The sequence below is a fragment of the Streptomyces sp. AC555_RSS877 genome, assembly GCF_019049245.1.
In the GTDB taxonomy this organism is placed as follows: Bacteria; Actinomycetota; Actinomycetes; order Streptomycetales; family Streptomycetaceae; genus Streptomyces.
On record NZ_JAGMUK010000049.1, the window covers coordinates 1 to 43533 of the forward strand.

The 43533-nt window shown below is 69.5% G+C and carries 48 protein-coding genes and 3 pseudogenes; 30 read left to right on the forward strand and 21 right to left on the reverse strand.

What is annotated here, in order from left to right; all coding sequences use genetic code 11:
* Nucleotides 1-713: 713 nt before the first annotated feature.
* The 5 genes from KUM49_RS20775 to KUM49_RS20795 all read left to right on the forward strand — a co-directional run bounded on the left by KUM49_RS20775 (nucleotide 714) and on the right by KUM49_RS20795 (nucleotide 4978).
* The gene (locus KUM49_RS20775; RefSeq protein WP_217238395.1) at nucleotides 714-1571 is read left to right on the forward strand and encodes an NAD(P)H-binding protein; all 858 of its coding nucleotides are present in this window, start codon (nucleotides 714-716) and stop codon (nucleotides 1569-1571) included.
* A 269-nt stretch (nucleotides 1572-1840) separates the two neighbouring features.
* Nucleotides 1841-2197, forward strand: coding sequence for a hypothetical protein (locus KUM49_RS20780; RefSeq protein WP_217238396.1), 357 nt, complete (start codon nucleotides 1841-1843; stop codon nucleotides 2195-2197).
* A gap of 256 nt (nucleotides 2198-2453) precedes the next feature.
* A complete protein-coding gene (locus tag KUM49_RS20785; RefSeq protein ID WP_217238575.1) occupies nucleotides 2454-2804 on the forward strand; it encodes a hypothetical protein in 351 nt (116 codons plus the stop codon).
* A gap of 77 nt (nucleotides 2805-2881) precedes the next feature.
* Nucleotides 2882-3298: a hypothetical protein gene (locus KUM49_RS20790; protein ID WP_217238397.1), complete on the forward strand. Its 417-nt coding sequence runs from the start codon at nucleotides 2882-2884 to the stop codon at nucleotides 3296-3298.
* A 570-nt stretch (nucleotides 3299-3868) separates the two neighbouring features.
* Nucleotides 3869-4978 (forward strand): sugar ABC transporter substrate-binding protein, encoded by a 1110-nt coding sequence (locus tag KUM49_RS20795; RefSeq protein ID WP_217238398.1) that lies wholly within the window; start codon nucleotides 3869-3871, stop codon nucleotides 4976-4978.
* 361 nt (nucleotides 4979-5339) lie between these two features.
* On the opposite strand, the gene KUM49_RS20800 is transcribed toward KUM49_RS20795, so the two are convergent.
* The 5 genes from KUM49_RS20800 to KUM49_RS20820 form a co-directional block, all read right to left on the reverse strand.
* A complete protein-coding gene (locus tag KUM49_RS20800) occupies nucleotides 5340-6125 on the reverse strand; it encodes a VOC family protein (protein WP_217238399.1) in 786 nt (261 codons plus the stop codon).
* 174 nt (nucleotides 6126-6299) lie between these two features.
* Nucleotides 6300-7175: a PhzF family phenazine biosynthesis protein gene (locus tag KUM49_RS20805; protein ID WP_217238400.1), complete on the reverse strand. Its 876-nt coding sequence runs from the start codon at nucleotides 7173-7175 to the stop codon at nucleotides 6300-6302.
* 261 nt (nucleotides 7176-7436) lie between these two features.
* The gene (locus KUM49_RS20810) at nucleotides 7437-8228 is read right to left on the reverse strand and encodes a GvpL/GvpF family gas vesicle protein (protein ID WP_217238401.1); all 792 of its coding nucleotides are present in this window, start codon (nucleotides 8226-8228) and stop codon (nucleotides 7437-7439) included.
* Nucleotides 8225-8623, reverse strand: a complete 399-nt coding sequence (locus tag KUM49_RS20815) for a gas vesicle structural protein GvpA (RefSeq protein ID WP_217238576.1) — start codon at nucleotides 8621-8623, stop codon at nucleotides 8225-8227. Before KUM49_RS20815 ends, KUM49_RS20810 begins: the two co-directional genes overlap by 4 nt.
* A gap of 311 nt (nucleotides 8624-8934) precedes the next feature.
* Nucleotides 8935-9276, reverse strand: a complete 342-nt coding sequence (locus KUM49_RS20820) for an N-acetyltransferase (protein ID WP_254401558.1) — start codon at nucleotides 9274-9276, stop codon at nucleotides 8935-8937.
* Nucleotides 9277-9832: 556 nt separating this feature from the next.
* Here KUM49_RS20820 and KUM49_RS20825 point away from each other — a divergent pair.
* Nucleotides 9833-10342 (forward strand): GNAT family N-acetyltransferase, encoded by a 510-nt coding sequence (locus KUM49_RS20825; protein ID WP_217238402.1) that lies wholly within the window; start codon nucleotides 9833-9835, stop codon nucleotides 10340-10342.
* A 525-nt stretch (nucleotides 10343-10867) separates the two neighbouring features.
* On the opposite strand, the pseudogene KUM49_RS20830 reads toward KUM49_RS20825, so the two are convergent.
* From KUM49_RS20830 to KUM49_RS20840, 3 genes and pseudogenes are all read right to left on the reverse strand, one after another.
* A pseudogene (locus tag KUM49_RS20830) lies at nucleotides 10868-11227 on the reverse strand (GNAT family N-acetyltransferase); the annotation flags it as partial.
* Nucleotides 11228-11420: 193 nt separating this feature from the next.
* Nucleotides 11421-12101, reverse strand: a complete 681-nt coding sequence (locus KUM49_RS20835; protein WP_308406679.1) for a methyltransferase domain-containing protein — start codon at nucleotides 12099-12101, stop codon at nucleotides 11421-11423.
* Between the two features lie 210 nt (nucleotides 12102-12311).
* Nucleotides 12312-12503 carry a hypothetical protein gene (locus KUM49_RS20840; RefSeq protein ID WP_254401559.1) on the reverse strand — a complete coding sequence of 64 codons (192 nt, stop codon included), beginning with the start codon at nucleotides 12501-12503 and terminating at the stop codon, nucleotides 12312-12314.
* A 367-nt stretch (nucleotides 12504-12870) separates the two neighbouring features.
* On the opposite strand from KUM49_RS20840, the gene KUM49_RS20845 reads away from it, so the two are divergent.
* Entirely contained in the window at nucleotides 12871-13512 is a 642-nt protein-coding gene (locus KUM49_RS20845; RefSeq protein WP_217238403.1) for a polysaccharide deacetylase family protein, read from the forward strand.
* 142 nt (nucleotides 13513-13654) lie between these two features.
* Here the strand turns inward: KUM49_RS20845 and KUM49_RS20850 are convergent, their stop codons facing one another.
* Nucleotides 13655-14101: an ATP-binding protein gene (locus tag KUM49_RS20850; protein WP_217238404.1), complete on the reverse strand. Its 447-nt coding sequence runs from the start codon at nucleotides 14099-14101 to the stop codon at nucleotides 13655-13657.
* 212 nt (nucleotides 14102-14313) lie between these two features.
* Here KUM49_RS20850 and KUM49_RS20855 point away from each other — a divergent pair, with 212 nt between their 5' ends.
* The 6 genes and pseudogenes from KUM49_RS20855 (at nucleotide 14314) to KUM49_RS20880 (ending at nucleotide 17834) form a co-directional block, all read left to right on the forward strand.
* On the forward strand, nucleotides 14314-14676 hold the full coding sequence (locus KUM49_RS20855) for an STAS domain-containing protein (RefSeq protein ID WP_217238405.1): 363 nt from the start codon (nucleotides 14314-14316) through the stop codon (nucleotides 14674-14676).
* Nucleotides 14677-14798: 122 nt separating this feature from the next.
* Nucleotides 14799-15089 carry a Tn3 family transposase gene (locus KUM49_RS20860; RefSeq protein WP_217238406.1) on the forward strand — a complete coding sequence of 97 codons (291 nt, stop codon included), beginning with the start codon at nucleotides 14799-14801 and terminating at the stop codon, nucleotides 15087-15089.
* Nucleotides 15016-15591 (forward strand): hypothetical protein, encoded by a 576-nt coding sequence (locus KUM49_RS20865; protein ID WP_374200183.1) that lies wholly within the window; start codon nucleotides 15016-15018, stop codon nucleotides 15589-15591. Before KUM49_RS20860 ends, KUM49_RS20865 begins: the two co-directional genes overlap by 74 nt.
* A gap of 866 nt (nucleotides 15592-16457) precedes the next feature.
* A complete protein-coding gene (locus KUM49_RS20870) occupies nucleotides 16458-16793 on the forward strand; it encodes a hypothetical protein (protein WP_254401584.1) in 336 nt (111 codons plus the stop codon).
* Between the two features lie 60 nt (nucleotides 16794-16853).
* Nucleotides 16854-17228 carry an amphi-Trp domain-containing protein gene (locus tag KUM49_RS20875; RefSeq protein WP_217238408.1) on the forward strand — a complete coding sequence of 125 codons (375 nt, stop codon included), beginning with the start codon at nucleotides 16854-16856 and terminating at the stop codon, nucleotides 17226-17228.
* 129 nt (nucleotides 17229-17357) lie between these two features.
* Nucleotides 17358-17834, forward strand: a pseudogene (locus KUM49_RS20880) (HIT family protein).
* 56 nt (nucleotides 17835-17890) lie between these two features.
* On the opposite strand, the gene KUM49_RS20885 reads toward KUM49_RS20880, so the two are convergent.
* Both KUM49_RS20885 and KUM49_RS20890 read right to left on the reverse strand, forming a co-directional pair.
* Complete coding sequence (locus tag KUM49_RS20885; protein ID WP_217238409.1) at nucleotides 17891-19177, reverse strand: MFS transporter; 1287 nt, start codon at nucleotides 19175-19177, stop codon at nucleotides 17891-17893.
* Between the two features lie 189 nt (nucleotides 19178-19366).
* The gene (locus KUM49_RS20890) at nucleotides 19367-20245 is read right to left on the reverse strand and encodes an oxygenase MpaB family protein (RefSeq protein ID WP_217238410.1); all 879 of its coding nucleotides are present in this window, start codon (nucleotides 20243-20245) and stop codon (nucleotides 19367-19369) included.
* Nucleotides 20246-20580: 335 nt separating this feature from the next.
* On the opposite strand from KUM49_RS20890, the gene KUM49_RS20895 reads away from it, so the two are divergent.
* From KUM49_RS20895 to KUM49_RS20915, 5 genes are read left to right on the forward strand one after another with little or no spacing between them, the layout of a single operon-like run.
* Nucleotides 20581-21426 carry a UbiA family prenyltransferase gene (locus tag KUM49_RS20895; protein ID WP_217238411.1) on the forward strand — a complete coding sequence of 282 codons (846 nt, stop codon included), beginning with the start codon at nucleotides 20581-20583 and terminating at the stop codon, nucleotides 21424-21426.
* Nucleotides 21427-21455: 29 nt separating this feature from the next.
* Nucleotides 21456-21695, forward strand: coding sequence for a hypothetical protein (locus KUM49_RS20900; protein WP_217238412.1), 240 nt, complete (start codon nucleotides 21456-21458; stop codon nucleotides 21693-21695).
* A complete protein-coding gene (locus KUM49_RS20905) occupies nucleotides 21692-22780 on the forward strand; it encodes a type III polyketide synthase (protein WP_217238413.1) in 1089 nt (362 codons plus the stop codon). The genes KUM49_RS20900 and KUM49_RS20905 overlap by 4 nt, the downstream gene beginning before the upstream one ends.
* Nucleotides 22777-23295, forward strand: a complete 519-nt coding sequence (locus KUM49_RS20910; RefSeq protein ID WP_217238414.1) for an isoprenylcysteine carboxyl methyltransferase family protein — start codon at nucleotides 22777-22779, stop codon at nucleotides 23293-23295. The genes KUM49_RS20905 and KUM49_RS20910 overlap by 4 nt, the downstream gene beginning before the upstream one ends.
* 11 nt (nucleotides 23296-23306) lie before the next feature.
* The gene (locus KUM49_RS20915; protein WP_217238415.1) at nucleotides 23307-24359 is read left to right on the forward strand and encodes an NAD(P)/FAD-dependent oxidoreductase; all 1053 of its coding nucleotides are present in this window, start codon (nucleotides 23307-23309) and stop codon (nucleotides 24357-24359) included.
* Between the two features lie 382 nt (nucleotides 24360-24741).
* On the opposite strand, the gene KUM49_RS20920 is transcribed toward KUM49_RS20915, so the two are convergent.
* The 3 genes from KUM49_RS20920 to KUM49_RS20930 form a co-directional block, all read right to left on the reverse strand.
* Complete coding sequence (locus KUM49_RS20920) at nucleotides 24742-25275, reverse strand: hypothetical protein (RefSeq protein ID WP_217238416.1); 534 nt, start codon at nucleotides 25273-25275, stop codon at nucleotides 24742-24744.
* A gap of 61 nt (nucleotides 25276-25336) precedes the next feature.
* Nucleotides 25337-26383 carry a DUF5937 family protein gene (locus tag KUM49_RS20925; RefSeq protein ID WP_217238417.1) on the reverse strand — a complete coding sequence of 349 codons (1047 nt, stop codon included), beginning with the start codon at nucleotides 26381-26383 and terminating at the stop codon, nucleotides 25337-25339.
* 27 nt (nucleotides 26384-26410) lie between these two features.
* The gene (locus KUM49_RS20930) at nucleotides 26411-27643 is read right to left on the reverse strand and encodes a M20 family metallopeptidase (RefSeq protein ID WP_254401561.1); all 1233 of its coding nucleotides are present in this window, start codon (nucleotides 27641-27643) and stop codon (nucleotides 26411-26413) included.
* Between the two features lie 152 nt (nucleotides 27644-27795).
* Here KUM49_RS20930 and KUM49_RS20935 point away from each other — a divergent pair, with 152 nt between their 5' ends.
* The gene (locus KUM49_RS20935) at nucleotides 27796-27954 is read left to right on the forward strand and encodes a hypothetical protein (protein WP_217238418.1); all 159 of its coding nucleotides are present in this window, start codon (nucleotides 27796-27798) and stop codon (nucleotides 27952-27954) included.
* Here the strand turns inward: KUM49_RS20935 and KUM49_RS20940 are convergent.
* Complete coding sequence (locus KUM49_RS20940; protein ID WP_217238419.1) at nucleotides 27929-28684, reverse strand: helix-turn-helix domain-containing protein; 756 nt, start codon at nucleotides 28682-28684, stop codon at nucleotides 27929-27931. The two genes, KUM49_RS20935 and KUM49_RS20940, sit on opposite strands and share 26 nt — an antisense overlap.
* Before the next feature lie 245 nt (nucleotides 28685-28929).
* On the opposite strand from KUM49_RS20940, the gene KUM49_RS20945 reads away from it, so the two are divergent.
* The 9 genes and pseudogenes from KUM49_RS20945 to KUM49_RS20975 all read left to right on the forward strand — a co-directional run bounded on the left by KUM49_RS20945 (nucleotide 28930) and on the right by KUM49_RS20975 (nucleotide 37542).
* Nucleotides 28930-29601 carry a DUF4097 family beta strand repeat-containing protein gene (locus KUM49_RS20945; RefSeq protein ID WP_217238420.1) on the forward strand — a complete coding sequence of 224 codons (672 nt, stop codon included), beginning with the start codon at nucleotides 28930-28932 and terminating at the stop codon, nucleotides 29599-29601.
* A gap of 13 nt (nucleotides 29602-29614) precedes the next feature.
* Complete coding sequence (locus KUM49_RS20950; RefSeq protein WP_217238421.1) at nucleotides 29615-30172, forward strand: GtrA family protein; 558 nt, start codon at nucleotides 29615-29617, stop codon at nucleotides 30170-30172.
* A gap of 28 nt (nucleotides 30173-30200) precedes the next feature.
* Nucleotides 30201-30500: pseudogene (locus KUM49_RS48465) on the forward strand (substrate-binding domain-containing protein); the annotation flags it as partial.
* Nucleotides 30501-30970: 470 nt separating this feature from the next.
* Nucleotides 30971-32482 carry an MFS transporter gene (locus KUM49_RS20955; protein ID WP_217238422.1) on the forward strand — a complete coding sequence of 504 codons (1512 nt, stop codon included), beginning with the start codon at nucleotides 30971-30973 and terminating at the stop codon, nucleotides 32480-32482.
* A gap of 438 nt (nucleotides 32483-32920) precedes the next feature.
* A complete protein-coding gene (locus tag KUM49_RS20960) occupies nucleotides 32921-36202 on the forward strand; it encodes a family 78 glycoside hydrolase catalytic domain (protein ID WP_217238423.1) in 3282 nt (1093 codons plus the stop codon).
* Between the two features lie 119 nt (nucleotides 36203-36321).
* On the forward strand, nucleotides 36322-36453 hold the full coding sequence (locus KUM49_RS49830) for a hypothetical protein (protein WP_302185460.1): 132 nt from the start codon (nucleotides 36322-36324) through the stop codon (nucleotides 36451-36453).
* Nucleotides 36454-36509: 56 nt separating this feature from the next.
* Entirely contained in the window at nucleotides 36510-36698 is a 189-nt protein-coding gene (locus KUM49_RS49835) for a hypothetical protein (protein WP_217238424.1), read from the forward strand.
* Nucleotides 36699-36800: 102 nt separating this feature from the next.
* Nucleotides 36801-37058 (forward strand): hypothetical protein, encoded by a 258-nt coding sequence (locus tag KUM49_RS20970; protein WP_217238425.1) that lies wholly within the window; start codon nucleotides 36801-36803, stop codon nucleotides 37056-37058.
* A 1-nt stretch (nucleotide 37059) separates the two neighbouring features.
* Complete coding sequence (locus KUM49_RS20975) at nucleotides 37060-37542, forward strand: pyridoxamine 5'-phosphate oxidase family protein (RefSeq protein WP_217238426.1); 483 nt, start codon at nucleotides 37060-37062, stop codon at nucleotides 37540-37542.
* Between the two features lie 193 nt (nucleotides 37543-37735).
* Here KUM49_RS20975 and KUM49_RS49840 read toward each other — a convergent pair whose 3' ends face one another.
* The gene (locus tag KUM49_RS49840) at nucleotides 37736-38041 is read right to left on the reverse strand and encodes a CGNR zinc finger domain-containing protein (protein ID WP_302185461.1); all 306 of its coding nucleotides are present in this window, start codon (nucleotides 38039-38041) and stop codon (nucleotides 37736-37738) included.
* Between KUM49_RS49840 and KUM49_RS20985 the strand changes: the two genes are divergently transcribed.
* Nucleotides 37964-38251, forward strand: a complete 288-nt coding sequence (locus KUM49_RS20985; RefSeq protein ID WP_254401562.1) for a DUF5133 domain-containing protein — start codon at nucleotides 37964-37966, stop codon at nucleotides 38249-38251. The genes KUM49_RS49840 and KUM49_RS20985 overlap by 78 nt on opposite strands.
* 89 nt (nucleotides 38252-38340) lie before the next feature.
* Here KUM49_RS20985 and KUM49_RS20990 read toward each other — a convergent pair whose 3' ends face one another.
* The 4 genes from KUM49_RS20990 to KUM49_RS50735 all read right to left on the reverse strand — a co-directional run bounded on the left by KUM49_RS20990 (nucleotide 38341) and on the right by KUM49_RS50735 (nucleotide 42115).
* The gene (locus tag KUM49_RS20990) at nucleotides 38341-39069 is read right to left on the reverse strand and encodes a spermidine synthase (RefSeq protein ID WP_217238427.1); all 729 of its coding nucleotides are present in this window, start codon (nucleotides 39067-39069) and stop codon (nucleotides 38341-38343) included.
* Between the two features lie 113 nt (nucleotides 39070-39182).
* Entirely contained in the window at nucleotides 39183-40868 is a 1686-nt protein-coding gene (locus tag KUM49_RS20995; RefSeq protein ID WP_217238428.1) for a ribonuclease J, read from the reverse strand.
* A 260-nt stretch (nucleotides 40869-41128) separates the two neighbouring features.
* Nucleotides 41129-41395 (reverse strand): hypothetical protein, encoded by a 267-nt coding sequence (locus tag KUM49_RS21000; protein ID WP_217238429.1) that lies wholly within the window; start codon nucleotides 41393-41395, stop codon nucleotides 41129-41131.
* A gap of 312 nt (nucleotides 41396-41707) precedes the next feature.
* On the reverse strand, nucleotides 41708-42115 hold the full coding sequence (locus KUM49_RS50735) for an MMPL family transporter (RefSeq protein WP_374200184.1): 408 nt from the start codon (nucleotides 42113-42115) through the stop codon (nucleotides 41708-41710).
* 216 nt (nucleotides 42116-42331) lie between these two features.
* On the opposite strand from KUM49_RS50735, the gene KUM49_RS21010 reads away from it, so the two are divergent.
* Complete coding sequence (locus KUM49_RS21010) at nucleotides 42332-42901, forward strand: TetR/AcrR family transcriptional regulator (RefSeq protein WP_217238430.1); 570 nt, start codon at nucleotides 42332-42334, stop codon at nucleotides 42899-42901.
* Nucleotides 42902-43056: 155 nt separating this feature from the next.
* Here KUM49_RS21010 and KUM49_RS21015 read toward each other — a convergent pair whose 3' ends face one another.
* Nucleotides 43057-43410 carry a hypothetical protein gene (locus KUM49_RS21015; RefSeq protein ID WP_254401563.1) on the reverse strand — a complete coding sequence of 118 codons (354 nt, stop codon included), beginning with the start codon at nucleotides 43408-43410 and terminating at the stop codon, nucleotides 43057-43059.
* Between the last annotated feature and the right edge of the window lie 123 nt (nucleotides 43411-43533).

The following is a 43533-nucleotide window of genomic DNA, read 5'->3' on the forward strand; positions in this document are numbered from 1 at the left end:
GTTCAAGACTTCCGCCCGGGCGATCCTGATGGCGCGGGCTCCTCCGTTCTTCCCTCAGTGATCAACTACCTGTCAAACGGGGGACTGCGAACTGCTGTACTGCGTACCGCTGGTGATGCGTACTGCTCCGTGGCCTGTGACAGCGCCACGTTTCGGCAGCCAGCCCCGTCGCCCGTCGTGCGTCTGCTCTGGCTTGGAACCCCACTGCCGAACCTCCCGGTGCGCGCGCCCGCAGCCGACGCCTTCACCGAGGTACCGCTCACTCACTTCACTGCTGGATCCTGCGAACTGCGACTTGCTGCACTTCTGACCGGCAGTTCGTGTCTGCCAGGCCCTGCTGTCTCTCTGAGCTACGAGAGCAACCATAACCACACCACCACCCAATGTCTACTCCAGCCACCACAGATTTCCGCGCACCCGACGAAGAGATAATCAGCCCCGATCCGAACAGTGACGGAGGACGAACACCAGACAGAGCCGGCCGCAACTGAGTCACCCCTTGATGCCGGCGCCAGCCGGCCAAGCCGGATCCAGACCACTCCCCGTCACAGATCTGATGACGGATTAACCAGCCCAGAGCCGAACCAGCTCACTGCCGCAGCGCCTGCCCCGCAGAACCGCAAGTTGAGAACCTCTCAATGACTGCCGCTCAAGCCGGATTTGGCCGCGACCTGCGGACAGGAACTGACCGCATCGCTCCCTACGGTCGTTCCATGACCCAGACGCAGAAGATTCTTGTCGCCGGTGCCACCGGAACCGTCGGCCGCCAAGTCGTCGCCGAACTGCTCACCCGCGGCCACGCGGTCCGCGCCCTCACCCGGGATGCATCGAGGGTCACGCTCCCGGACGGCGTCGAGGTCGTCCAGGGCGACCTCACCGAACCCGACAGCGTGATTCCGTCCTTGGAGGGCGTCACCGGCCTCCATCTGATCACCTTCGACGGGCCTGACTTCGCCCCGTTGGAGACCGGCCCCCGGATCCTGGAGCTGGCCCGCGAGGCAGGCGTGCGGCGGGTCACCGTGCTGCATGGTGGCGGGCCGTCGCTGTTGGAAGACGCCGTGCGGGCGGACGGCGGTGTGGAGTGGTCTGTTCTCATGCCGGTCGAGTTCATGGCCAACGCCCTGGAGTGGGCGGAGGGGATCGTGGCCTCGGGTGAAGTCCGCGAGCCGTTCGTCTCCCGGCTGAGCGCCATGGTGCACGAGAGCGACATCGGCGCCGTCGCCGCGGTCGCGCTCACCGAGGGGGGCCACGGAGGCCAGGAGTACGTGATCACCGGCCCCGAGCTGTTGACCGTCGGCGACAAGGTGGCGACGATCGCCGCCGCCCTTGACCGGGAGATCGCCCTGGTCGAGCTGGCCGAGGAGGAGGCCGTCGCGCAATGGCGGGCGGCGGGTCACCCGGAGGACGTCATCGGCTTCCTGCTCGAGGCGTACGGGGACACCCCGGAGGTGGGTCGTACGGTCGTCGACACGGTCGAGAAGGTCACCGGCCGCCCGGCCCGCACTTTCGCCCAGTGGGCTGCGGAGCACTCGGACGCCTTCACGGCAACGGCCCCCGCACACACGCCGTAGCACCGCGTCGTAGGTGACACGGACGCGGAAGGATCCGCAAGACAGGTGTCGACCGCGTCCGCGTCCTGCGTCGCCCGGCAGAGCCGCGTGACTCCCCCTCTCGCGAACATCGACTATCCGCCTGGACTCCCGTCCGACGCACGCCGCCGCCCCTCGGACGCGGAGCACCTTGGCAGGCACCGCGCGGTCGCGGCCGCCGGCCAGGCCGCGGGACCGGAGGAGTGGCTTCCGTCATAGCCCAGCCGCCCCGGCCCTGGTGGGGTGGCTGGATGCGTACCGCCCTCCCCGCCGTGCGCGGCTACCTGCCGCCGCTCCTGGTTCACCTCCTGATAGGAGTCCCCACGGCCCTCGCAGTCCTCTGCACACGCTGGTACATCGCCTACGGCCACTGCCAGTACGACGACCTGGGCCGCCGCGACCTGGACGGCTGCACCTACGACCAGATCGAGAACAGCGGCTTCGCCCTGATCGCCCTGATCCTCATCGGCGCCCTCGTCCTCCTCCTGCTCCTCCTCTTCGACGTCCTCCGCCCCCTGCACGCCGGCCGCCCGCTCAAACCACGCCTGCTCACCCTGCCGGCGGTCCTGATCCCGTACGCGGTGTACGTGATGAACGGGGGGTGGTGAGCACTGTCGAAGCGGACTGTCGTCGGGAGGGCGCTTCTGCTTCGGGGGCTGCCTTCGTGAGCCGAGGATCGGACGCCAGGGCCCTGACCGGCCGTCCGGCGCGTCCCTGGCTGCCGGGGTCCTGCGGGTCCTGCCCTTGACAGTCATCAAGCGCCTCCACGCGAAGTGCAGCCAGACTCGCTGGGCGGCAAAGTGGACGGAACCGGCCGAGCGCGCTTCCGCCACGGACGGACTGGCCAGTGGGAGGTTGCACAGCATGTTGTCTCATGCGCTCGAGCGTGGCGTCCTCGTCATCACCGTGCACGACGATCCCGGCATAGTCGGGCGCGCCACGCTTGCGGTGGAGATCAGCAACCTCGTTGACGCCCACAAGCCGCTGCCCGTCGTCATCGTCCTTGACGAGCCGGCCACCGGCGGTGCAGCGGTGAGTGCGGTCCTGCGCGCTCATCGCATGTGCAGCAGCCATGGCGTCCGGATGTCCGTGGCCACCGGCAGTGCCCCTGCGCGACGGCTGCTCGAGACGAATGCCGACACCAGCGGCCCTCGGCTGGTCATTCACGCGCGGACCGACACCGCCATCGCCGCGGCTTTCACCGCAGCCGTGTGACGGACGTTTCGCCTTGCGCCGAGTCTGGTTGGGCAGGTGGAGGAACCTCGCAGCATCGTGGTGCGTCAAGCCTTGGCATGGAAAGACAGACCAATCCGCCCTGGATGGCAGGCTGCTTGACATTGATCGCAGGGGCGCTCGCTGGCTTTGGCGCCTACCGGCTGTCCCATGCGGCGCGCCGGACCTGCGCCGTCATCCTGCGGGAACACCCGAGCCTGTTCGATCCGTGGACCTGGGAAGCACCGCTGACAGTCCTCGCGGCGGGATTCACGGGCTTGGCTGCGTGGGCGCTGCCCGCAGTCATGCTGCGGGATCGAAAGCGCCGGTACCTGAACTTGCTGATACCACCTGTGGTCTTCCTGGCAGCAATGCTCGCACTGGCTCTGGTGCACTTCGCCTGGCTCGGGACACCGCTCGGGGTGGGGAACGACACCAATGGCGACTGCTCCTTGGACAATGTCCCACCCTGGTGGCCTGGATGGCTGCCTACGTGAGGTGGGCGACGGAGGAATTCTTCCTGGTGATCGATGGTGTGACGGTCGATCCCGGCCAGCAGATCGTTCAGGTCGGTGGTGGCCCAACTACCCGAGTGGCTCGCCCTGCCAGGTGCGGACGTACAACACCAGCACGCGGGCGGATTTGACGGCCTCGACGCGGAATCCGGGGTCAGTGATGAGGAATCAGGAGCGGTGCTGCCAGGGCTCGGGGGCGCTCCTGGTCAGCCAGCGGCGCACGGCGGAAGCCGACACGAAGGCGACGAGGCCCTCCGATGGCCTTACGGGCCGGACCTGCAAACGATCACCGGTACAGCGGCACACCGGTCTCGACGGGTAACTGGCGGGCCGGCGCTGTGATCTCAGCGGACTGGACTGTGGTGAGCCTGCGATCGTGCTGCCGTCGCGTTGCTGCTTGGCAAAGACCCGGCGACGCAGTGTACGAGATGCCATCTCGCATATCGTAAGCTAGTTCCGTTCGACGCTGAGGGTCGCCTCCGTGTTGGCCTTTCAGTCGCGTGGGCGGCGATGCAGCGCCCACGTCCGGATCGCACCTGAAGTGAGCTCCCGATGCGACGTATCGCCATATCCGTGGCCGCCACCACCATCTCCGTCTCGCTCGCCGGATGCGGCGCGCTCAACGCGACGGGGAGCATGGATGACGCGAGCCCGACCAAGGGCGACGACATCAACGTGGGGCTGCTGCTGCCGGAGAAGTCGAACCCCCAGTACGAGCAGTTTCACTACCCCGTCATCAAGGCGAAGGTCGCGTCCCTCACGCACGGCAAGGGCCGGGTCGAGTACGCCAATGCCGAGGCGGACGCGGGCAAGCAGGCCCGACAGCTGAAGCAGATGATCCACGAGCGGGTCGACGTGATCCTGCTGGACCCCGTCGACGCGCACGCCATCGCCGGCGGGGTGAGGGAGGCCAAGGAGGCCGGAATCCCGGTCATCGCCTACGACCGGCTGGCCGAGGGCCCGATCGACGCGTACATCACCTTCGACAACGAACTCGTCGGCGAGGTGCAGGGCCGCTCCCTGCTGGAGGCCCTCGGCGAGGACGTCGGCATGTCCGACAAAATCGTCATGATGAACGGCTCGCCCACCGACCCGAACGCCCAGCAGTTCAAGGCGGGCGCACTCCGCGTGCTCGACGGCAGGGTGACGATCGCCAGGTCGTTCGACACCAAGGACTGGAAGCCGCAGAACGCCGAGAAGAACATGGCCGAGGCGATCAAGGAAATCGGCAAGAACAACATCAAGGCCGTCTACGCCGCCAACGACGGCCTGGCGGCCAGCATCGTCAAGGCGCTGAAGGCCGCAGGCGTGACCAACCTCCCGCCGATCACCGGGCAGGACGCGGAGCTGTCGGCAGTGCAGCGGATCGTCAGCGGCGAGCAGTACATGAGTGTGTACAAGCCGTACCCCCAGGAGGCCGAGAACGCCGCGGCGATGGCCGTGACGAAGGCCCAGGGGAAGGACATCCAGTTCGACGCCCTCACCGGCGAGAGAGTCAACAGCACCACCCACAAGGACATCCCGACACACCTCGTGCCCGTCGTCGCCCTGAGGAAGGACAACATCAAGGACACGGTCATCAAGGACGGCATGTTCGAACCGTCCGACATATGCACGCCAGAACTCGCAGCCGCCTGCGCGGCGGCAGGCCTGCAGAAGTAGTGCTCCTGACCCGCTTCCTCGGCGGGCCGCCGACATGCTGATGGGCTAGGGCATCGGCGCACTGATCGGCCCGGGCCACGACTGCAAGCGAGCCGCCAAGGCCACCAGCGCCGCCGAGTCGCTTCTCCCAAAGGGTCCCGCCCGGCAGCACCGCCACCCTCGCTGAGGTGAAGAAGCCGAACCGGCCCCGGGGGCCGCTCCGGACCTCACCTCGCGTACCGGCACCCGCACCCGAAACACGGTAGAGCCACACGACGGCCGAGAGCCGCCCTGGCCACGGGGCCCTCAGAGACGGCCGCGCCCCCGGGCTCTCGCTTCGCCGTCAGGGGAGGCCCAGCCCCACAGCCCAGCCCGCTCGGCGTCAGGACGACAGGGCGAGGACGCAGAACTCGTGGCCCTCCGGGTCGGCCAGGCACGTCCACGGGACGTCGCCCTGGCCGAGGTCGAGGTCGGTGGCACCGAGGGTCCGCAGTCGAGCCACCTCCGCTGCTTTGTCGTCACCGGGGTACGGCAGCAGGTCAAGATGGACGCGGTCTGGCACGGTCTTCCCGCCGGGCGTACGGAGGAACTCGAGATACGGGCCGACACCCTTGGCGGAGCGCAGCACCGCATGATCGTCGGTCACCTCGTGCAAGGTCCAGTCCATCGCCTGGCCCCAGAACCGGGCCATGGCCCGCGGATCCACGCAGTCGACCACCACCCGGGCGATCGGCCCGGTGTCCCGGTAGGTTTCCCGAGGATCCAGCACGCAGAACTCGTTGCCCTCGGGGTCGGCGAGGACCGTCCACGGCACTTCGCCCTGGCCCACGTGGGCGGGCGTCGCACCGAGAGCCTGGAGTCGCGCGACCAACTCCACCTGGTGGACCGCAGAGGTGCTGGCGAGATCGAGGTGCACACGGTTCTTTGTCGTTGTCTTGGGTTCCGGGACGGCAACGACGTCGACGCAGACGGCGACCGGGTCCGGCCAAGCGAAGCCGCCGACGGGTCCACCGTCGGTCCCGACCGGTCCCACGTCGGTCGCGCCGGGTCCCGTGTAGGTCGCGCCACGCCCCTCGTACAGACCCCAGCCGAGCGCCTCCGCCCAGAACCGGCCGACCGCCGAGTCATCAAGGGCCTTTATGTTCACCTGGACAGGTCGCAGTGCCATGCTGACGACCCTATGCACTCTGCAACAACTTCCACAGGTGCCGTTGCCAAACTAAGTGCTGGAGCCTCTGCGGTGGGTGACGGCGCTCCTCGCGACTTGCTCTCGGAGGTCACCGTCTTGTGCTTTGGCACGCTCTCTGACCACTGAAGAAGACTGTGCGTCATGGCCGGCGTTTCAGCCGATGCGAGCTCCTGCGCCGCTGACACGGACGCGCGAGTCACCCGCGCGCAGCGTCACCGTGAGCTCGCCGGGGCGGCCCAGGTCTTCCCCTTGGTGCAGGGTCAGGACGGCGTCCTCGGCGACCAGGCCGAGTTCCCGGGCGTACGCACCGAACGCGGCGGCCGCAGCGCCGGTCGCCGGGTCCTCGACGACGCCGCCGACTGGGAACGGGTCACGGACGTGGAAGACGGTCGCCGACTCCCGCCACACCAACTGGACCGTGGTCAGGTCCAAGCGGTGCATCAGGGCCTCCAGGCGCGCGAAGTCATACGCGAGATCTGCGAGGCGGGCGCGCGTCGCCGACCCGAGAACGAGATGGCGGGCCCCGGCGAACGCGATACGGGGCGGGAAGGCCGGGTCGAGATCAGCAGCCGGCCAGTCAAGCGCGGCGAGCACCTCCGCGAGGTCGGCGTCGGTGATCTCCTCGATGTGCGGCTCGACACTGGTGAGCGTGGCCCTGACCGTCCCGCCCTCCTCGACCACCTCCACCGGTACTGTCCCGGCCCGCGTCACGAACATCAGTTCGCCGGGACCTATCCGCTCGGCGAGTGCGACGGCCGTGGCGACGGTGGCGTGCCCACAGAACGGCACCTCGGCCTTGGGGCTGAAGTATCGGATGGTGTACGCCCGCCCCTCCTGACCACCGAGGCCTTCCGGGGGCGCGGTCAGGAACGCGGACTCCGAGTATCCGAGATCGGCGGCAATGGCCAGCATGCCGCTGTCGTCCAGGGCAGCGGCGTCCAGGACGACGCCGGCGGGGTTGCCGCCGTCGGGGTCGCTGGAAAAGGCCGTGTATCGCAACACCTCAGGGCGCGGCGCATTCGTCGTCATGTTCGCGGCAACGCGAGGCAGACCCGCGGCTATTCCTGCACGCGGGATCGCAGGTGGGGACGGAGGCGGACGGGTCCACGCTGTTCACCCGGTAGGGCCATGAGTCGCTCACTGGGCATCACAGCGGGACCATCGTCCTGGGAGCAGGAAGGGCTCGCTGGGAACCCCCGCACTTACGGCCCGCGGTAGCGCTGCACCGGTGGGGATGCTCGTCTTGCAGGGCTGAAGCCGCCGCCCAGGGGCAGGCGGCGGCACTGCTTCTTACCCGTCCGTCGGCCGGGCTGCCGCGGCTCCGAACGCTTCTGCGGTGGCTCCTTCGGCCTCCTGGGACGAGGGGGTGTCGACGAAGCTGTAGGGCGGCAGAGGGCCGTGAACACGCAACTCCAGGTGCGGGTGCTCCTGACGGAGTTCCTCGACCGCTGCCAGGAACTGCTCCGCTGAACCGCGGTCCACCAGGAAGGAGAGGTTGGCCAGCCAGCCGGTGCTCTGTGGCCCGACGCTGACTGCCTCGGCCGCCGGCGCCAGCGCCTGCTGAAGCAGTTCCGCGTCAGTCGCCTCGCGCGCGTGGACGGCATCAGCGACCATCTCTCCCATGCGGACCTTCTGCTCGTGCGACCCGCCGCCGGCCTTCCGGTTCGCCTCCGCCAGGGACCGGATCTCGTCGTTCTCCCCCATCACCAGGCGCAGCACGCCCTCTTCGTTGTGGTTGGCCTTGAGGTTGTACTCCGCCTTGCCGTCCAGCGTGCGCAGCCGCTCCAGGAGGTGCTCCGCGCGTTCGGCGAGCACCGTGGTCACCGTGTCGTCGTCCGGGGAGGTGCTGCCGAACCGCATCGGCAGGACCACGTCATCCGCCCCGGCCGCATCCAGTACCCGTTGGTGAGCAAGCAGGTCACGCCGCTTGGGCCGCAGTTTCTCGGGGGCTTCACTGACGATCGCGGCCAGCTCGCCCTGACGCAGAACGCGCACCGGCCGCGGAGGGTCTCCGATGCCCTCCAGGTCCTGCGGGAGTGAGGAGTGCGAGGCGCGGATGATCCCGTAGACGTAGTTGCTCATCCCTCTTGCTCCCTCCTGCGCGCGGCGGTCCGTGCCTTGCCCTCGTCACGGGCCTGCTGGAAGGCGTCGGAAATTGTCTCCGCGGCGCCTGACAGGGCTCCCTTGGTCTTACCGCGGGCTCCGGATTCGGTGAGCTTGCCTGTGAGTTCCGTGAGCCCGGCCGGCTTGCGCGGCCCCGCCTCCAGATCGAGACGGTTGCACGCCTCGGCGAAGCGCAGGTACGTGTCGACGCTGGCGACCACGATCCGGATGTCGATCTTGAGTATCTCGATACCGACGAGGGAGACCCGCACGAACGCGTCGATCACCAGCCCGCGGTCGAGAATGAGCTCAAGAACGTCGTAGAGGCCACTGGAACCTCCTCCGCCGCCACCCTGCTGTGTCGCCACGGTCATCACGACCACCCCTTGTCATCCGTCTCTGCGTGGTCCCGTCGACGCTGCCCCTCGCTGCGACGCAGGCTTCAGGTTGCGGGTAGCCCCCACCATCCACGATCAAACGCATGTACGAGTTCCCGGCGAGGCGGACCTGCGACGCAGCCGAGTCCGTCCGTGCGGCTGCGTGCCCTGCATGCGCACCCGCCCCCTCCGGCTCAAGCCTCTTGACCGGCAGAACGGAACCGCTGCGATGAGTGGACATCGCGGCACTGCTCTCGGGCGCTTGCCGGCGTGCCCGACATGCGAGCCGCTGCCACGACGGTCGACGGTCACGAACCATGACGGGCAGTGGCCACCACGGCGGACCGAACGTGGGAGCAGTTTCCTCCCCCGGCCGCCTTGGGGATGCGCATCCGGTGCAGCAGATCGCGGGTGAGACGCTTGTCGAGCGTGGTGCTCCAGGTGACACCGGGGTACTGGGAGCGCAGATGCGACAGGGCCCTCGTACCCAGGCCGCAGTCCCGGAACGGTTCGTCGAGGACGACCCCGGTGATGACGCCCTTGGCACACTCCTCGCAGGCTCGATAGGTCACCCGCCCGACCACCTTTCGGATGTGCACCAGCAGCAGACACTCCTCACCCGCACCCTCCGGAGCGAAAGAGGGCAGCATCTCGATTCCGCGGTAGGCAAGGAGCCTGCGATGCCACCGGCCGCCTCGTCGTCCAGAGCGCCGATGCCTACCCCCGGCCTGCCGCATCCGCAGCCGCAATGAGGCGCCCGCCCAGGCTCCTGACTCGCCGTGCACATTGCTCATGGCGTACATCGGGTTTCCCTTCATGCCATCGCGTGCCCGCAACCCTCCGCCCTCATGTCACGACGCCCAGAACCCCTTGTTTCGCGCCCGACACTCGCAGCGGCGCATCCCGCCACGCGGCCGACTTCCTCCACCGAGTTGAGCGCCTGCCGACTGGAGCCGTCTCCCCACACGGCCATGCGATCCCGACGCGAAATCCGGTCGGTAGGCGCATCAAAGCCCGCTTCGGTTTGGAACTCGCCCCGTCTACGTAGGTGGGCCCTTTTGCCTCTTGGTAGGGCAGGGCATAGCGGTCGTCGCACACCGGCCAGCACCATCGCTGTCTGCCAGGGTCCGCCTTCATGACCGACTGTCAGCCGTTCCAACTGCCCAGACATGGCATCGCACTTGGTCATGGGCGAGGCTGGGGCCCATGGAGATCAGAAGGGGCCGCAGGAGCGATGCCACCGAGATAGCGGCGCTGCATGCCGAGAGTTGGCGTACGGCTTATGCGCAAATCATGCCCGCCAGCTTCTTGGGCGGCTCTCTCCTGGAGGATCGCCTGGGGCTTTGGCGTGGCCGACTGGACGATCCTCTACCGGGCGCGGCGCTGTTCGTGGTGGAGGCCACAACCGAAATAGATGGCTTTGCATACTTGATGCCTCAATCTGACGGCCGACTGTTGTTGGACAACCTGCACGCCAGACCAGGCCGCACCGGGTCCGGGATCGGCGGCCAGCTCCTGGCACATGCCCTGGCATGGGCAGCCGATGAACATCCGGGCAGGCCGGTCTACCTGGACGTGCTGCGCGCCAATACCCGCGCCATCGCCTTCTACGAGCGGCATGGTGCCCTCCGCATCGATGAACGTGTCTGCGGGTTCGAGCAGGGCTTTGATCTGCCCGAACTCGAGTACACCTGGCCCGTATCCGCACCCGCCTGAGTAAGCAAGCACCGTGCTGCGGCTGACGGGCACCCCAAAGAGGCCAGCCATCCGAGCTCCCGCCCGGCCGGCCAGGGGGAAGCCGGCCGCCGCCAGCGCTGAACTCAGACGCTCGGTCCACCGGCCATACTTCCGGGTCAATCCCGGCACCTGCTCAACGAACGTCAGGCGTCCGCACGGAGCGACCGGGCAGGCAAAGCGGCGGACTCGCAGACAGAGCACCACCCGACGCCCCGCGCTGGGAACATCCGCAGGAAACCGCAGGTAGGAGCTACGAACCCCGATCGACCAGTTCCCGCAGCCCGAACACACCGAACCGGTCGTCGTGCTGCGGGCCTCGACTCGTAGCGCCTCGTTACTCACGACCACCGACACGACCGACACGTCCCCGATCGACGGGCAACAGCAACTCCTCCACCCGGCGCACCACTTCTTCCGCGATCCCGAACTGTCAGGTACTTGAGCCAGAACCTGAGTTTCAACAGCGCTGTGGGCTCCGTCCTAGCAGTGCTGTCGAGCACGAGCTCAAGCAGACGGCGTGACCGGGGACCGCAGGCCGAGCCACTGCTCGGCGTCCCAGGCATGGAACCGCTCTACCTCGGTGAACCCTAGCTTCGCCGCGAGGCGCATCGAGCCGACGTCGGCGGTTTGGGTGCTGAGCACCACCGGCTCGCCGGGAAGGGCGCCGTCGAACCAGTCGAGGGCCGCCGCGCACGCCTCGGCGGCGTACCCGAATTCCCACGCCCGCGGCAGGAACATATAGCCGAGATCGGCCTTCCCCGCGGCAGCCGGGCGACGGTGCCCCGTTGCTCTCCTGAGCAGAATCTGGCCGATCACCGACCCGTCGAGATCAACCACGAAACTTCCGGGCCACCGCTCGGGCACACAACTCGCCGCCCGTGCCGGTCTCCGCCGCACGACTGTGCACCAGGCCGCCCAGTCCAGCAGGGCAAGACGCGCGGCCCCTCCGCACAGGTTAAAGATCAAATTAGGCGATGCACGCTCTGTCATTCTCAGTACTTCAGCGTCATGCGCCATTCTGAGCAGGCCGACGGGCGTCCAGGGGTGTGCCGGCGCATCACCGGGTCTCCGGTGTGCCGGGGCGGCGGGCGTAGCAGAACAAGTGCTCCTCGGGGACGGCGAGTTCACCGGCCGGCACGAACGCCGAGACGGCGTGGTGCAGGACCGTCAGCCCGCACTCCTCCCGGAGTATCCGGAGGTAGTCGTCCGCCGCGAAGCTGGAGACGCGGACTGGCCGACCCATGAACTCGATGTGGACGCCCTCGACATCGGCCGGCACGGTGGCCGTCACGAGGTAGCCGCCCGGGGCCAGCCAGCCGGCCATCCGCCGCAGCGCCGCCGTGGCCTGCGCCCGCGTCATCATCAGGAGCGGGAAGAACGCGCAGACCGCCTCGAAGCCGCCTTCCGGAGCGAACTCTCGTATGTCGCACTGCTCGAACCGGGCGGCCGGCACCTGTTCTCGGGCCAATGCCACCATGACCGGTGAGACGTCGATGCCGGTTACCGCGCAGCCCGCCGCCGCCAGCCGCTCGGCGACCGGCCGCCCGGTGCCGCTGCCGACGTCCAGTACCCGGGCCCCCGGCGGTAGCCGCCCGGCCAGCCACTCGACCGCCTCCCACTGGGCCGGCAGCCGGCCGAACGCCTCCTCGTACGCGAGCCCCAGCCCGTCGAACAACTCGGCCGCCGACATGCTCCCGTCCCCGCCCGCCCTGCGTTCCGTGCCCGCTATGTCGTCCACGGCACCCCCTGTCAGCCGGCCCGGGACCACCCGCGGGCCACCACCAGCCCTACCCCGCCCGCGGGGCCCACTATCAGCAGAGATGATTCCACCCGGCCGCCCTTCGGCCGTTCCACCTCGCGGCCCCGGAGCCGCGGCGGTGTGGTACCGGACGGCTGGCGCAGGACCGACGGGGTCTTCGGGCACCGGCCAAGGGTCGGGTACGGCCCATCAGGCGTCGGCCTCCTCCGTGAAGTGCTGGAGGAGGGCTGCCTGGATGTGCTGGAGGAACAGGGTGTTCTGCTCTGGGACAGCCGGGTCGTCGGCGACCACGTCAGTGACCAGCGACGGCTGCCAGTCGTCCGCGTTGTTGAGCGAGTGGTGGGTGTCGAACCGGACGGTGACCGTTTCACCGGCGGGCACCTCGACGCTGTACGAGCCGCTTCTGAGAGCCGTTCAGGCGCACCTGATTCCAGGTTCGCCCTGTGCGCAGACCATGTAATTTCGGTCGGATAACGCGTCCGCGTTGCGCATGGCCTCCGGCCGTACGCCCATCATGTGCGTGATCGCCGACGAGGCGCGGCTCCCTCAGCAGCCCATGCGGGCGCATCTGCAGGCACGTTCGCCCGCCGCGATCGACAGGCTACGCACTCACGATGTTTGCCGTGCCTAGGAGAGGCGACCTTGGGTAGGCGGCAGGTGTTGGCAGGGAAGCGGCGAACGCCTGGGGAGGTCAACGCCGCTTCCCTGCTGCCTGCCGAGATGGGCGGGCCGCCGCCGAGGAGGAGGCGTGAAAGTCACCCTGACCTTCGACAACGGCCCCACCCGACCGGTCACCTCACAGGTGCTGGACACTCTGGGGCGCTACGGCGTGCCGGCGACGTTCTTCCCGGTCGCGCAGAAATTGAGGCAGCCGGGCAATCGCACCGCGGCCGAGCGTGCCGCCGCCGAGGGGCACTGGATCGGCAACCACACGCTGACCCACGCGGTCCAGCTGGGGGACACCGACGACCCCCACCTGCCCGAGCGGGAGATCGGCGAGGCGCAGGAGATCATCGGCGACCTCGCCTCTCCCGGCCGCCTGTTCCGCCCGTATGGCCGAGGCGGCATCCTGGACCGCAAACTGCTCAGCCCGGTCGGGCTGACGTACCTGCAACAGAACGCCTACACCTGCGTGTTGTGGAACTGCGTCCCCCACGACTGGGACCAGCCCGACCGGTGGGTCGACCGCGGCCTGCAGGACGTCACCACTCGCGACTGGAGCCTCGTCGTCCTGCATGACCTGCCCACCGGTGCCGTGGATCACCTGCCCCGCTTCATCGACGGCCTGCTCGAACTGGGCGCCGATATCGTCCAGGACTTCCCGCCCAGCTGCGTCCCCCTCCGGGCCGGACGCCTGACGCTGCCGGTCGATCACCTGCTGCCTGCCTGACACAGATCATTCGCGCTGAGTCAGGCAAGGCCGGGCCCTGAAGTGGGAGGCCCGAGGCCCTCGATGGCATTCGGCCGGGTTGCGTAGGGGGCCAAGGCTGAAAGCCGCAGATCCTGGTCGGTCTGCGGCTGGAGTGCGGGCGTTACTGGGGGCGGCGTCCCGTGACGTCTCCGCCGGGGTCGTCGGGCAGGGCGATGCGGGCGGTGATGCGTTTGCCGACCGGCTCCCGCTGGACCTCGAAGCCCTGGGCGACGGCCATGACGATCTCCAGGCCGTGCTGCCCGACTCTGCCCGCATCGGTGGCCCGAGCCACCGGCAGGACGGGATCGCTGTCCCACACGACCACTTCCACCACCGAGCCGACGATGCGCAGCTCCATCAGCACGGGTCCGGAAGCGTATTTGCGGGAGTTGGTGACGAGCTCGCTGACCACCAACTGGGTCAGGTCCATCGCCCGTGCGGACACCGGCAGGCCGTGTACGGCCTGGACTCGGCCGAGGAAGTCCACCGCACGGTGACGAGCCTCGGCGATGCAGGATCCGTCGCCGTCCAGGGCGATGGTGTCCTGTATCGGAGGAGCGCCGGGCATCACGCTGTCCTCACCCTCGGGAACTGATTCCGCCGGTTCCACCTTGTTTCCCCCGTTCATCCGCCTGCGCTTACCCCGGACTCCGCCTCGCATGCCCCTTGCGCTCGGTTACGTAAAGGGCCGAACGGCTGTTCACCGTAATATCGGGGCTGGGCTGCCAACGCACACGGCGTCGGGGCCCGAGCCCATCAGCGAGCACAGTCGAGGAAACAGTGACAGACACCCACGGAGCAGCCCGGCCCGGCCTGTCGATCGACCACACCACCGTCGACGACGTTCGGGTGGTCACTCTGCGCGGCGAGATCGACCACACAGTCACGAACGAGCTCACCGAGGCCCTGCTGTCCTACGGCAGCGTGACGCGGCCGCGGACCGTGGTGGACCTCAGCGGCGTGACCTTCATGGACTCCAGCGGCGTCAACGTCCTCATCGGGGCGCACCAGGCCATGAGCGACGCTCAGGGGTGGCTGCGTCTGGCCGGCGCCCAGGCATCGGTGCGGCGGGTTCTCGAGCTTGTGGGTCTGGATCAGGTCATGCCCTGCCATCCCACCGTCGAGCAGGCGCTGGTCCCCTGACCGGCTCTGTCGGCCTCGGCGTCCTGTCTCTGGCCCAGCGAGCCGTGGATCACCGTGCCGAAGCTGGAGCCGCTGGCGGAGCCCACCGGTCTCCAGGCGCTTAAGGACGAGGTCGTACGCCGATGGGTGTGCTCGACCTGTTGGACGTGTTGAAGAACGCCGACTTCCTGACCGGCTTCACGGACGAGTTCTTCTCGGTCGCCGCGTACGAACGCATCGACCGTGCCACCCTCCAGCGGCGCCTGCTGCTGGCACTGTTTGCTCTGGGCACCAACATGGGCATCCGTGCGATCGTGGCGACCGGGCGAGCACGGCGGGACCGAGGCCGCCCTGCAGCACGTGCGCCGGCACTTCAGCATCCGCCTCTACCGCCCGGACGACACCCCGCCGGCTGGCGCTCGGCGACTCACTGACCCGGCCGATCCGCTGGGATCTGATCGAGCAGCAGTACGGACCAGATGGCGCACGGCAGTTGCCGAGCAGGAACATGCCTGGACGCATTTTCACGACACAACCATGGCGGCCGGCCTGCTGGAGCACGGGTATACCTGGCAGTCGGTCTACCGGATGGGGCGCTTCACGCTCTCCCGCTTCCTGCCGCCGTTCCGTCCTAAGCAGGAGAACCACATCGGTGAGGCCATCACCGACCACAGAGGCAGGATCGCCTACCTCAAGACGTTTCGTCTGTCGGAGACCCAGGTCCGTCGCGGTCACCTTCTCAGCAGGCTTGCCGCCAACGACTGGCATCTGGCGAACACCGCATCCGATCTTGGCATCGATGAGGCTCAGCTGGGGCTGCGACTGGAGTCTGCCGGCTTCGGTCTCCTGCTCCGCCAGGACGTTTTGGACGGATACCGCAAGCACGGACGAACCTGGTCCGTGAGCGCGGCACGATCAACTGGCCTGCCGCAGTGAATGCCGGATTTACTGCGGCGGTGAGCCTGGGAGGGGTGGGCGGGGTGTCGGTCGAACTGGCGAACGCGTCGTTGGGCGGGGGGCGCGCTTCCGATACCGCGCGGCCGAGGTGCCCCTGTCCCCCCTCCAGCCACGTACGAGCACGGTTGAGCGGTATCTCACCGGCGCGGGCATCGCGAAGTCCTCCACGCGGATTTACCGGATCTCGCTGGCGACGGGGGGATGGTCGCCGGGCAACCGCCGCCGACCGGGCGGGCTCGGCGCGGTGCGAGGCCGCCTGTTGTCCCGGTTTCCGTCATCGACGACCCGGCGCTGCCGGGAGTGCTTGCGGAACTGCCCGCTGCGCGGGCGGACGAGATGGACGCCGACACCGTCAACCGGGAACTGTCCTGCCGCGGCCAACGCGGTTCAGCCTGCGAGGACCGGGCCGGAACGGAACGTCAGGCGCAGCCAAGCACCATCAGCGCGACTGGACTTCAGCAATCATGGCGTGGGCTTCGGCATGCTGGCCCGCGCGTCCACCGCGCCCCGGCGCAGTGGACCGACCTGCACGACGACCGGGTGTACAGGTTCCTGCGCCTCCTCCCCCGCAACCCCGTCGGCAAGGCCCTGGCCTGCGTAGATGGCTCGGCATCAACGCATCGAGAGCTGCCGGTCAGGCGCCCCGAGGTGCGCGGCGCAGCCCACGGGACGAGATTGGAAGTAGCCCGACCGGCCGAACGCGAACGCGCGGTTGTGCGGGGCCGTACGACACAAGCGAGCCGACGATGACCAGTCACGCGAGTGGGGCTCGCTCCGGTGCCGCGGTGCGGCGTTCAGCCAGGAGCGGCAGCGGCAGCGGCTGGCTGGTCTTCGCGGGCGTACTGATGGTCTTCGGTGGCCTGATGACGCTCTTCGCGGGCATCGCAGCCATCGCCGATGACGACGTGTTCGTCGCCACCCGCAACTACGTGTTCGAGTTCGATCTCACCGGATGGGGCTGGATCCACCTGATCATGGGCGTGGTCATCACTCTCGCCGGCGCAGCCCTGTTCAAAGGCGCCACCTGGGCCAGGGTCGTCGGCGTGGCACTGGCCTGCCTCGCCATGCTCGCGAACTTCCTCTGGATCCCCTACGCGCCGTTCTGGGCCATCGTCCTGATCGCGATCAACGGCTTCGTGATCTGGGCACTGTGCACCGCTCCCAGTCCGTCAGGGCGATGAAGCAGGGGATGGCCCCGGGTCGCGGCCGGGGACATGGCCGTCTCCGGATCGGAGGCACCCATGAGAGACCTCAAGTTCGAGCAGAAGCGCTCGCTGTCCCGCCTTGAGGCGGCCGAGCAGCTCACGGCACTCGCAGACGCGCTGAGAGAAGGCGAGGAGGCCGAACTGGAACTCGGCGCGGGAACGTTGAGCCTGCGCGTTCCCGACGACCTTCGTAGCGAGACGGAGATCGAGACCGGCAATGGGGAAACCCAACTGGAGATCGAGTTCAAGTGGCGGACCGCACCGTCCCGGACAGCCTCATCCCGGTCGGGCGCAGGCACACAGGAAGTCACAACGCGAAAGAGCGCGCCCGCCAAGCCAGGGGGCCGCAGCACGGAGACCAACAGGAGCAAAAGCGCCAAGCGGTCCACAACGAAAGGGACCTCGGTCTGATCACCGCGCCCGGCTCGGTGCGCGACCGCCTTCCAGTGCCGGGCGCCGGCCGGTGGGTTGGCAGACAGGCCTCGTACCAGTGAGCGGAGAGCAGGTCTGGTCACGATCACGTGTGGGCAGGCTCGGGCCGTGACTGATGACTGGCGGGTGGACCGGATCGGGTCTGCTCTGCAGGGCCAGAATCCGACCGTGATGCGGCGGCTTGAGTCGGCGTTCGCGGTGATCGGCGACGTTCAGTTCCTGCCGGGCTACTCGGTACTCCTCGTGGATAACTGCATGTTCAACGGCTTTCCGACCTGCCCAGGCCCAAGCGGCTGTCGTTTCTGTCCGACATGGACCGACTCGGAGAAGCGGTTGAACGCGCGTGCCGGCAGCTGGACCCCGGTTTCCGCCGCGTCAACCTGGAGAGTCTGGGACACAGACCCGTTCTTGCATGCCCATGTCTGGCCGCGGTTCGAGTGGGAGCCGGCCGAACTGGTGGGCAGACCGGTGTGGCTGTGTCCGCGTGAGCGGTGGCATGACGAGCGGTTCAGACTCGGTCCGCAGCACGATGTGTTGCGGGATGTGATCGGCGGCGAACTGGACCGGTTGCGCTTGACGAGCTGACGGCGCGGCCCGCCGACCGTCAGGTCGGGGGGCCAGGCGTGTCGGCCTGCCCCTCCTCAGGGAAGAGTGGCCGCCGAGACAGGGTGGACGCCACTCGTGCCGACCGCAGTGCCCGAGGCGTGCGCGGGAAGGCGTCTGACGGCCGGGACGCACAGCAGCGCCAGGGCGGTCGGTACCGCGACGATCGTCATGGCGTACAGAGTGGGCCGCACGCCGAGGGACTCGGACACCGGGCCGGCGAGTGCCAGGCCCAGCGGCATGAGTCCTGCCGACAACAGGTAGTCGTACGAACTCACGCGGGACAGGGCGGCTTGGGGCACGTGTGTCTGGAGTGCGGTCTCCCACAGGACGAAGAAGAGGGAGACGGCGATGCCGGTGACCCCTTCAAGGGCCGCGATCAGGGCGAGTGAACCGCCGGATCCGATGATGACCGCCTGGCAGGAAGCCACAGCGAGCGCCGCAGCGGCCAGAGCCATGGGGCGCGCGATCTTGAGCCGGTAGGCGCAGACGTCTCCGACGAGGGAGCCGATGCCGAAGGCCGCGACCACCACCGACCAGCTTGCGGCACCGCCCCACTCCTCTTGGGCAAGGACGGGTCCCAGCACGAACACCGACGGCAGCACGACGACGTGGTAGACCGCCATGGCTCCCATGGCCGACCACACCCACGTCCGGCTGCGCACCTGCACCCACCCGGCGCGCAGCTCTCCGAGGAACGTCCCCCCGGTACTGGCCTTCACTGTCCCGGGTGCCGGGTCGCGCGGTCTCAGCCGGGCCAGGAAAGCGGCGCTGACCGCGAAGGTCAGTGCGTCCAGAGCCAGGGCGCCGCCCGGGCCGGCCAAGGCGACGAGCCCACCGGCCAGGGCCGGGCCGAGCACCAGCCCGGACGACAGGACGAACCCGCGCAGAGCATTGGCCTCCCGCAGCCGATCGGGTCCGACCACCAGCGGCATCAGCCCTGCGGCAGCAGGCATGAAGAACGCGTCCGCCGTGCCGAACACGATCATCAGCAGGACAAGATGCGGAACCTCGGCAACACCGCTCAGCAGCAGCCCGGCAATGAGTCCCTGGACCGCGAACCGCACCACGTCGGAGATCAGCATGATGCGATGCCGCCGGAAGCGGTCCGCCCACACCCCGCCCACCAGGGTGAACAACAGCATGGGCAACAGCCCCGCGGCGGCCACGAGCCCGACGTCGGAGGCGGTCCCGCCCACCGAGAGCACCGCGAAGGGCACGGCCACGAGTGAGACACGGTCCCCCAGCACGGACAGGGACTGCCCTATGAACAGGCGGGCGAACTGCGGCTCATCACGCAGCACGCCGGGAACGAAGGATTTCATGCGGTGGCCGATCAGGGACGCGAGGCGAGGATGCGCAACGCCCGATGGTAAGGAGAGGAGTCCTTACACGTCACCTGCATTTCCCCGGGCCAGAAGCCGTTTCCACTCAGCAAGCCGGCGAAGGGAACGCTGCGGTTGCGGATGCAGAGGCCCAAGGTGCGTGGCTGTGCCGCGGGCGGCCGGCGAGTCTCACCGGGCGTCGGCCGAGGGCGGGGGACTCATGCTCCATCTGATCGCCCTCGTCAGGACATGGCCGGTGAGCGGTATCGCGAGGTCGTCGAGCACGGGGACGCGCGGGAGTCCGAGCAGTCTGCGGGCCCACTCCGGGAGGGACGTCACGGCGTTGGCGGCGAGCAGGGCGTAGGCGGGCCGGGCGGCAAGCGGCAGTGGTGGGTGTACCAGCAGGAAGCGCGCGGTCGCCCTGCACTCCGGCGTGGCGCGGAGTTCCGGACGGTACGCGGCCAGGCGTGCTTCGAGGTCCGACCGCGTCCGCGGCGGGTCCGGCACCCCGAGGGCCGTCGCCACCTTCGCCGTGTCCGCCACGTAGGCGTCGTAGTCGGTGGACGCGAGGGGCCGCGCCCCGAAGCGCTCGTGGGCGCGAAGGAAGCTGTCCGTCTCGGTGATGTGCACCCACTCGAGCAAGTGGGGATCGGACGCCTGGTAGTGCTCGCCCTCCGCTGTCATACCTTTGACCTGCTCATGGATCGCGCGGACCCGTTCGACGGCGCTGCGGGCGTCGTCGGCGGTTCCGAAGGTGGTCACGGCGAGGAACGTACTGGTGCGCTGCAACCGTCCCCAGGGGTCGCCGCGGTACCCGGAATGAGCCGCCACGGCGGCCATGGCCAGCGGGTGCAGGGATTGCAGCAGCAGGGCACGCAGTCCGCCGATGAACATCGAGGCGTCGCCGTGCACGACGCGGATGGGCCGGTCAGCGCCGAACCACCGCGGCCCCGGCGTGTTGTGGATGCGAGCCCGGTTCGCGGGGCCGTCCGGCCCCGCGACGCGGCTGAAGAGCGCCTTGCCCAGTCTGTCCCGCACGCCGGAAACCGTGAGGACGTCCCTGTCCATGCTTCCATTCTGCGGCGTCGCCGCCCGCGGCGGAACACATGGCGGCGTTGTCGACGCCTCGCCCCTGATACTGACTGTCATGACCTTCCTGGCCGCGGCCGCGCGTATGCACAGCACAGAGGGGACTGCGATGCCGTGGGCATCCGGACGTCCACCAAATGCCGGAGTGCCTCGTGTGAGTGGGTGGGCATCGTGGCAGCGATCCTTTATGCCACGGGACATCCCATGAAGGGCGCCGCGCCCGGCAGAACGCCCACGCTGCGTCCGCGCACGGTGCGCAGAGCGCCCGACGTGCCCGGCGCCACGACCCTTGCCAGGCCGGTCGAGGGGCGTCGATGCCCGTGACCACCCGCGCGGTCCCGGCGCGGTCCGGACCACTGCCCATGCCCGCGCTGCTCGCCGCCGCCCACGGCGGGCCCTCCCTTGCGGTCACCGTCGTCGCGGGCCTGCTCGCTCTCCGCGCCGGCCTGTCTCCGCTCGACGCCGTCGCCGTCACCGCGGCGGTGTTCACCGGCCAGCTCACGATCGGCTGGGGCAACGACCTGCTGGACCTCCGTCGTGACCGCGCCGTCGGCCGCACCGACAAGCCACTGGCCACCGGAGCCCTCCCGGTCGGCCGGGTGATGACAACTCTGGTCGTGGCCGCGCTCGCCTGCCTGGTGCTGTCCGCGCTGGCGGGCTGGCGCAGCGCGCTGCTCAACGCCACCCTCGCCACGGGCGCGGGCCACGCCTACAACCTCGGGCTCAAGGCGACCGTCTGGTCCTGGGCGCCGTACGCCTGCGCCTTTGGGGCACTGCCCTCGGTCGTCACCCTCGCCGACCCCAGCCAGGGCTGGGCGCCGCTGTGGATGACCGGCGCCGGTGCCACGCTCGGTGTGGGGGCGCATGTTCTCAACACGCTGCCCGACCTCGCCGACGACGAACGGACCGGCGTCCGCGGCTTCCCGCACCGGATCGGCGAACGTCGCTCACGCGTCCTTGCCGCCGTGCTGCTGCCCGCCGCCTCGCTGCTCGCTGTGCTCGGCCCCACGGGAACGCCCCCGGCGTGGGCGTGGGCGGTCTTCACTCTGGTGACCGTCCTCGCGCTGCTCACGCTGGTCACCCGCGGTCGTACTCCCTTCCGGGCCGCGGTGGCCATCGCGTTGCTCGACGTCGTCGTACTGCTCGCGGCGGCCGGTTGATGGCGCCCTCATTCAGCGCCGATCCAGGCATGCGCGTCGCCCTCCTGGGCCGGGCGGACTTCGCCGCCCCAGCCGTGGCGTGCCGCCCCGCCCGCACACGGCTCCCCGGGGCCGGGCTGCGCGTCTCGGTCGCCGGCCAGAGTGTCCTCGACGACTTCGTCGGGCTTCGACTCGTCCGGGGGCGACTCGCCCCGGCCGTCGCGCTCGGCCTCGCCTGGGCGCTCGCAGCGCCCACCCGCTCGACCAGCCGACCACAGGAGCCAGCATGACCATGCGCGTCCTCAGCGTTCGCGGCGCCCTGCCCGAGCACCGCCACCGGCAGGAGGACATCACCAAGTCCCTCACCGCCATGCTGGTCGAGGACTCTGCCAAGCGCGGCCTCGTGGAACGGTTCCATGGCAACGTGTGCGTCGAGAGCCGGCATACCGTGCTCCCGCTGGACGAGTACGCCCGGCTCGAGAGCTTCGGCCAGTCGAACGACGTCTTCATCCGGGCCGGCGTCGAGCTCGGCGCTCGCGCGGTCGTCGACGCGCTCAAGAGCGTCGGCCTGACACCGGCCGACGTCGACTACATCGTGTCGTGCACGGTGACCGGCCTGGCCGTCCCCTCGCTGGAGGCCCGCGTCGCGGCGGAGATCGGGCTGCGGCCCGACGTGGTGCGCCTGCCCCTCGTCGGCCTCGGCTGCGTGGCGGGGGTGGCCGGTATCGCCCGCCTGCACGACCTGCTGCGCGGCCGCCCGGACGGGGTCGCGGTGCTGATGTCGGTCGAGCTGTGCTCGCTCACGCTGCAGCGCGACGACACCTCGGTCGCCAATCTCGTGGCCAGCGGCCTTTTCGGGGACGGCGCCGCGGCGGTGGTCGCCGTCGGGACCGAGCACGCGCTCGCGCAGTCCGACGACCCGGCTCGTCCAGAAGTCCTCGCGTCGCGGAGCCGCCTGTACCCCGACTCGGAGCGCATGATGGGCTGGGACGTGGGCTCCGGCGGGCTGAAGATCGTGCTCGACCCCGCGGTCCCCGACCTGGTGCGCCGTCATGTCGGCGACGACGTCCGCGGCTTCCTCGCCGACCACGGGCTGACCCACGACGACCTCGGCTGGTACGTCGCGCACCCCGGCGGCCCCCGGGTCCTCGAAGCGCTGCAGGACGCCCTGGGCGTCGAGCGGGAGGCCCTGGGCATGACCTGGGACTCGCTGCGCCGGATCGGCAACCTGTCCTCCTCCTCGGTGCTGCACGTCCTGGCGGACACCCTCGCCGACCGTCCTCCCCCGCCCGGCTCCTACGGGCTCATGATCGCCATGGGCCCTGGTTTCTGTTCCGAGTTCGTGCTCCTGCGCGCTCCGGGAGGTGAGCGATGAGCAGTGAGGTCCTGTTCACGGTCCTTATTCTGGCCGTCGGCCTGGAGCGGGTCGCCGAGCTGGTCGTCTCCCGGCGCAACGCCGCCCTCAGCCTCGCGCGGGGCGGCGTGGAGTGCGGGCGGGGGCACTATCCGTTCATGGTGGTGCTGCACACGGGCCTGCTCGTCGGCGCGCTCGTGGAGGTGTGGATGCGCCGACCGGACACGCCGGCGGTCCTCGCCTGGTCCATGCTCGCCCTCGTCGCGGCCTCGCAGGCGTTGCGGTGGTGGTGCATCGCCACCCTGGGACGGCAGTGGAACACCCGGGTGATCGTCGTGCCGGGCGCCGCACGCGTGACGGGCGGCCCCTACCGCTGGATCCCGCACCCCAACTACGTCGCCGTCGTCGTGGAGGGGATCGCGCTCCCCCTGGTGCACTCGGCCTGGATCACGGCCGTCGTCTTCACCAGCCTGAACGGGTTCCTGCTCGCCACCCGCATCCGCACCGAAGATGCCGCCCTGGCACAACTGGCCTGAAGGAGGCGCACATGGACCTGCTCGTCGTCGGCGGGGGGCCGGCCGGCCTGGCCACGGCCCTGCACGCGGCCCGGGCAGGGCTCGATGTCGCGGTGTGGGAGCAACGCGCCGGCACCGTCGACAAGGCGTGCGGCGAGGGACTGATGCCCGGTGCCGTCACCGCCTTGGGAGCGCTCGGCGTGCACCCGCCGGGGCACGACCTGCGCGGCATCCGCTACATCGCCGGACCACGCCGGGTCGACGCCGACTTCGCAGCGGGCCCGGGCCGCGGGGTACGTCGCACGACGCTGCATGCGGCGCTGCGTGAGACGGTGCTCGCCGCGGGCGTACGGGTCGAGCAGCGCACCGCGCGACGTGTGGAGCAGGACGAGGACGGTGTGTCGGTCGACGGCACGCGGGCCGGGCACCTCGTCGCGGCTGACGGCCTGCACTCGCCGATCCGCCGGGCCCTGGGGCTCGACCGGCCGCGCCGGGCCCGACCGCGACACGGGTTGCGGCGCCACTACGAGCTCGTCCCGTGGAGCGACCACGTCGAAGTGCACTGGGCCCCACACGCGGAGGCCTACGTGACCCCGGTGGCCGGCGACCTCGTGGGGGTCGCGGTGCTCACCGGTGCTCGCGGATCGTACGACGACCACCTCGCCGCCTTCCCCGAGCTGCGGGAGCGGCTGGCCGGGGCCTTGCACGCCGGGCCGGTGCGTGGGGCGGGCCCGCTCCGCCAGGACACGAGCGCGCGCACCGTCGGCCGGGTGCTGCTCGTCGGCGACGCCGCCGGCTACGTCGATGCGCTGACCGGTGAGGGCGTCGCGCTGGCGCTCGCGCAGGCACCGGCGGCCGTCCGGGCCGTCATCAACGGTGACGTGGCGGGCTACGAGCGGGAGTGGCGCCGGCTCACACGGCGTTACCGCTGGCTGACCCACGCGCTGCTCGGCGCGACGCGGATGCCCCCCGCTCGCGCGGCGCTGGTGCCTCTGGCCCAGCGGCTGCCGTGGCTGTTCGCCGCGACCGTCGACGCGCTGGCCCGCCCGGCCCGGCAGCATCAGGCGAGCGGGCCGAGCGGATAGCGCGGATCGGCCAGGTCACCGGAACTGCGCCGGACAGAACGTGCCCCGCGGCAGTTGCACGGCACACCGGCTGCGCCGCCCGGCCACGCTCGCCGAGTCCTTCGACCGGGCGGGCTGTCGGCGAAGGACGTCTCGGCGTCACGCCACGCGACGTCCGCAGCCTGGTGCGCGCGACGCGGGGGCGCAGGCGTGGCATGCCGAGCGACGATCAGCTGCCGGAGCTTGTCGACATGGTTCTCGAGCCGGAGGACAGCCCCGTGGTGACGTGTCCGGGATTTGCGGTCGACTGGGCATGAGGGAGGCTCCCGGCCCTGCGGCGGCCGGATCCGGTGATCACAACCCGGGCCGTCGTCGCGTGCGGGTGCCCCGCCCACAGCGGGCGTCAGGCTTCCATGGCGTGAAGGTCTGCGGGCCCCACGTGCACTTCGGCGAGCACACGCACCCCTGGGACGGTCCTTCGGGCCAGCCGCGCCGTGACCAGCGTGGTCAGGGCCTCGTGCAGGCCCCGCTCGTCGCCGGGCGCGTAGGCACGGTGAAGCCCGGACGGTTCGCGGTCCCGGGTGAGGAAGCGGCGGGTGTTCCGGACGGCGTCCGTGCTGCTCGCCCGGACGACCTCGATCGGATCGACGACCGTGCAGCGGTAGGTCACCCGGGCCGGGAAGTCCAACGCCGAGTCGCGCGCCGCCAACGTCCACGCGGAGATCAGCGTCACGTCGCGGCTCAGGTCGACGACGCTCACGGCGGTGGCCCGCGCCGCCAGGGAGGCGTCGGCCGTGCCGTCCATGTACACGTCCCGGCCGGTCCGGTACACGAGGATCTCGTCCGCCTTGGCGACCAGAGCCCGCCGGCGCAGCGCGCTCCACGGGATGGACGGCCACAGTTCGCGATGCCGGACGATCGGGTATCGGCGTGTCATATGACCGGTCATGGCTGCACTCCAAGGTGGGGGAAGACTTTTCCAAGGGGCGCCGGCGCAGTCAGTACTGCAGCGCTGTCGCCACGTCCCGGCCGATGCGCTCGACCGCGATGAGGTCGAGGCCGTAGTGGACGTAGCGGCCGTTGCGTTCCACGCGTACGAGTCCCAGGTCGCGCAGGGTGCGCAGATGACGGGAGACCTGAGGGCGGGTCATCTGCAGCCGGTTTGCGAGGTCGGCGGTGGTCATGGCCTGCCGGGCGATCAGCCGGCACAGCCGTACCCGGCGGGGATCGGTGAGCGCGAGCATGCGGCTGCGGGCCAGGGTGACGCCCACCTCCGGGGTGTCGACCGGGAAGTGCACGACCGGCGGCAGGCCCGGCTCGTCCTTCACGAGCAGGTGCGGGGCCCCGTACCTGGTGGGGATCAGCAGTACGGGCGTACGGGCCGGGCTGATCACCGCGTGGTGCACCTTGTCGAAGACGATGCGTGCGGGTCCGTCCAGCCGGGCGCTGGACGTGCTGAGCGAGAGCAGGGCCGCAGCGGGCCCCTCGTCCGCGAGCCGTTGCCGTGCGCGGTGCGCGGCGCGGGTGAGCGTGGGCTCGATCTCCCGCCACAGGGAACCGAAGAAGACGACGCGGCACAGCTCGATGAAGTCGAGGACGTCCGCGCGCAGTGCCTCGGGGTCGCGCAACAGATCCTCGGCGAGGGCGAGATGCGGCTCCGGCAGCCCGGAGGCGGCATGGCGCAGTGCGGCGGCCTGTGCCGGGTCGTGGCGCAGGCGGCCGAAGTCGAAGCCGCTGTAGCCGCTGGCACAGGTCTGGGCGGTGAGCTCGGCGAAGCGGTCGAGCGGCAACCGGTCCAGGGAGACGTCGAGCCCCGGATAGAAGCCCCGCCACCGCAGCGCCGTCCACAGCGGTGCGAACCGTCGCAGGCCGGCCCGGAAGGCGGGCGGTGCGGAACGGGTGACCTCTTCTGCCCAGGGTGCGTGTTCGGTGTGGTGCGCGTGCCCGGTCAGCACGTGCAGACTCGCCGCAAGCTCCGCGAGCGGCGACACGGTGACGGCGAAGCGGTCGGGGGCGCCCCCCTCCAGGATGATCACGACCGACATGAGCTGGAGTGTAGGTCCGCGGCCCGCTCACGTCAGCACCTCGACTCCCGCCGCGAACTCCGCCCGCGCCGCCTCCAACAGACCTGGCTCCGTGAGCAGTTCGGCGACGACCGCAGCAAGGCCCGCCGCCGCGACCTGCGTACGGTCATGGGCGAACGGCGTCGCGGCCGCCTCGCACATCGCCTCCGAGTGACTCGGCGTTCCGGCCGGGGCGACCTGGATGTACGGGTGGATGACCGGAAGCAGCTTCGAGAGGTTGCCGATGTCGGAGGAGCCGGCCGGGCTGTCCGGGTCGCCGGGCGCGATGTCCACGCCGAGCGCGCGCACGGCCTCCCCGAACCACTCCGCGAGCACGGTGTTGTTGCGGCGTTCCGCATACAGCGGACCGGTCTCGGAGAGCTCCGCCTGCGTCTCGGTGGCGAGCGCAGCGCCCACCGCGGCCGCGCGCACGCGCTCCACCAGGGCCCGGGTCGAGGCCGCTGTGCGGTCCCGTACGTACAGGTCCACGGCGGCGCGGGCCGGGACGACGTTCGGGGCCTGACCGCCGTCCGAGACGATCCCGTGGATCCGGGCGCTCGGCGGCACGAACTGCCGCATCGCGTCGAGTGCGTTGAGGAACAGCTGGGCGGCGGCCAGCGCGCTGCGCCCCTCCCAGGGCGACTTCGCGGCGTGCGCGCTCACACCGGTGAACGCCACCCGCAGATGCGCCGCCGCCAGCGCGTGCGCGGCGGTCAGCGAACGGTCGCCCGGGTGGAACATCACCGCCGCGTCGACGCCGTCGAACACCCCGGCCTCGGCCAGCCGCACCTTGCCCGCGCCGCCCATCTCCTCTCCGGGCGTGCCGATCACGGCGATGGTGCCCGGATGCCGGGGCAGGGCGCGGACGACTCCGATCGCGGCCGCCGCCCCACCGGCAGCGATGAGATTGTGCCCGCAGCCGTGACCGACCCCGGGCAGCGCGTCGTACTCCGCGAGGACGGCGACGTACGGCCCCGGCAGCCCACTCCCGTGCTCGGCCACGAAGGCGGTGTGGAGCCCGCCCACCGGGGCCGTCACCGAGAAGCCCGCCTCCGCGAGCCAGCCGGTCAGCACGTCCCGGGCGTGGAACTCGGCGAACTTCAGCTCCGGCCGCCCGTGGACGGCCAGGCTCACCTCCTCCATCCGGGGCCGCAGCGCGGTGAGTTCCGTGACCAGGTTCTCCAGCAGGGGTGAGGCGGCAGACGTGGCGGACTGGGCAGGCATGGCGGAATTGGCGGACATGGGGCTCCCGTCGTACGAGACCGAGGCGACACGCGTTACGCCTCGCGTACGACGAGACTGCGGCCCCGACGGCCGGGACGGCGCCGGGTTACCGCTCGCCGGGTAACCCTCACCGGACGCTCCTGAGTACCGGGCGGGAGCAGGACAGGTACGTGCAGGAGTCGTACGTCGCCGAGTTCGCGCTGCCGCCGGACGGCTTGTCGACGGACACCGACCGCATCCTCGACTTGACGGCGGGCCGGCCCGCCCCGCACCGTCCCGGCGCCGACGCTCGTGAGCGGCTGCCTACGCACGATCTGCCGGTGGCGTGACAGTGCCGCCTGAGGGCGTCTCGGGTTTCGCGTGGAGGATCTCGCGGGCCTGCTCCGCCGCGCGGGCGATGCTCTCGGAGACGAAGTCGAGGAAGCGGGCGACGTTCTCCAGACGGGCGGCGGCCGGGGTGTCGGGGCCGAGGACGCCGACGCCCTGCCGTGCGATCTCGACGATCTTGGCGGTGGACCGGGCGCTGGCGATCATCGACTGGTACCAGATGTCGTCGTCGACGACATAGCGCTCGCGGCGGCGTTCGTCGCGTTCCCGGCGGACGAAGCCCTGGCTCTCGAGGAACGCGATCGCCTTGGAAATGGACGCCGGGCTGACCTTCAGGCGCTGGACGAGTTCGGACGCGGTGAGGCTGCCGGAGTCGGTGAGGGTGAGGCAGGCCATCACCCGGGACATCATCGCGGGCATGCCCGAACCCATGAGGACGGTGGTGAACACCTCCTCGTACTCGTGCACGGCCTCGGCCTCGCGTCCGTGGGCCTGCGGGGGTGCCGCCGTGTCCTGGTGCGCGGGCTGCCGGCGCCGGTGGGCGCGGCGTTCGGTGGCGCGGTGGGCCAGGTCGGCGCGGTAGGCGGTGGGGCCGCCGTTGCGCATCACCTCACGCGTGACCGTCGAGGTCGGACGATCGAGACGCCTGGCGATCTCCGCATAGGCAAGGCCGTCGGCCAGCCCCAGCGCGATGTCCTGGCGTTCGGTCTGGGTGAGCCTGCCTCCCGGCATCGCGTCTCCTCGTGTCGTGCTCGTTGGCGTCGTCAGCATAGCGTTCATCGACACTTCATTGCAACGCAACGAGACAGCCGTTGCATTTGCTTCGAAGGTCATTGCAACGATTTACCGCGCTTAACCTGCAGTTATGGCGAATAAGTGCAACGAGTTCGTTGCCAATTATGTAAACGCAACGTAGCTTTCTCTCATCGGAAACAGCGAGCCGACGGAGCGCACGCTGCCAGAAGAAGGAGAGCACGATGCAGAAGTTCGACACCCCCGCCCCGATCTCCGCCGTCCTCGACATCCCCGCGGGACGCATCCGGTTCATCGCCGCCGACCGGGCCGACACCACGGTCGAGGTCCTGCCGGCGGACGCCTCGAAGACCCGCGACGTGAAGGCGGCCGAGCAGACCACGGTCGAATACGGCGAAGGCGTCCTGCGGATCGAGGCCTCACCGGCTAAAAACAGGCTCCTCGGCGCCTCCGGATCCGTCGAGGTAACCATCCAGTTGCCCGCCGGCTCCCGCGTCGAGGCGAAGACGGCCAGCGCCGAGTTCCGGGGCGTCGGACGGCTCGGCGACGTCACCTTCGAGGGTGCGGAGGGCACGGTCAAGCTCGACGAGACCGCGAGCGCCCGCCTCACCCTCCTCGCCGGTGACATCTCGGTCGGCCGCCTGGGCGGCCCCGGCGAGATCAGCACCCAAAAGGGCGACCTTCAGATCCACGAAGCCGTGCGCGGCACGGTCACACTGCGCACCGAGTCCGGCCAGGTGTCCATCGGCGCCGCCCGCGGAGTCTCCGCCCATCTGGACGCCGGCACCACGTACGGCCGCATCCACAACTCACTCCTGAACACCGAGGGCGCCGCCGCCCAGCTCGACATCCACGCGACCACCGCCTACGGCGACATCACCGCCCGCAGCCTCTGAGGGAGCACCCGCCATGAAGTCGCCGCTCGTACAGAAGCCCGAGACGGCGACTTCGGCCGCCCCTGACCTCCTCGCCACCTTCATACGCTTCGTGATCTTCGGAGGTGGCGTGGGAGCCCTCTCCAGCCTCTCGGTAGCACTGTTGGCCATGACCATGCCCTGGGCGGTCTCGAACGCGATCACCACCGTCGCCTCCACCCTGCTGTGCACCGAACTCCACGCCCGCTTCACCTTCGCCAAAGGACGCAGCGCCGGATGGCGAGAGCACTGGCAGTCCGCGGGCTCGGCGACCGCCGCCTACCTGGCGACCAGCATCGCCGTCCACATCCTGCACATGGTGCAGCCCTCCCCCGGCATGCTGACTGAGCAGATCGTCTACCTCAGCGCCTCCGGCCTCGCCGGCGCAGGCCGCTTCCTCATCCTGCGCCTCTACGTCTTCGCCGGCCGCCGTGGCCGGACCACACGACCGCCGAAGCAGCAGGGGACGGTGGCCGTACCCGCCCCGACGGCAGTGCGGCAGTCGCCGTGCACGAGTTGGCCGAACGGGTCACGGCCACAGCTCGCGGCGTGAGCCCCCGATCCCGCCGGCCCGACGGTGTGCCGGCCTGGAGTTCACGGCCGTCCACGCCGGGACCGACGCGATCGCCGTCGGCGCCCTGGCCGCCCTGCGCGAGACGGGCCTGCGGGCCCCCCGTGACGTGTCACTGGTCGGCTTTCACGACGCCCCCTACGCGACGGACCTCACGCCGTCCCCCACCACAGTCCGTGTGCCTTACGTGGAGCTGGGACGAACCGCCGTACGCCTGGCGCTCGACCGGGAGGAGAGCATCGGGCGCGACGACCACATGACCCTCAGCACGCAGTTGGTGATCCGGGAGTCCGTTCGGCCACCCAAGTGAGGCGACGCTGAGACGCCGCCGGACCTCTGCGCGTACGTCCATGCCCCTGCCCCTGCCCCTGCCCCTGCCCCGCGGCGCCGCGTCCTCCGACCGCGTGTGACGGCCCGGCCGAGTCCCGCGCGCCGACGCCTAGGCCGGACTGCCCGGCCCCAGCCCGACCGACGATGCGCCAGTGCCCCAGGATGACCGATTCGGTCGGCGTGGTTCCGCTGCACGACGTAGCCCTGAGAAAGCGGGCCACCGGCAAGGTCGCGGTCCGTGTCCATGCCGCGACCGATGCGGCCTCCGGCCCGCTGTAGTGGCGCCTTTTCCTTCCCGGATCGGCCGCCTGGCACCAGTCCTCGATCCCTCGGGCGACGCCCCCCTCAAGCGAAACGCTTGCGTTTCGCTCATGCGCCCCCTATCGTAAATGAACGAAACGGTTTCGTTTCACACGTTCGCCATCTGATCTACGACTGGAGTACGTCCCCATGTCTCAGACAGCCGCAGCGCCGGACGCGGTGTCGCTCGGAAAGAGCGGTGCCCAGGCCGAAGAGGCCGGGCCTCGCCACCGGTGGTGGATTCTCGCCGTCATCGGGCTCGCCCAGCTGATGGTCGTGCTGGATGCGACCATCGTGAACATCGCCCTGCCGTCCGCCCAGGCCGGCCTCGGCTTCTCCGACGGCAACCGGACCTGGATCGTCACCGCCTACTCGCTCGCCTTCGGCAGCCTGCTGCTGCTCGGCGGCCGGATAGCCGACCTCTTCGGGCGCAAGCCCGCCTTCCTGGTAGGCGTGGGCGGCTTCGCGGCCGCCTCGGCCGTGGCCGGCGCCGCCGTCAACTTCGAGATGCTCGTCGCGGGCCGTGCCCTTCAGGGTCTGTTCGGCGCACTGCTCGCCCCGGCCGCGCTCTCCCTGCTGACCACCACCTTCACCAACCCGAAGGAACGCGCCAAGGCCTTCGGCGTCTACGGCGCCATCGCCGGCTCCGGCGCGGCGGTCGGCCTACTGCTCGGCGGTGTCCTCACCGAGTACATGAACTGGCGCTGGACCCTCTACGTCAACCTCTTCATCGCGGCCTTCGCCCTCGTCGGCGGTGCGATGCTTCTCAAGAGCACGGCTCGCGACCGGAACTCCAAGCTCGACCTCCCCGGTACCGCCCTGGTCACCACCGGCCTCTTCAGCATCGTCTACGGCTTCTCCAACGCCGAGTCCCACGACTGGAGCTCGCCGATGTCCTGGGGCTTCCTCACCGTCGGCGCCGCACTGCTGACCGCTTTCACCTGGTGGCAGACCAGGGCCCCGCATCCGCTGCTGCCGCTGCGCGTACTCCTTGACCGGAACCGTGGCGCGTCCTTCATCGCCATGCTGATCTCCAGTGCCGGAATGTTCGGCGTGTTCCTCTTCCTCACCTACTACCTGCAGCTCAGCCTCGGCTACTCCGCCGTCGAGACGGGCCTGGCCTTCCTCCCGATGGTCGGCGCCCTCATGGTGAGCGCCACCATGTCCACCAGCTTCCTGATCCCCCGCTTCGGCCCGAAGATCGTGGTCCCGCTCGGCATGGTTCTCGGAGCCGTCGGCCTGGTCTGGCTGACCGCTCTCGACATGGACAGCACGTACGCGGCCCACATCCTCGGCCCGCTGCTGTTCGCCGGCCTCGGCATCGGCCTGATCATGGCTCCGGGCATGAGCCTCGCCACCAGCGGCGTCGCCCCGGAGGACTCCGGGGTCGCCTCCGCCTCCGTCAACACCATGCAGCAGATCGGCGGTTCCATCGGCACGGCGCTGCTCAATACCCTCGCCGCCAGCGCCGCCACCGCCTACCTGGTCGGCAAGGACCCCGCCAACAAACTCAACCAGGCCCAGGCGGCACTGGAGTCCTACTCCACCGCCTACTGGTGGTCGGCCGGCTTCTTCGCGGCCGGCGCACTGACCACGGTGCTGCTCTACCGGCGCGGCGTCCCGGCGGTCGACGCGGACGCAGCTCCCACAGTCCACATGTAAGCGGCATGTGGTGGCCCGCGCTCACCTGTGGGGACGGGGAGAGTGCGGGCGAGGGGCCCGGTGCTTTCAAGCACCGGGCCTTTGACGTTGCCGCCCGTTTGCACAGGCACCGAGCCTGTGACGTTGGCGCCCGCCTGCCACGACTGCCGCTGAACCGGCAGCTCGCGCGCATCCGACTGACTGACCCCGCGAACCGAACAACCGGCGAGAGCGCCACAGTTGGTCGCGATCCGCGACCACCTCTCATACGCGCGGGCCGGCCCCCTGCCGCCCTCGCATTGACGGCAGAAGCATTCAAGAGCCCGCGTACCACTTCTTGACGTGTCACGCGCCACATGGGAGCGTCCGGTTAACCCCGCATATTGAAACGATTCAATACATGGAGATGCCGTGCTCCGCAAACGCACGCTTTTGTACCCGCTCTTCAGAGGCTTCGTCATGTTTGCCGTACTCGGAAGCCTGACGGTTCTGCCGGCGCCCCTGTCCCCCGCGGCGTCGGTGTCGGACACGCCGTTCACCGTGAAGGCTCTGACCACCAACGGCCGGGTGAATCCACTGGGCATCGGTGGTGAGGACCCGGTCTTCGGCTGGCAGTTGGCGTCGGACCGCCGGGCGACCTCGCAGAAGGCGTACGAGATCCAGGTCGGGCGCACGCCAGGGTCTGGCGACGTGTGGTCGACCGGAAAGGTGGCTTCCGGCCGCCAGGTCGACGTCAAGTACGGAGGCCCTGACCTCGAGTCAGCCACGCGCTACTCCTGGCGTGTTCGGGCCTGGGACGACAAGGGGGTTGCGAGTCCGTGGAGCGCTGACGCGTACTTCGAGACGGGCCTGCTGGAGCCCGGCGACTGGGACGGCGCCCAGTGGATCACTCGCCCTGAGGCCGCGAGTGAGCTGGACAAGTGGACCGACTACACCGCCACGGTCGAGTTCACACTCGACAACGCCGCCTTCGGCATGTTCCTGCGCGCCTCCGACGTGAGCAACGGATACATGTGGCAGTTCAGCGTCACCGACTCGACCCCGATGCTGAACCTGCACAAGCAGGTCAAGGGCAACTACACCGTGGTCCAGCGAGTGGATCTCGCGCCCCACGGCTTCACCAAGGCAGATCTCCTGGCCGGCCGGCACACCGTCCGCTACGACGTGGCGGGCACCACCATCACCACGACCCTCGACGGCAAGCTGGTCAACACCTTCACGGACTCCACGTTCTCCAAGGGCTACGTCGGCTTCCGCACGCACGCTTGCTGCGGCGAACGAGGAACGGTCTACGACGCCGTCGTGACGAACACCGACGGCGCCACTCTCCTCGACACCGACTTCGCGTCCGGACGGAACCCGTTCACCGGCGGTGAAATCGTCGACTCCGCCCTCGCGGTGTCCGGTACCACCGATTCCCTCTACGGACCCGCGGCCCGTCCCCAGCCGTTGCTGCGCAAGGACTTCGCGACCAAGGCCGGCAAGAAGGTCGCCTCGGCGAGGGTCTACGCATCGGCACTCGGCGTCTACCAGCTGGAGATCAACGGAAAGCCCGTCGGCGACCAGGTACTTGCCCCGGGCTGGACGAACTACCACAAGCGCATCCAGTCCCAGACCTACGACGTGACGAAGCTGCTGGCAAGCGGCGACAACGCGATCGGCGCTTCCCTGGCGGACGGCTGGTGGGCCGGCAAGGTCGGGATCGGCTGGACCCGCCAGTACGGGGACACCCCCGCTCTCGTGGCGAGGATGCGCATCACCTACACCGACGGGTCGGTCGACTGGATCGCCACGGACGGTTCGTGGAAGGCGGCGGACGGCCCCTACGTCAAGGCAGACCTTCAGGACGGCGAGACCTACGACGCCCGTCTGAAGCCGTCGGGCTGGAGCCGGCCGGGATTCGACGACACGACGTGGGAACCCACCGCGAGCCTGGAGTCCCGGACCGCCCTCCTGGTCCCGCAGAGCGACGAGCCCGTGCGCCGGACCCAGGTCCTCGATGCACAGAAGATGACCGAGCCCGCCGCTGGGACCTACGTCTACGACCTCGGCCAGAACATGGTCGGCGTGCCGCGCCTGACGCTGACCGGCTCCGCCGGCCAGACAGCCAAGATCCGCTACGCGGAGGTGCTCAACAAGAACGGCACCCTGTACACCGACAACTTCCGCAGCGCCAAGGTCACCGACCGCTACACCTTCGCCGAGACCGGAACGGTGACCTACGAACCCACCTTCACCCAGCACGGCTTCCGCTACGTCGAGATCACCGGACTGAACGAACCTCCGGCGCTCTCCGCCGTCAACGGCGTCGTGTGGGGATCCGACCTCCCGTCCACCGGCACGCTGAAGACGTCGGACACCATGCTCAACCGACTGGCGAGCAACATCTCCTGGAGCCAGCGGGGCAACTTCCTCTCCATTCCCACCGACACCCCCGCCCGCGACGAGCGCCTGGGGTGGACGGGCGACATCAGCCTGTTCGCACCGACGGCCAACTACCTCGTCGACACCCGCGCGTTCCTGTCCCACTGGATGGCGGACGTACGCAATTCCCAGTACGCCAACGGTGACCTGCCGGCGGTCGTCCCCACCCCGCAGGGGCAGTTCGGCGACAGCGGTGTCGGCTGGTCGGACGTGATGATCACCGTGCCGTACTCCGTGTGGCGCTCCTACGACGACACCCGCATCCTGCGCGAGAACTACCCCGCCATGCAGAAGTTCTTCCAGTTCGTGCGCGACAGCGCCGGACCGGACCTCCTCGAACCCGGCCGCACCACCTTCTTCACCGACGACTGGCTGCACCTGGACGACCCGACCGAGCAAGGCATCCTGGGCACGGCCTACTACGCCGAGAACGCCCGCATGATGGCGGAGACGGCCAAGGCCCTCGGCGACGACGCGGCGGCCTCCGAGTACGGCAAACTCTCGACCGACATCCGCGCCGCCTTCACCAAGGCCTACGTCGCAGCGGACGGCACCGTCAAGCGCAACTCGCAGACCGGATACGCGATGGCCCTCGGCATGGACCTCGTCTCCGATCCGGCACTGGCCCTGAAGGTCGGCGAGAAGTTCGTGGCCAAACTGGCGCTCACCGACTACCACCTGCGGACCGGCTTCATCGGCACGCCGCTGCTGCTGCCCGCCCTGAGCAGGATCGGCCGGGACGACCTGGCCTACAAGATGCTCCTGCACAAGGACTACCCGTCCTGGGGCTACGAGGTCGTCACCGGTGCCACCACCGTGTGGGAGCGCTGGAACTCGATCATGCCCAACGGCGACTTCGGCCCCGTCGACATGAACTCCTTCAACCACTACGCCTACGGCGCCGTGGGTGACTGGATGTTCCAGAACATCGGCGGCCTCTCCGCGATCGACCCCGGCTACAAGCGCTCCCGCATCGCGCCGGTGCCCGGCGGAACCCTGACGGAAGGCTCGGGCAGCCTCAAGACCGTGTACGGGCGTCTGTCGTCGCGGTGGAGCACCGACAACGGCGCTGTCGACCTGAAGGTGACGGTCCCGGTCAACACCGTCGCGGAGGTCCACGTTCCGGCGACGACGCGCCGGGCGGTCACCGAGGGCGGCCGGCCGGCTGACGGCGCCAAGGGTGTGCGCTTCCTCCGGATGGAGGACGGCGCTGCCGTGTTCGAGGTCGGGTCGGGGTCCTACCGCTTCGGCGTCGACACCGTCCTCGGCGGCCTCGGCGAGGCCAAGGTGGCAGCGGGAGAGCTGCGTGACCGGTAGCGACCCTCGACGCTCCGGGCGCACCGACGGCGAGCGGGAAGGCCCGGGAGGTCCAGATTTCCGTCACAGCCGCTTGGATCACCTACGTGGCGAGTGGTGCGCAGAGCACCGACCAACACGTGAACCGTGCCCTGGCACGTCTGGGAGACATCGGCGACTGGACCGCGCAGCAGGTGGACAACGGAGCGCTGACAACGTCCCAGAAGGCGGCGGTACAAGCACTCGTCGGCCGCATCCAAAAGGGCCTGTGACGGTGTCCGCCTTGCTCGTGAATGCTGAACCGTAGTCGCAGCCGGAGCACCGGCTGGTGCCGCTGACATCGCTCTCCTGCCGGTCTGGTCCCGGCCGGCAGGAGACCGGTCTCCACCTCGGCCTGGTCGGCGAGTTCGGCGTGGCCCTGGGGGCACTGGTCCGCTCCACCGCGGGCGGCATCGCCATCCTGACCGGTGTCCTGGTCATCCTGTCCGACCTGACGGGCGGATCGGCGGGGTGGTGAGCGCCCTTTCTCAACCACCCAGCGATGGGGGCCTTGTGTTCGAGTGCGGGGACCGATGAGTTTCGTTCGCCGCTGCCGTCCTCATGCAAGGAGGTGTTTGCGGTGGACGCAACTGCAGGGCAGGAAGCGCTGACGAGGTTGGACATTCCGGTGGGCGACTGGGTGGTGGAGGCCGAGTTCACCGGTCTGCCGTCGTCCGTCGGGCGCTGCGTGTCCGAGTGGACCTTGGACGAGCGGTTCCTGCTCCAGGGCACGCAGGCCCCGGAACCCGCTCCGGACGGCGGTGTCCGGGACCGGTCGAAGGACGACTCGGCCGCCCGGGAGAAGGACATCGTCTTCACCTACCGCAGGGGCCAGTGAGTTGAATTCCGTCGGATCCGAAGGATCGCCCGCCGACAACGCGCGCGGCATCGTCGACACGAGCCTGTACATGGTGCTTGCCACCGCCGACGCGGACGGTCGGCCGTGGAGTTCCCCGGTCTACTTCGCCCACCTGGAGTGCATCGAGTTCTACTGGCTCTCCTCACCACGGGCCGCGCACTCACGCAACCTCGCGGTACGCCCCCAGGTGGGCATCGCCGTCTTCGACTCATCGGCGGCGATCGGCACCGGCCAAGGCGTCTACATGTCCGCGGTGGCCGAACCGGTCGCCGGGCAGCCTGACATCGAGCGCGCTATGGAGGTCTTCTCACACCGTTCCCTCCGCCATGGCGGCCACGCCTGGACGTGCGACGACGTGAATCCCTCTTCCGGCCTGCTCCTGTACCGCGCGGTGGCCGAAGCGCACTGGATCCTGGCCAAGGACGGCCAGCCGGACCACCGGATTCCGGTCCACCTCGACTGAGGTGGGAGGGACCGGATGAGGCCGGCTGTATCGAGGCGGCGCCGCGGTGCCTGGCCGCCGTGCGCTGAGGGCATGACCTCACCGCAGGTGCTGGAACAGCTGGAGACCGGGTGCGGCCTGTGGGTGCCCAATGCCACCCGAGCAGCGACCGCTGTCCGCGGCCGCGCTGTCGACCCGGCAATGAGAAGCAAGGTCAGGGCTTGGGGCATGGCTGGCGGGAACGATGCCGCATCACGGCTTCGGTGTTTCCGCAGCGAGCTGTGACATAGCGCCGTCGCCCGTTCCTGGAGGTGTCCACATACGCCCGGGAACACTGGAAGCGCATGCACCGCCCCAGCCGTGCTCTCCCTGGTGGACGCCGTATTTTGCGCAGGTTGGTGACCGGGCGCAACCCGTAGTCCTCGAGGTGCGGCGGACGCCGATGGCTGCCACCGTATGGGTGAAGAGCTGTGGTCCCGGATACGCGAGGACGGAGGCGGTCACCATGGTGATGGCGCATCCTTCGCTCCTGCGGGAGCTGGTCGAACGGTGCGAGACGCTCAAACGGCGCCTGACGTCCGGCGGCAGCGCGGAGACCGCGCGCCAGCTTGACGACGCGACGTACACGCTGTGCGTAGTCACCGGTACCCGTCAGCTGGACACGGCACTGTATGTGGCCCGACGACAGCTGGCCGACGCCATGACTCGCCAGCAGCCCCACCACCGCTGAACCGTCACTGCGGTGCCACCTCCGCAAGCCACATCCTTCGGCGCTCGCTGGGGCGACGTCGATGACCTCCCATGTGGCGAACCGTCTGCCTACGGCAGTTGCGGTCCTGTCCTGGCGACGTAGACCGTGTTGCTCGACGTGCCGCCCTGGAGAGGATTGCCGAAGTCGACGACATGGGCCGCTGCATGCGCGAAGACCTCCGTGAGCGCGGAGGTGAACTGTTCGTCCGGTGGGTCGTTCGACCACAGGGCGAAGACCCCGTCGGGGTGGAGGTGTCCGGTGAGAGCGCGGAGCCCGGCGGGCTGGTAGAGCGCCGCGTGGCGGGGGTGGAGCACGTGGCGCGGCGAGTGGTCGACGTCCAGCAGGATGGCGTGGAAGCGGCGGCCCGGCTCCTTCGGGTCCAGACCGCGCGCATCCGCCGCCATCGCGAAGAAGTCGCCTTGAACCAGGCGGCAGCGGACGTCCGAAGTCAGCCGGGGGCCGAGGGGCACCAGGCCCCGCTGATGCCAGTCGATGACTTCGGCGAGCGTTTCGATCACGGCCAGTGAGCGCACTCGGGGGTCGTCCAGCACCGCTTCGGCGGTGTACCCGAGTCCGAGTCCGCCGACGGCGACGTCCAGTTCGGCGTCCGGCAATGTCGCCAGTCCGATTTCCGCAAGCGCGATCTCGCCGGCGGTGAAGAGGCTGGACATCAAGAACTCGTCACCGAGCTTCACCTCGTACACGTCGGTGCCCGAGGCCGGGTCGCGTCGGCGCCGCAGGCTGATGTCGCCCATCGCTGTCGGGCGCCAGTCGATCTCCTGGAAACGCGCGCTCATCCGTCTACCTTTCTGCGGCACCTTCGGTGCCCGGAACGTCGCTCTGCGCGGGTTGGACGCAGGCGCGAAACCGTCCCTGCCGCCGGCCGGGCAGGGACGGGAAGGCGGCCCGGTCAGGCGTCGATGATGACGGGGATGATGAGGGGCTTGCGGCGGTACGTGCGGAACGCCCAGTTCGCCACGGCGCGGGCGATGAGCTGTTCGAGCTGGTGCGCGTCCCCCACGCCCTCCTGGGCGGCGGTCGCCAGCGTTTTCTCGATGACTGGGATGACAGGCTCGAAGGTGGTGTCGTCATGGACGAAGCCGCGGGCCAGGAAGTCGGGAGTCTCGGCAAGGGCACCGGTGTCGGCGTCGACGATGGCCACCACGGTGACCACGCCCTCCTCCGCGAGGGTGAGCCGGTCCTTCAAGGACGCCTCGGTGGCGCCACCGACTTCCATGCCGTCCACGTAGACGTTGCCTGCGGGCACCTTGCCGGTGATCTTGGCGCGGCCGTCGACGAGGTCGACGACGACTCCGTCCTCGGCGATGACGACCCGCTCGGGGTCGACGCCGGTACGGATGGCGAGGTCACCGTTGGCCCGCAGGTGGCGCCACTCGCCGTGTACGGGCATGACGTTGCGGGGTTTGACGATGTTGTAGCAGTAGACGAGTTCCCCGGCGCTGGCGTGTCCGGACACGTGCACCTTGGCGTTGCCCTTGTGGACGACGTTGGCGCCCCAGCGGGTCAGCCCGTTGATCACCCGGTAGATGGCGTTCTCGTTGCCCGGGATGAGGGAGCTGGCGAGCAGGACGGTGTCGCCCTTGCCGATGCGGATCACGTGGTCGCGGTTGGCCATCCGGGAGAGAGCCGCCATGGGCTCGCCCTGGGATCCGGTGCACACCAGAGTGATCTTGTGGTCGGGGAGCTTCTCCATTTCCTTGGTGCTCACGACCAGGCCCGAAGGCACCTTCAGATAGCCGAGGTCGCGGGCGATGCCCATGTTGCGGACCATGGAGCGGCCGACGAAGGCGACCTTGCGGCCGTGCTGGTGCGCGGCGTCCAGGACCTGCTGGATGCGGTGCACATGGCTGGCGAAGCTGGAGACGATCACCCGGCGCGGGGCGGTCCGCATCACCTGCTCGATCGCGGGGTTCAGTTCGCGCTCGGAGGTGGTGAAGCCGGGAACCTCCGCGTTGGTGGAGTCGGTGAGGAAGAGGTCGACGCCCTCCTCGCCGAGGCGGGCGAAGGCGCGCAGGTCGGTGATGCGGTCGTCCAGCGGGAACTGGTCCATCTTGAAGTCGCCGGTGTGCAGCACCATGCCTGCACCTGTGCGGATCGCGACCGCGAGGCCGTCCGGGATCGAGTGGTTGACCGCGACGAACTCGCACTCGAAGGGCCCGAACCCGCGCCGCTCGCCCTCACGTACCCGCACCGTGCGCGGCCGGATGCCGTGTTCCTTGAGCTTGGCCTCCAGGAACGCCAGCGTCAGCTTGGAACCGACGACGGGAATGTCGGAGCGCTCGCGCAGCAGATACGGCACTCCCCCGATGTGATCCTCGTGTCCGTGGGTGAGCACCACGGCGACGATGTCGTCCAGGCGCTCCCGGATCGAGGTGAAGTCCGGGAGGATGACGTCCACGCCGGGCTGGTTCTCCTCGGGGAACAGCACGCCACAGTCGACGACGAGCAGCTTGCCGGCGTACTCGAAGACGGTCATGTTGCGGCCGATCTCACCAAGGCCGCCCAGCGCGACGACCCGCAGCCCTCCCTTGGGCAGAGGTGGGGCGGCGGTTAGCTCTGGGTGTGGATGACTCATACCTTGACGCTACCGGAGAGTTTCGCGGAGTGATCCATTGCCCCGGCCGTTCTCTCGTCCCGACGGCCGGAGCCACGTGCGGCGAGTGCCCAGGAACACCCGGTCTACACGGACGACGGGACGGCCGCAGCGGGTGATTCCGCCTGCCGCAGCCGAGCCTCACCCGGACGTCCCGGAGCGAACCGTCCTGCGCAGTACCCGCGGTTCGGCCGCCCCATGATTTCGGAGCGAGCCCCTTCCGACGTGCTGAACCTGCAAGGTCAGGGCATGTCGCCCCGCCAGTCGAAGTGCCTGCCATCCGCACCACGAGGGGCGTACAGGGCGCGGCCGCCCGGCCCGCAGGCACCTATTTCCGTCGGCAGCGCAACGCCCCCGCGCAGCTCGCTGTCGGATCTGTCAGTGACGTCCAGGAGCAGACCGTCCAGCGGCCCCCCGATCAGTTCCACGTAGACGCGGCCGGGGCGGGGCCCGGCATCGTCATGGTCGGCGCCATAGACGCGACCGCGCATGAACTCCAGCTCATCCATGCCTCTCAGGCTCGCACTCGCCACTGACAATCACTGACCGTTGCAGGCAGTCGAAGCATCCGGGCCCGTCTTGCCGGCATCCCGGCACACCGGGCCTGCCCGATCGGGGAGGCAGCACCACCGGCACGGGGCTGCACTGCAGTCCTGGCGCCGGACGGTACAAGACCTCCGACATTCCCGGCACCCCCGACATCCCGACGTGAGGCAGGCGGGGCCAGAAGCGTCCGCGCGAGGAGGGCTGCCGGGCCTACGGGGGGCCGAAATGTCTCAGGGGAATGCGCTCTGCCCCGCGCTCGGCCCCTCCTCGCCGGTTCAGCCCGCTACGGCAACCGGCTTCTCGGCGTTGGTCGGCACGTCGGTCTCCTTGATGCCGTACCGCGTGTAGAAGCGTGCCAGCGGCCCCGGCGCCCACCAGGCCGCCCTGCCCATCAGCTTCATGACGGCCGACCCCAGCAGGATGCGCACCACCAGCACGTCCACCAGGACGGCGAACACCATGCCGACGCCGAAGAGCTTCATGGTCAGCACGCCGCTCATCCCGATCGCCGCGAGCGGAACGCACATCAGCAGCGCGGCGCTCACGACCAGGCGGCCGATGGACTGCTCGCCCAGGCCGACGCCGGCCTGACCCGGGGCTGGGTGATGATGGCCGTCGGCCTCGCGATGGCCGCGGTCTTCGGCTTCGGCATCACCGGTTGGTACGACCGCAAGGGTCTGCACCGCATCCCGGTCGAGACGACGCCCGCGAAGACCGCCGCCACGGCGTAGCGGGACGCCAACACCCCCGGACGGTGCCATGGGGCGCTTTGGCCGTGGTGTGTGTCGGCCGTGAGAGCGGGACGTGCGCGGCACCCGGGAAGCCGTGCCGGAAACCGCCCCGGCACACCGCGAAAACCGATCGCTTTCATCTCGTCCCCATCGAGTTAACCTCGCGGTATGACCACCGAAGTGAAGCGAAGTACCAGAGAGCGGCTGCTGGAGGCGGCGGCCACGCTCACCTACCGAGACGGTGTCGGCATCGGCGTCGAGGCACTGTGCAAGACGGCGGGGGTGTCGAAGCGCTCCCTGTACCAGCTGTTCGAAAGCAAGGACGAACTGCTGGCAGCGAGCCTGGAGGAGCGCGCCTCCGACTTCGTGGCGACCCTCCTGCCCCCGGCGGACGATGGCCGCTCGCCCCGCCGGCGGATCCTGCACGTCTTCGAGCAGGTGGAGTCGCAGGCGGGCGCTCCCGAGTTCCGAGGCTGCCGGTACCTGGCTGTTCAGGTCGAGCTCAAGGATCAGAGCCACCCGGCGAGCCAGGTGGCCCATCGGATCAAGAGCAATCTGACGGCGTTCTTCCATGCCGAGGCCGAACAGGGCGGGGCAAGCGATCCCGACCTGCTGGCCCGACAGCTGAGCCTGGTCTTCGACGGCGCCAGTGCCCGTGCGGGGATCGGAGCCGACAAACTGACGGGGCTCATCGCACCCACGGTGGCCACCCTGCTCGACGCAGCAGGCGTGCGCTGACGCTTCGCATCAGGGCGGCTACGAGGATCGCCCTCTTGCTCAGGAAGAGCTGGCCGGGCGGATTCCCCCTGAGACAACGTGCCTTCGTACACGGGTGGTCCTGGGACAGGCGACTTTGAGGTTCCAACGGCGCCGTGCTGGGTGCGGCCGCTGGCCTAATGGGTGGCGGACCAGGCTTGTGTGGTGTGGTGGATCCAGCGCTGGATGGTGGTGTTGATGCTGTCGGGCAGGGCGCTGAGCTGGTCGATGGCTTCCCGGTCCGCGAACTGGGGCGGGACGCCGGCCGTGGTGAGGGCGGCGTGCAGGTCCAGCCGCCTTCGGTCGCGCGGGCCGATCGCGATGTCGAGGCGCCGGGCGGGATTCGGCGGCGGCAGCAGGAAGTCGTCCTCCGTGGACTGCAGAGCCGTCTCCCAGCCCGGCGTGCCGGGCTGGTCACAGGAGTACGGGTCGAAGAAGGCCTGCGCCGCGGCGGGCTCGAAAGTGCCGGACTCGAAGACTGTGGCAGTCAAGAGGATCTCCTCGCGTGAGGGGTACTCGGTTCTGCATGCCAAGACTCGGTCCGCGCACAGACCGGTTGCAGGACCAGCCCCACACCACACGGAAGGCCCCATCGGCAGCTCAACCGCCCATCA

Bases quoted from the DNA above. Each gene is read 5' to 3' on its own strand.
- KUM49_RS20790 (WP_217238397.1), top strand. From the start codon at position 2,882: ATGGAAAGACAGACCAATCCGCCCTGGATGGCAGGCTGCTTGACATTG.
- KUM49_RS20885 (WP_217238409.1), bottom strand. From the start codon at position 19,177: ATGAAATCCTTCGTTCCCGGCGTGCTGCGTGATGAGCCGCAGTTCGCC.
- KUM49_RS20955 (WP_217238422.1), top strand. From the start codon at position 30,971: ATGTCTCAGACAGCCGCAGCGCCGGACGCGGTGTCGCTCGGAAAGAGC.
- KUM49_RS20920 (WP_217238416.1), bottom strand. From the start codon at position 25,275: ATGACACGCCGATACCCGATCGTCCGGCATCGCGAACTGTGGCCGTCC.
- KUM49_RS20990 (WP_217238427.1), bottom strand. From the start codon at position 39,069: ATGAGCGCGCGTTTCCAGGAGATCGACTGGCGCCCGACAGCGATGGGC.
- KUM49_RS20875 (WP_217238408.1), top strand. From the start codon at position 16,854: ATGAGAGACCTCAAGTTCGAGCAGAAGCGCTCGCTGTCCCGCCTTGAG.
- KUM49_RS20995 (WP_217238428.1), bottom strand. From the start codon at position 40,868: ATGAGTCATCCACACCCAGAGCTAACCGCCGCCCCACCTCTGCCCAAG.
- KUM49_RS20820 (WP_254401558.1), bottom strand. From the start codon at position 9,276: ATGCTGCCCTCTTTCGCTCCGGAGGGTGCGGGTGAGGAGTGTCTGCTG.
- KUM49_RS20815 (WP_217238576.1), bottom strand. From the start codon at position 8,623: ATGACCGTGGCGACACAGCAGGGTGGCGGCGGAGGAGGTTCCAGTGGC.
- KUM49_RS20945 (WP_217238420.1), top strand. From the start codon at position 28,930: ATGCAGAAGTTCGACACCCCCGCCCCGATCTCCGCCGTCCTCGACATC.
- KUM49_RS20785 (WP_217238575.1), top strand. From the start codon at position 2,454: ATGTTGTCTCATGCGCTCGAGCGTGGCGTCCTCGTCATCACCGTGCAC.
- KUM49_RS21010 (WP_217238430.1), top strand. From the start codon at position 42,332: ATGACCACCGAAGTGAAGCGAAGTACCAGAGAGCGGCTGCTGGAGGCG.
- KUM49_RS20810 (WP_217238401.1), bottom strand. From the start codon at position 8,228: ATGAGCAACTACGTCTACGGGATCATCCGCGCCTCGCACTCCTCACTC.
- KUM49_RS20890 (WP_217238410.1), bottom strand. From the start codon at position 20,245: ATGGACAGGGACGTCCTCACGGTTTCCGGCGTGCGGGACAGACTGGGC.
- KUM49_RS20850 (WP_217238404.1), bottom strand. From the start codon at position 14,101: ATGCCCGGCGCTCCTCCGATACAGGACACCATCGCCCTGGACGGCGAC.
- KUM49_RS20795 (WP_217238398.1), top strand. From the start codon at position 3,869: ATGCGACGTATCGCCATATCCGTGGCCGCCACCACCATCTCCGTCTCG.
- KUM49_RS20900 (WP_217238412.1), top strand. From the start codon at position 21,456: ATGCGCGTCGCCCTCCTGGGCCGGGCGGACTTCGCCGCCCCAGCCGTG.
- KUM49_RS20915 (WP_217238415.1), top strand. From the start codon at position 23,307: ATGGACCTGCTCGTCGTCGGCGGGGGGCCGGCCGGCCTGGCCACGGCC.
- KUM49_RS20985 (WP_254401562.1), top strand. From the start codon at position 37,964: ATGGCTGCCACCGTATGGGTGAAGAGCTGTGGTCCCGGATACGCGAGG.
- KUM49_RS20950 (WP_217238421.1), top strand. From the start codon at position 29,615: ATGAAGTCGCCGCTCGTACAGAAGCCCGAGACGGCGACTTCGGCCGCC.
- KUM49_RS20940 (WP_217238419.1), bottom strand. From the start codon at position 28,684: ATGCCGGGAGGCAGGCTCACCCAGACCGAACGCCAGGACATCGCGCTG.
- KUM49_RS20930 (WP_254401561.1), bottom strand. From the start codon at position 27,643: ATGTCCGCCAATTCCGCCATGCCTGCCCAGTCCGCCACGTCTGCCGCC.
- KUM49_RS20960 (WP_217238423.1), top strand. From the start codon at position 32,921: ATGTTTGCCGTACTCGGAAGCCTGACGGTTCTGCCGGCGCCCCTGTCC.
- KUM49_RS20870 (WP_254401584.1), top strand. From the start codon at position 16,458: ATGGTCTTCGGTGGCCTGATGACGCTCTTCGCGGGCATCGCAGCCATC.
- KUM49_RS20925 (WP_217238417.1), bottom strand. From the start codon at position 26,383: ATGTCGGTCGTGATCATCCTGGAGGGGGGCGCCCCCGACCGCTTCGCC.
- KUM49_RS20780 (WP_217238396.1), top strand. From the start codon at position 1,841: ATGCGTACCGCCCTCCCCGCCGTGCGCGGCTACCTGCCGCCGCTCCTG.
- KUM49_RS20895 (WP_217238411.1), top strand. From the start codon at position 20,581: ATGCCCGTGACCACCCGCGCGGTCCCGGCGCGGTCCGGACCACTGCCC.
- KUM49_RS49840 (WP_302185461.1), bottom strand. From the start codon at position 38,041: ATGCGCCATCACCATGGTGACCGCCTCCGTCCTCGCGTATCCGGGACC.
- KUM49_RS21000 (WP_217238429.1), bottom strand. From the start codon at position 41,395: ATGGATGAGCTGGAGTTCATGCGCGGTCGCGTCTATGGCGCCGACCAT.
- KUM49_RS20860 (WP_217238406.1), top strand. From the start codon at position 14,799: ATGGGTGTGCTCGACCTGTTGGACGTGTTGAAGAACGCCGACTTCCTG.
- KUM49_RS20910 (WP_217238414.1), top strand. From the start codon at position 22,777: ATGAGCAGTGAGGTCCTGTTCACGGTCCTTATTCTGGCCGTCGGCCTG.
- KUM49_RS20825 (WP_217238402.1), top strand. From the start codon at position 9,833: ATGGAGATCAGAAGGGGCCGCAGGAGCGATGCCACCGAGATAGCGGCG.
- KUM49_RS20800 (WP_217238399.1), bottom strand. From the start codon at position 6,125: ATGGCACTGCGACCTGTCCAGGTGAACATAAAGGCCCTTGATGACTCG.
- KUM49_RS20805 (WP_217238400.1), bottom strand. From the start codon at position 7,175: ATGACGACGAATGCGCCGCGCCCTGAGGTGTTGCGATACACGGCCTTT.
- KUM49_RS20905 (WP_217238413.1), top strand. From the start codon at position 21,692: ATGACCATGCGCGTCCTCAGCGTTCGCGGCGCCCTGCCCGAGCACCGC.
- KUM49_RS20775 (WP_217238395.1), top strand. From the start codon at position 714: ATGACCCAGACGCAGAAGATTCTTGTCGCCGGTGCCACCGGAACCGTC.